The organism is Enterobacter sp. kpr-6, from assembly GCF_900116015.1.
GTDB lineage: Bacteria > Pseudomonadota > Gammaproteobacteria > Enterobacterales > Enterobacteriaceae > Enterobacter_D.
In genome coordinates this window covers 115,343-172,293 of the sequence record NZ_FOYH01000006.1, presented here as the reverse complement: position 1 = coordinate 172,293, position 56,951 = coordinate 115,343, and the positions used below count along the sequence as shown (strand labels likewise).

The 56,951-nt window shown below is 55.0% G+C and carries 56 protein-coding genes (2 of these 56 running past the window's edge); 30 read left to right on the top strand and 26 right to left on the bottom strand.

Annotation, left to right across the window (positions count from 1 at the left end):
* Both BM373_RS15390 and BM373_RS15385 read left to right on the top strand, forming a co-directional pair.
* A protein-coding gene (locus BM373_RS15390) for a collagen-like triple helix repeat-containing protein (RefSeq protein ID WP_256214657.1) crosses the window boundary here: on the top strand, positions 1-617 show its 3' portion. The gene continues 295 nt to the left of window position 1, outside the view; 617 of the gene's 912 nt are visible here — the last part of the coding sequence; its start codon lies beyond the left edge, outside the window; its stop codon occupies positions 615-617.
* A 90-nt stretch (positions 618-707) separates the two neighbouring features.
* Positions 708-2,423, top strand: coding sequence for a ShlB/FhaC/HecB family hemolysin secretion/activation protein (locus BM373_RS15385; RefSeq protein WP_090463058.1), 1,716 nt, complete (start codon positions 708-710; stop codon positions 2,421-2,423).
* Between the two features lie 19 nt (positions 2,424-2,442).
* Here the strand turns inward: BM373_RS15385 and BM373_RS15380 are convergent, their stop codons facing one another.
* Positions 2,443-3,258, bottom strand: coding sequence for a helix-turn-helix domain-containing protein (locus tag BM373_RS15380; RefSeq protein ID WP_090463055.1), 816 nt, complete (start codon positions 3,256-3,258; stop codon positions 2,443-2,445).
* A 255-nt stretch (positions 3,259-3,513) separates the two neighbouring features.
* Between BM373_RS15380 and BM373_RS15375 the strand changes: the two genes are divergently transcribed.
* The 3 genes from BM373_RS15375 (at position 3,514) to BM373_RS15365 (ending at position 7,292) form a co-directional block, all read left to right on the top strand.
* On the top strand, positions 3,514-4,911 hold the full coding sequence (locus BM373_RS15375) for an MFS transporter (protein ID WP_090463052.1): 1,398 nt from the start codon (positions 3,514-3,516) through the stop codon (positions 4,909-4,911).
* A gap of 10 nt (positions 4,912-4,921) precedes the next feature.
* Positions 4,922-6,877, top strand: coding sequence for a glycoside hydrolase family 127 protein (locus tag BM373_RS15370; protein WP_090463049.1), 1,956 nt, complete (start codon positions 4,922-4,924; stop codon positions 6,875-6,877).
* Between the two features lie 103 nt (positions 6,878-6,980).
* A complete protein-coding gene (locus BM373_RS15365) occupies positions 6,981-7,292 on the top strand; it encodes a hypothetical protein (protein WP_090463045.1) in 312 nt (103 codons plus the stop codon).
* On the opposite strand, the gene BM373_RS15360 is transcribed toward BM373_RS15365, so the two are convergent.
* The 3 genes from BM373_RS15360 to BM373_RS15350 all read right to left on the bottom strand — a co-directional run bounded on the left by BM373_RS15360 (position 7,276) and on the right by BM373_RS15350 (position 9,849).
* Positions 7,276-7,692 (bottom strand): type II toxin-antitoxin system HicB family antitoxin, encoded by a 417-nt coding sequence (locus BM373_RS15360; protein WP_090463042.1) that lies wholly within the window; start codon positions 7,690-7,692, stop codon positions 7,276-7,278. The genes BM373_RS15365 and BM373_RS15360 overlap by 17 nt on opposite strands.
* 15 nt (positions 7,693-7,707) lie before the next feature.
* On the bottom strand, positions 7,708-7,893 hold the full coding sequence (locus BM373_RS15355) for a type II toxin-antitoxin system HicA family toxin (protein ID WP_090463266.1): 186 nt from the start codon (positions 7,891-7,893) through the stop codon (positions 7,708-7,710).
* Between the two features lie 417 nt (positions 7,894-8,310).
* Positions 8,311-9,849 carry an acetaldehyde dehydrogenase ExaC gene (locus BM373_RS15350; protein WP_090463039.1) on the bottom strand — a complete coding sequence of 513 codons (1,539 nt, stop codon included), beginning with the start codon at positions 9,847-9,849 and terminating at the stop codon, positions 8,311-8,313.
* A gap of 164 nt (positions 9,850-10,013) precedes the next feature.
* Here BM373_RS15350 and BM373_RS15345 point away from each other — a divergent pair, with 164 nt between their 5' ends.
* Positions 10,014-10,901: an ROK family protein gene (locus BM373_RS15345; protein WP_090463037.1), complete on the top strand. Its 888-nt coding sequence runs from the start codon at positions 10,014-10,016 to the stop codon at positions 10,899-10,901.
* Here the strand turns inward: BM373_RS15345 and selB are convergent.
* The 3 genes from selB to BM373_RS15330 form a co-directional block, all read right to left on the bottom strand.
* Positions 10,898-12,745 (bottom strand): selenocysteine-specific translation elongation factor, encoded by a 1,848-nt coding sequence (selB, locus tag BM373_RS15340; RefSeq protein WP_090463035.1) that lies wholly within the window; start codon positions 12,743-12,745, stop codon positions 10,898-10,900. The genes BM373_RS15345 and selB overlap by 4 nt on opposite strands.
* The gene (selA, locus tag BM373_RS15335; RefSeq protein ID WP_090463033.1) at positions 12,742-14,130 is read right to left on the bottom strand and encodes an L-seryl-tRNA(Sec) selenium transferase; all 1,389 of its coding nucleotides are present in this window, start codon (positions 14,128-14,130) and stop codon (positions 12,742-12,744) included. The genes selB and selA overlap by 4 nt, the downstream gene beginning before the upstream one ends.
* A 92-nt stretch (positions 14,131-14,222) precedes the next feature.
* Positions 14,223-14,831: a glutathione S-transferase gene (locus BM373_RS15330; protein WP_090463031.1), complete on the bottom strand. Its 609-nt coding sequence runs from the start codon at positions 14,829-14,831 to the stop codon at positions 14,223-14,225.
* A gap of 457 nt (positions 14,832-15,288) precedes the next feature.
* Here BM373_RS15330 and BM373_RS15325 point away from each other — a divergent pair, with 457 nt between their 5' ends.
* The 9 genes from BM373_RS15325 (at position 15,289) to trmL (ending at position 26,177) form a co-directional block, all read left to right on the top strand.
* Positions 15,289-16,728 carry an MFS transporter gene (locus BM373_RS15325; RefSeq protein ID WP_177220158.1) on the top strand — a complete coding sequence of 480 codons (1,440 nt, stop codon included), beginning with the start codon at positions 15,289-15,291 and terminating at the stop codon, positions 16,726-16,728.
* 52 nt (positions 16,729-16,780) lie between these two features.
* Positions 16,781-18,460 (top strand): glycoside hydrolase family 43 protein, encoded by a 1,680-nt coding sequence (locus tag BM373_RS15320; protein WP_090463024.1) that lies wholly within the window; start codon positions 16,781-16,783, stop codon positions 18,458-18,460.
* Positions 18,461-18,961: 501 nt separating this feature from the next.
* Positions 18,962-20,869, top strand: a complete 1,908-nt coding sequence (locus BM373_RS15315; RefSeq protein ID WP_090463022.1) for a PTS mannitol transporter subunit IICBA — start codon at positions 18,962-18,964, stop codon at positions 20,867-20,869.
* Between the two features lie 278 nt (positions 20,870-21,147).
* Positions 21,148-22,296, top strand: a complete 1,149-nt coding sequence (mtlD, locus tag BM373_RS15310) for a mannitol-1-phosphate 5-dehydrogenase (protein WP_090463019.1) — start codon at positions 21,148-21,150, stop codon at positions 22,294-22,296.
* Positions 22,293-22,883: a mannitol operon repressor MtlR gene (mtlR, locus tag BM373_RS15305; RefSeq protein WP_090463017.1), complete on the top strand. Its 591-nt coding sequence runs from the start codon at positions 22,293-22,295 to the stop codon at positions 22,881-22,883. The genes mtlD and mtlR overlap by 4 nt, the downstream gene beginning before the upstream one ends.
* Positions 22,884-22,941: 58 nt before the next feature.
* Positions 22,942-23,304 (top strand): YibL family ribosome-associated protein, encoded by a 363-nt coding sequence (locus tag BM373_RS15300; protein ID WP_090463014.1) that lies wholly within the window; start codon positions 22,942-22,944, stop codon positions 23,302-23,304.
* Between the two features lie 246 nt (positions 23,305-23,550).
* Entirely contained in the window at positions 23,551-24,306 is a 756-nt protein-coding gene (gene lldR / locus BM373_RS15295) for a transcriptional regulator LldR (RefSeq protein WP_090463011.1), read from the top strand.
* On the top strand, positions 24,303-25,487 hold the full coding sequence (gene lldD, locus BM373_RS15290; RefSeq protein ID WP_090463008.1) for an FMN-dependent L-lactate dehydrogenase LldD: 1,185 nt from the start codon (positions 24,303-24,305) through the stop codon (positions 25,485-25,487). The genes lldR and lldD overlap by 4 nt, the downstream gene beginning before the upstream one ends.
* A 216-nt stretch (positions 25,488-25,703) precedes the next feature.
* Complete coding sequence (gene trmL / locus BM373_RS15285; protein ID WP_090463005.1) at positions 25,704-26,177, top strand: tRNA (uridine(34)/cytosine(34)/5-carboxymethylaminomethyluridine(34)-2'-O)-methyltransferase TrmL; 474 nt, start codon at positions 25,704-25,706, stop codon at positions 26,175-26,177.
* Here trmL and cysE read toward each other — a convergent pair.
* The 5 genes from cysE to BM373_RS15260 form a co-directional block, all read right to left on the bottom strand.
* Complete coding sequence (cysE, locus tag BM373_RS15280; protein ID WP_090463002.1) at positions 26,174-26,995, bottom strand: serine O-acetyltransferase; 822 nt, start codon at positions 26,993-26,995, stop codon at positions 26,174-26,176. The genes trmL and cysE overlap by 4 nt on opposite strands.
* 68 nt (positions 26,996-27,063) lie before the next feature.
* Positions 27,064-28,083, bottom strand: coding sequence for an NAD(P)H-dependent glycerol-3-phosphate dehydrogenase (gene gpsA, locus BM373_RS15275; RefSeq protein ID WP_090462999.1), 1,020 nt, complete (start codon positions 28,081-28,083; stop codon positions 27,064-27,066).
* Complete coding sequence (gene secB / locus BM373_RS15270; RefSeq protein ID WP_090462997.1) at positions 28,083-28,550, bottom strand: protein-export chaperone SecB; 468 nt, start codon at positions 28,548-28,550, stop codon at positions 28,083-28,085. The genes gpsA and secB overlap by 1 nt, the downstream gene beginning before the upstream one ends.
* A gap of 34 nt (positions 28,551-28,584) precedes the next feature.
* Positions 28,585-28,836 carry a glutaredoxin 3 gene (grxC, locus tag BM373_RS15265; RefSeq protein ID WP_090462994.1) on the bottom strand — a complete coding sequence of 84 codons (252 nt, stop codon included), beginning with the start codon at positions 28,834-28,836 and terminating at the stop codon, positions 28,585-28,587.
* Positions 28,837-28,879: 43 nt separating this feature from the next.
* Positions 28,880-29,311, bottom strand: a complete 432-nt coding sequence (locus tag BM373_RS15260; RefSeq protein ID WP_090462991.1) for a rhodanese-like domain-containing protein — start codon at positions 29,309-29,311, stop codon at positions 28,880-28,882.
* A 247-nt stretch (positions 29,312-29,558) separates the two neighbouring features.
* Here BM373_RS15260 and gpmM point away from each other — a divergent pair, with 247 nt between their 5' ends.
* Genes gpmM through BM373_RS15245 form a run of 3 tightly spaced genes read left to right on the top strand, consistent with a single transcriptional unit; the run spans position 29,559 to position 33,329 of the window.
* Positions 29,559-31,106 (top strand): 2,3-bisphosphoglycerate-independent phosphoglycerate mutase, encoded by a 1,548-nt coding sequence (gene gpmM / locus BM373_RS15255; RefSeq protein ID WP_090462988.1) that lies wholly within the window; start codon positions 29,559-29,561, stop codon positions 31,104-31,106.
* Between the two features lie 9 nt (positions 31,107-31,115).
* On the top strand, positions 31,116-32,381 hold the full coding sequence (gene envC / locus BM373_RS15250; RefSeq protein ID WP_090462985.1) for a murein hydrolase activator EnvC: 1,266 nt from the start codon (positions 31,116-31,118) through the stop codon (positions 32,379-32,381).
* Between the two features lie 3 nt (positions 32,382-32,384).
* Positions 32,385-33,329 (top strand): divergent polysaccharide deacetylase family protein, encoded by a 945-nt coding sequence (locus BM373_RS15245; protein ID WP_090462982.1) that lies wholly within the window; start codon positions 32,385-32,387, stop codon positions 33,327-33,329.
* 14 nt (positions 33,330-33,343) lie between these two features.
* Here BM373_RS15245 and BM373_RS15240 read toward each other — a convergent pair whose 3' ends face one another.
* The 6 genes from BM373_RS15240 to kbl form a co-directional block, all read right to left on the bottom strand.
* A complete protein-coding gene (locus BM373_RS15240; protein ID WP_090462979.1) occupies positions 33,344-34,300 on the bottom strand; it encodes a glycosyltransferase in 957 nt (318 codons plus the stop codon).
* A gap of 100 nt (positions 34,301-34,400) precedes the next feature.
* Positions 34,401-35,324, bottom strand: a complete 924-nt coding sequence (locus tag BM373_RS15235; protein ID WP_090462976.1) for a capsular polysaccharide synthesis protein — start codon at positions 35,322-35,324, stop codon at positions 34,401-34,403.
* Between the two features lie 19 nt (positions 35,325-35,343).
* Positions 35,344-36,192, bottom strand: a complete 849-nt coding sequence (locus BM373_RS15230; protein ID WP_090462974.1) for a glycosyltransferase — start codon at positions 36,190-36,192, stop codon at positions 35,344-35,346.
* Between the two features lie 69 nt (positions 36,193-36,261).
* Positions 36,262-37,521: an O-antigen ligase family protein gene (locus BM373_RS15225; protein ID WP_090463264.1), complete on the bottom strand. Its 1,260-nt coding sequence runs from the start codon at positions 37,519-37,521 to the stop codon at positions 36,262-36,264.
* 225 nt (positions 37,522-37,746) lie between these two features.
* A complete protein-coding gene (gene tdh, locus BM373_RS15220; RefSeq protein ID WP_090462972.1) occupies positions 37,747-38,772 on the bottom strand; it encodes an L-threonine 3-dehydrogenase in 1,026 nt (341 codons plus the stop codon).
* Between the two features lie 9 nt (positions 38,773-38,781).
* Positions 38,782-39,978 (bottom strand): glycine C-acetyltransferase, encoded by a 1,197-nt coding sequence (kbl, locus tag BM373_RS15215; protein ID WP_090462970.1) that lies wholly within the window; start codon positions 39,976-39,978, stop codon positions 38,782-38,784.
* A gap of 215 nt (positions 39,979-40,193) precedes the next feature.
* Here kbl and rfaD point away from each other — a divergent pair, with 215 nt between their 5' ends.
* Genes rfaD through BM373_RS15190 form a run of 5 tightly spaced genes read left to right on the top strand, consistent with a single transcriptional unit; the run spans position 40,194 to position 45,358 of the window.
* The gene (gene rfaD / locus BM373_RS15210; protein WP_090462967.1) at positions 40,194-41,126 is read left to right on the top strand and encodes an ADP-glyceromanno-heptose 6-epimerase; all 933 of its coding nucleotides are present in this window, start codon (positions 40,194-40,196) and stop codon (positions 41,124-41,126) included.
* A gap of 2 nt (positions 41,127-41,128) precedes the next feature.
* The gene (gene rfaF / locus BM373_RS15205; protein WP_090462964.1) at positions 41,129-42,175 is read left to right on the top strand and encodes an ADP-heptose--LPS heptosyltransferase RfaF; all 1,047 of its coding nucleotides are present in this window, start codon (positions 41,129-41,131) and stop codon (positions 42,173-42,175) included.
* A gap of 3 nt (positions 42,176-42,178) precedes the next feature.
* Positions 42,179-43,156: a lipopolysaccharide heptosyltransferase RfaC gene (gene rfaC / locus BM373_RS15200; protein WP_090462962.1), complete on the top strand. Its 978-nt coding sequence runs from the start codon at positions 42,179-42,181 to the stop codon at positions 43,154-43,156.
* Entirely contained in the window at positions 43,149-44,252 is a 1,104-nt protein-coding gene (gene rfaQ / locus BM373_RS15195; RefSeq protein WP_090463261.1) for a putative lipopolysaccharide heptosyltransferase III, read from the top strand. The genes rfaC and rfaQ overlap by 8 nt, the downstream gene beginning before the upstream one ends.
* Positions 44,249-45,358 carry a glycosyltransferase family 4 protein gene (locus BM373_RS15190; protein WP_090462959.1) on the top strand — a complete coding sequence of 370 codons (1,110 nt, stop codon included), beginning with the start codon at positions 44,249-44,251 and terminating at the stop codon, positions 45,356-45,358. Before rfaQ ends, BM373_RS15190 begins: the two co-directional genes overlap by 4 nt.
* Here the strand turns inward: BM373_RS15190 and BM373_RS15185 are convergent.
* Complete coding sequence (locus BM373_RS15185) at positions 45,337-46,440, bottom strand: glycosyltransferase family 4 protein (RefSeq protein WP_090462956.1); 1,104 nt, start codon at positions 46,438-46,440, stop codon at positions 45,337-45,339. The genes BM373_RS15190 and BM373_RS15185 overlap by 22 nt on opposite strands.
* A 188-nt stretch (positions 46,441-46,628) precedes the next feature.
* Here BM373_RS15185 and waaA point away from each other — a divergent pair, with 188 nt between their 5' ends.
* Genes waaA through coaD form a run of 3 tightly spaced genes read left to right on the top strand, consistent with a single transcriptional unit; the run spans position 46,629 to position 49,149 of the window.
* Positions 46,629-47,903, top strand: a complete 1,275-nt coding sequence (gene waaA, locus BM373_RS15180) for a lipid IV(A) 3-deoxy-D-manno-octulosonic acid transferase (RefSeq protein ID WP_090463257.1) — start codon at positions 46,629-46,631, stop codon at positions 47,901-47,903.
* On the top strand, positions 47,903-48,673 hold the full coding sequence (locus tag BM373_RS15175; protein WP_090462953.1) for a glycosyltransferase family 2 protein: 771 nt from the start codon (positions 47,903-47,905) through the stop codon (positions 48,671-48,673). Before waaA ends, BM373_RS15175 begins: the two co-directional genes overlap by 1 nt.
* A complete protein-coding gene (gene coaD, locus BM373_RS15170; protein ID WP_090462950.1) occupies positions 48,670-49,149 on the top strand; it encodes a pantetheine-phosphate adenylyltransferase in 480 nt (159 codons plus the stop codon). The genes BM373_RS15175 and coaD overlap by 4 nt, the downstream gene beginning before the upstream one ends.
* Before the next feature lie 97 nt (positions 49,150-49,246).
* Here coaD and mutM read toward each other — a convergent pair whose 3' ends face one another.
* The 4 genes from mutM to radC all read right to left on the bottom strand — a co-directional run bounded on the left by mutM (position 49,247) and on the right by radC (position 51,433).
* Positions 49,247-50,056, bottom strand: coding sequence for a bifunctional DNA-formamidopyrimidine glycosylase/DNA-(apurinic or apyrimidinic site) lyase (gene mutM, locus BM373_RS15165; protein ID WP_090462947.1), 810 nt, complete (start codon positions 50,054-50,056; stop codon positions 49,247-49,249).
* Positions 50,057-50,127: 71 nt separating this feature from the next.
* Positions 50,128-50,295 carry a 50S ribosomal protein L33 gene (gene rpmG / locus BM373_RS15160; protein ID WP_003024094.1) on the bottom strand — a complete coding sequence of 56 codons (168 nt, stop codon included), beginning with the start codon at positions 50,293-50,295 and terminating at the stop codon, positions 50,128-50,130.
* A 20-nt stretch (positions 50,296-50,315) separates the two neighbouring features.
* Positions 50,316-50,552, bottom strand: coding sequence for a 50S ribosomal protein L28 (gene rpmB / locus BM373_RS15155; protein WP_002436699.1), 237 nt, complete (start codon positions 50,550-50,552; stop codon positions 50,316-50,318).
* A 218-nt stretch (positions 50,553-50,770) separates the two neighbouring features.
* A complete protein-coding gene (gene radC, locus BM373_RS15150) occupies positions 50,771-51,433 on the bottom strand; it encodes a RadC family protein (RefSeq protein ID WP_090462944.1) in 663 nt (220 codons plus the stop codon).
* Between the two features lie 170 nt (positions 51,434-51,603).
* Between radC and coaBC the strand changes: the two genes are divergently transcribed.
* The 3 genes from coaBC (at position 51,604) to slmA (ending at position 53,971) form a co-directional block, all read left to right on the top strand.
* Entirely contained in the window at positions 51,604-52,815 is a 1,212-nt protein-coding gene (coaBC, locus tag BM373_RS15145) for a bifunctional phosphopantothenoylcysteine decarboxylase/phosphopantothenate--cysteine ligase CoaBC (protein ID WP_090463254.1), read from the top strand.
* Positions 52,793-53,251, top strand: a complete 459-nt coding sequence (gene dut, locus BM373_RS15140; protein WP_143102671.1) for a dUTP diphosphatase — start codon at positions 52,793-52,795, stop codon at positions 53,249-53,251. Before coaBC ends, dut begins: the two co-directional genes overlap by 23 nt.
* A gap of 123 nt (positions 53,252-53,374) precedes the next feature.
* Positions 53,375-53,971 carry a nucleoid occlusion factor SlmA gene (gene slmA / locus BM373_RS15135; RefSeq protein ID WP_090462938.1) on the top strand — a complete coding sequence of 199 codons (597 nt, stop codon included), beginning with the start codon at positions 53,375-53,377 and terminating at the stop codon, positions 53,969-53,971.
* 34 nt (positions 53,972-54,005) lie between these two features.
* Here the strand turns inward: slmA and pyrE are convergent, their stop codons facing one another.
* Together pyrE and rph are read right to left on the bottom strand one after the other, a co-directional pair.
* Positions 54,006-54,647: an orotate phosphoribosyltransferase gene (gene pyrE, locus BM373_RS15130; RefSeq protein ID WP_090462935.1), complete on the bottom strand. Its 642-nt coding sequence runs from the start codon at positions 54,645-54,647 to the stop codon at positions 54,006-54,008.
* Positions 54,648-54,712: 65 nt separating this feature from the next.
* Positions 54,713-55,429 (bottom strand): ribonuclease PH, encoded by a 717-nt coding sequence (gene rph / locus BM373_RS15125; RefSeq protein ID WP_090462932.1) that lies wholly within the window; start codon positions 55,427-55,429, stop codon positions 54,713-54,715.
* A gap of 124 nt (positions 55,430-55,553) precedes the next feature.
* On the opposite strand from rph, the gene BM373_RS15120 reads away from it, so the two are divergent.
* Positions 55,554-56,417, top strand: coding sequence for a YicC/YloC family endoribonuclease (locus BM373_RS15120; protein WP_090462929.1), 864 nt, complete (start codon positions 55,554-55,556; stop codon positions 56,415-56,417).
* A gap of 125 nt (positions 56,418-56,542) precedes the next feature.
* On the opposite strand, the gene ligB is transcribed toward BM373_RS15120, so the two are convergent.
* On the bottom strand, positions 56,543-56,951 hold the 3' portion of the coding sequence (gene ligB, locus BM373_RS15115; RefSeq protein ID WP_090462926.1) for an NAD-dependent DNA ligase LigB. 1,283 nt of this gene lie beyond the right edge of the window; only the last 409 of its 1,692 coding nucleotides appear in the window; its start codon lies beyond the right edge, outside the window — the gene reads right to left on this strand; its stop codon occupies positions 56,543-56,545.

The window sequence follows — 56,951 nt, the reverse complement described above, 5'->3', positions numbered from 1 at the left end:
GCACCACCTCCGGCACTCCGCTTGGTGGCGTGACGGGCGCGGCGGGTACGATTGTCGACAGCACCGGTAAAGTTGTCACGGGGACAGGTTCCGCGCTGACCAACGTGGTGCAAAGCGACGGCGTTACCCGGCTGACCACCGGCACCACGACGCTGGTAAACAACACCACCAGCGGCGTCAGCAAACTGACGCAGGGCGTGGGCGGAGCCACAGGACTGGGCACGCCGGTGAATAATCTGCTGACCTCCGTTGGCACCGGTGTCAGTAACGTTGGCAGCAACGTCAGCAGCAACAATTCCGGGCTGAGTGGCGTGGGCCAGGTGGTTAATAACCTCGGTCAGACGGTAACCGATGTGGGCGGGCTGGTGAAACCGGCCGCCGTCACCACAACGCCGTCGGCCCCGGCCGCCAGCGGCGGCATTGCGGTTGATGCCAACGCAGATCTCAATAACAAAGGTCTGGTCGCCAACGTAGGGGCAACCGTCAACACCCTCACCGCGGGCTTAACCGCCAGTGCGGGCACCACCAGTACAACCAACACCAGTGAAACCACCGCCACCGGCCCGCTTAGCGGCGTGACCAATCTGGTCGGCGGCATATTAACGCCTAAAAAATAATAATGTTCGTCCCGTGCCCCCGTCCGGGGGCACGTCTTCCTGATCTGAAGCGTTGCCCACCTTTGTGCGGTGACAGAAAAGGGACTGCCCATGAGACTACCACTTTGCTATGCGCTCCTGTGCTTTGCTGCGCTCAGTATCGCCCGCGCGGATACGCTCCCTGCAATCATTGACTCCGTCAATCCGGCTAAACCGGCCCCCAGCGTTGCCGATCCTGCGGCTGCGAAAACGGCTGCCCCGACAGTCACCGTGCCTCAGTCTGACGCCCGGCTCACGCCCGACACGCCGGTGACCGTCAACCATATTCAGTTTATTGGCGGCAAGGTTTACCCGTTGAAAACGTTACTGGAGCCTTTTCGCCCGCTCGCCGGAAAAACGGTGCCGCTAAAAGAGGTGATTGCACGGGTGAATGACATCACCGCCCGCTACCGCGCCGACGGTTATCCGCTTTCTTATGCCTGGCTGCCGGACGACAATTACCACAACGGCAACATCAACATCGTGCTGGTTGAGGGCTACGTCGCGCACAGCGATATCAAAAGCAACAACGCCAGCATCGCTGAACGCTTAAAAAGGCTGGCGGAAAAGCTGATGACTGAGAAGCCGTTGCGCCAGGATACCTTTGATCGCTACAGCCAGTTAATGACGCGCACGCCGGGGACGCCGGTGGAAGTCAGCGCGCAGCTACCGAAAAATATCTATGGCGCGGCGGCGATGAGCGTCGAAGCCAACCAGCCGCGCATCTGGGACCTCTCCTCGACGCTGGATGTGCGTAAAGGCGAAAATCTGGCGCTGGTCAACGGCACGCTGAGTAACCTCACTTCCTATGGCGATCAACTGGGCCTTGCCACTTTTGTGCCGCTGGATGGCGAAACGAAAAAAACTTACGTCGGCCTTAACTATCAGCAGTTTCTCAACGACGAGGGACTGAGTATGCAGCTTAAGGGCAGCTACTATCGCGACGATCCGAACGAGTACACGCCCCTGCTTTATATCCCCGGTTACACCGTTGAAGCGCAGCAAAAAGCGACCCAGTACAACGGCGGCGTCAGTTTTGGCTATCCGTTGCTGTTAACCCGGCAGAAGCAGATCAGCCTGTCGGGTGGCGTCGATTACACCAACAAACGTAATGAATACGCACTGCAGGCGCGCGGGGCCGATCAGACCATCCCGCTGGAAAGTTTAAGCCAGCACACGCGCTATCCGGCGCTGGATCTGGGCATCACCGGCTACCGTGAATTTACCAAAGCCAGCCTCAACGCCCGGCTGAATCTGCGTCAGGGCCTGGATACGTTTGATGCCGATGTCTCCCCCGCCGGGGCGACCGATCTGGATTTCACCCGCTGGAAGGGCAACGTCGATGGCGCGTGGCTGATGGCGGAAAAGTGGCGTTTAAGCACATCGCTTGAGGGCGTCTGGTCAGATAACGATTTACCGGAGTCCGAGCGCGTGCAGTTTGGTGCGCAGCGCTTTGGTCGCGGCTATCAGGACGGCGAAGCCAGCGGCGATTACGGTTACGGCGGCCAGGTGGAACTGCGCTACCTGCACATGCGCAAAGAGAGCAAATGGCTGGCAACGGTGCAGCCCTACGTGCTGGCCGACAACGCCCGCACCTGGTTTAACGCACCGGGCTATCGCCGGCAGCATTTGAGTTCAGTGGCGGCAGGGGCGATGGTCGGGGACAACAAACACTATTCGCTGGCGGTTGAGGCGGCGCGTCCCACCGGAGATATGCCGACAGACTCCAGCCGCCGCGACTGGCGCTACAGCCTGACGGTCACCTGGAATTTCAATAATTTACGCTAGCGGGCTGAAACCTGATTTATTAAGAATTGATATGCTCTTTGCAGTACCGCCGTTTCCAGACGCCGGGCGTTAAGCCCGTATGTTTATGAAAGATTTGCCGAAAATAACCTGGGTTGCTGAAGCCGCACAGGGCGGCAATTTCTTTCAGTGAGCGCGCATCGCTGAGTAAAAATTTCTCCGCCGCCCGCACCCGCTGGCGGTGGATCGCTTCCGTGATCGTCAGATGGAAAACGCGGCGGTAGACACGCCCCAGGTAGTCGGCATTGCAGTGCAGTTCACGGGCCAGCGTCGCGGTAGAAATACGCAAATGAAACTGCGTGCGAATTAACTGCTGCGCTTTCCAGGCCAGGGAAATCCCCCGATCGTCAGCCTCTTTTTCCCCGATTTCTGTACGGGTAATTTGCTGCAAAATAAGCAGGAGAATAAATTCAAGCGCGGCGCTGCGCGCTATTTTCTCCTGTTCACTTAAAAATTGTCTGAACAGCGAAATAATATATTGCGGATCGCTGACGCGGGTGTGTTGTGGCACGGAAAGTGATGCCAGCCATGGCGCGGTATTATTTGTTTCCTTCACTTCAAAATGCAGCCAATAAAACTTGAGATCGGTCGGAAAATCCGCCACGCCGACATGTCTGCGCTGCGGCCATAATAATAAACTTTCCCCGGCATTGACGCTGAAAACGCGATCCTCTTCCTGAATCGTCAGCGTACCCTTTTCCACGAAAATCACTTCCCACGACTGGAGCTTTCGCGCAGGGTGACGCCCGACACCCCGCGAAATAAATAACCCGCCATTTTGTACTTTAATCGGAAGCGCTATGGATAATTCAAGCATGGATATTGATATTCCTGTTTTTATTTCACGTTTTCGGAGCGTTACAGATTGATTATTAATGAAATATTTGCCATTCACCCGATCGGCTTCACACTTTTCTTATCAGGTCGGAATCCTCACCTTTTTATACTTCTTTGTTGCCTTGTTGGGGTCGGTATTCCAGGCAAAATTAATCAGGTCATGACACATAAAAATATTCCGCCTGACTAAGCGGACAACTGAAAAAAGACATCTCTGCTCTGTGAGGAGTTATCGATGACCTCTACACCTTTAACAACAGATGTAACGCACCCGGCCATAAACGACACTTTATCGGTGCGCGAAAAAATTGGTTATGGCCTGGGTGATGCGGGTGGGACAGTGATTACCTGTCTCATCATGAATTTTCTGACTTTTTTCTATACCGATATTTTCGGCCTGACGCCTGCGCTGGTCGGCACCCTGTTTATTGCCTTACGAATATTTGATGCGATTTCCGATCCGGTCATGGGCATTATTGCCGACCGCACACAAAGCCGGTGGGGACGTTTTCGTCCGTGGCAATTGTGGGTAGCCGTGCCAATTGGCATTATTGGCGTCCTGACTTTTACCGTGCCGGACGCCAGCATGAGCGTCAAAATCGCCTGGGCATTTGGCACCTATTTGCTGCTCTCCGTGGGTTATACGGCGATTAACGTGCCCTATTGCGCGCTGATTAACACCATGACCACCCGCCATAACGAAGTGATTTCCTGCCAGTCCTGGCGCTTTGTGTTATGCGGCGTGGCGGGATTTCTGGTTTCCGTTGGCCTGCCGTGGATGGTCGAAACGCTCGGCAAGGGCGACGCTGCCAAAGGTTATCAACTGGGCGTTGGCGTGCTGTGTGCCATTGCCGTGGCAATGTTCCTGTGCTGCTTTTTCTGGGTCCGCGAGCGCGTGCCGCTGGCGCTGATGGGTAAATTCACCCTGCGGGAACACTTCGCCGGGCTGCGTAAAAACGACCAACTGTTACTGATGCTGGTGATGTCGTTCCTGTTGATCAACGTCTTCAACATTCGCGGCGGCGGTTACATGTATTTCATTACCTACGTGCTGGAAGGCAGCACCGCCTATACCTCGCTATTTTTCACCATGGTCACGTTCGCCTCCATCCTCGGCTCGATCATTGTGAATCCACTGACCCGCCGCATCGACACGGTGAAGCTCTATTACTACACCAACCTGGTGCTGGCTGCGCTGGCAGTCGGCATGTGGTTTTTACCGGGCGGCCCGGCGCATCAGACGCTGTGGCTGGCAGTGATCCTGGGGAACGGCGTGATTCTGGGCTTTACCCTGCCGCTGCACTTTTCACTTATGGCCTTTTCTGACGATTACGGCGAGTGGAAAAACGGCGTGCGTTCATCGGGCATGAACTTCGCCTTTAACCTCTTTTTCATCAAGCTCGCCTGGGCCTCCAGTGCCGGGATTATCAGCCTGGTGTTCATCTTTGTGGCCTACCAGCCCGGCGCGGGAAACCAGACGCCTGCTTCACTACAGGGTATTACCGCGATGGAAACGCTGCTGCCTGCGCTTTTCCATCTCCTGCTGGCGCTGGCCGTGCGCATTTGCAAACTTAACAATCCGATGATGGCGCGTATTTCGACCGACCTGCGCCAGCGTCATGTCTCATCCTGAGGAGAAAATGATGACCGTTATGGAAACCGACCTGCACAGACTGAAAGTGACCGATCCGTTTTTGGGCCAGTATCAGCAACTGGTGCGCGATGTCGTGATCCCCTATCAATGGGATGCGCTAAACGACCGCATTCCGGAAGCCGATCCGAGTCATGCGATCGACAACTTCCGTATTGCTGCTGGCCTTCAGGAAGGCGAATTTTACGGGATGGTTTTTCAGGACAGCGACGTGGCGAAATGGCTGGAAGCCGTGGCCTGGTCGCTCTGCCAGAAAGCCGATCCTGAACTGGAAAAAACGGCGGATGAGGTGATTGAACTGATCGCCGCCGCGCAGTGCGACGATGGATACCTGAACACCTGGTTCACGGTTAAAGCCCCCGGCGAACGCTGGACGAATCTTGCCGAATGCCATGAGCTTTACACGGCAGGACACATGATTGAAGCCGCCGTCGCCTGGTTTCAGGCCACCGGGAAACGCAATCTGCTTGATGTCGCCTGCCGTCTGGCAGACCACATCGACAGCGTGTTTGGCCCCGGCGAGGGGCAATTGCAGGGCTATGACGGCCACCCGGAAATCGAACTGGCGTTGATGCGTCTTTTTGATGTCACTCAGGAAGCGCGCTATCGCGATTTAGTGAACTACTTTGTCGAGGAGCGCGGGGCACAACCGCACTTTTATGATATCGAGTTTGAAAAACGCGGCGGCACTTGGCACTGGCCGAATCACGGCACGGCATGGATGGTGAAAGATAAACCTTACAGTCAGGCGCATTTGCCGCTGTCGGAACAGCAAACCGCCATTGGCCATGCGGTGCGGTTTGTTTATCTGATGACGGGCGTTGCGCATCTGGCGCGGCTAAGCAACGACGAGAGTAAGCGGCAGGATTGTCTGCGTCTGTGGCAAAACATGGCGCAGCGCCAGCTTTATATTACCGGCGGCATCGGATCGCAGAGCCGGGGCGAGGCGTTCAGCAGCGATTACGATCTGCCAAACGACACCGTTTACGCCGAAAGCTGTGCCTCTATCGGCCTGATGATGTTTGCCCGCCGGATGCTGGAAATGGAGGGCGACAGCCAGTATGCCGATGTGATGGAGCGTGCGCTTTACAACACCGTGCTGGGCGGGATGGCGCTCGACGGCAAACATTTCTTTTATGTTAACCCGCTGGAAGTGCAGCCTCAGTCGCTGAAGTTCAATCATATTTATGACCACATTCAGCCGGTTCGCCAGCGCTGGTTCGGCTGCGCCTGCTGCCCGCCTAACATTGCGCGGGTACTGACCTCGCTCGGTCATTACATTTATACGCCACGCGAGGATGCGCTGTTTATTAACCTGTACGTCGGCAACAGCGTGGATATTCCGGTGGGCAATGACACGCTGCGACTGCGGATCTCCGGCAATTATCCGTGGCAGGAAGAAGTCAGCATTCACATTGATTCGCCGCAGCCGGTTCAGCACACGCTGGCGCTGCGTTTGCCCGACTGGTGCCCGGATGCGAAAGTCAGCCTCAACGGAGAAGCCGCCGCAGGCGAGGTGAAAAAAGGCTATCTGCACCTCAACCGCGCCTGGCGTGAGGGCGACACCCTGACGCTGACGCTGCCGATGCCCGTGCGCCGCGTTTACAGCAATCCGCTGGTGCGCCATCTGGCAGGCCGGGTCGCCGTACAGCGCGGGCCGCTGGTCTATTGTCTGGAACAGGCCGACAACGGTGAAAACTTGCATAACGTCTGGCTGCCGAAAGAGAGCACCTTTACCTGCTTTGAAGGCAAAGGCATTTTTGCTCATAAAATCCTGATCCAGGCCGACGGGTATAAACACGCTTCTGTGCAGCCGGAGCAGCAATCGCTCTGGCATTACGACGTGTCTCCTGCCACTCAGCAACCGCAAACCCTGACGTTTATTCCCTGGTTTAGCTGGGCCAATCGTGGCGAAGGTGAAATGCGCATCTGGATAAACGAGGCTTAAGCGAAAGGCAGGCCACCCTCTGGCCTGCCGTTACTTTTCTGGTAGATGGAAAATCTCATTAACGTCCTGCATACTCTGAACGTGTCCAACAGGGGAACAGAATATGAGCAAGGAAGAGATGTCCACTATTGAAATCAAACGCGTTAAAGCCAGCAGTATTTACCGGTTGCTCCTCATCGGCCTCGGCATTCCCCTTGGGATACTGAGCTTTATCTATGGCGTACTCGGTTGTTTCGGCTATGACACCGTTGCCTGGAACAATGAGCCGGTCCATGGCCTGTTAGCACTCCCGGTTGGGCTGTTAACCGGCTTACTGGTGACCGTCATTATCACGTTCGTCATGGGATCGCTTGCCTGCCTCGGCCTGTGGATTTACAGCCGCTTCCGCCGTCTGGAAATTAAAGTGATTGTTTGAATATCACCATGCGCGCAGCCTCGGCCAGAAAAGCACTGCGATTGCTAAAGCCGGGGTTATCGCGCACGAAACTGTCAATCCGGTTAAGTAAACGCTTTGGCAGGGTGATATTGATACGTTCAGCCCTGCCATCAAACTGATTCATATTGATATCCACCAGCAGCCATTGACCACCGATAAAATCGTCCGGGTGTGCTTCAATGTGTTTTTCAACGGCGTCAGCAGCAGGGATTTCCTGATCCTTTTCGCAAAGCAATTCAAAGTGGGCAGTCAGAGCATGTCTGGCATCCTGAAAGGCGTCATCCAGGGTTTCCCCTGCGAAAAAGCAGCCCGGAACATCCGGGAAAAACCCGCTGGCGCTGCCGTCAGCGTCGGAATGGATATAGGCCGGATAAAACATAACGCCTCCTGAAATTTACTTTTTGATGCCCGCCTGCCGCCATATCTGCGTCAGCGTTCCCGGTTTGATGTCTTTGCGCGGATGGGGAACCGTGACCAGCCCAGGAAGTACTGGGTGATGAAATTGATGGTGGCTTCCCCGGATACGAACCTGTACCCACCCGTACTGCCTGAGAATGACAATAACGTCAGCGCTTTTCACATCCTTGCCCTCATCCTGAGCATACACATAGTACACACCTTCACTGTTTATGCCCATTATGGTAGCGCCGAAAATACGCGGTTTCCGTCATAAAATTCATCATCAGGAAGGAGTCTCGCAATCAATCGGACAGGAGGATGTATGCCTACATTTTTCTGCGAGAAGGGTTGGGAATGGTCAGACTTGCAAGCAGGAAACAGGGGGTTGGTTACCCCTCACCCCGGCCCTCTCCCACAGGGAGAGGGGGAAAGGCGGGTCTGTGCCCGGACGGTTCCCTCTCCCTCAGGGAGAGGGGAAAGACGGGTCTGTGCTCGATCTGTCCCCTCTCACTCAGGGAGAGGGGGAAAGGTGGGTCCGTGCTCGATCTGTCCCCTCTCCCTGGGGGAGAGGGTTAGGGTGAGGGTGTACGTACGGGCTTTAAAAAAGACCTAACGGTTTATCGGAGTAACTGACCAGCAGGCATTTGGTTTGCTGGTAGTGGTTGAGCATCATTTTATGGGTTTCGCGCCCGATGCCGGACTGTTTGTAGCCGCCGAAAGCGGCGTGTGCCGGGTACGCGTGGTAGCAGTTGGTCCAGACGCGTCCGGCCTGAATGCCGCGCCCCATCTTGTACGCCAGATTACCGTTGCGGCTCCAGACGCCTGCGCCCAGACCGTACTGGGTGTCGTTGGCCAGTTCCAGCGCGTCGTCCATGGTTTTAAAGGTGGTGACCGCCAGCACCGGGCCGAAAATCTCCTCCTGAAAAACGCGCATATTATTGCTGCCTGACAGGATCGTTGGCTCCAGATAGAAGCCCTCTTTAAGATCGCCATCCAGCCGTTTGCGTCGCCCGCCGGTCAGAATATCCGCGCCCTCTTTTTTACCGATATCGATATAGTTGAGGATGGTTTCCATCTGCCCCTGCGACACCTGCGCGCCCATCTGGGTGGCGCTGTCGAGCGGATTACCGCAGCGAATGCTTTCCACCCGGCGGATAGCGCGTTCCATAAAGCGCTCGTAGATCGACTCCTGCACCAGCGCGCGGCTCGGGCAGGTGCAGACCTCCCCCTGATTAAAGGCGAACAGCGCAAAGCCTTCCAGCACCTTGTCGAAGTAAGCGTCCTCTTCTTCCATCACGTCGGCAAAGAAAATGTTTGGCGATTTGCCGCCCAGCTCCAGCGTCACCGGAATAATGTTTTGCGTGGCGTACTGCATGATTTGCTGGCCGACCTCGGTGGAACCGGTAAAGGCGACTTTGGCGATGCGGTTAGACGTCGCCAGATATTCGCCAATCTCACCGCCCGCGCCATTCACCACGTTAATGACGCCAGGCGGGAGTAAATCCCCCACCAGCTCCATCAGCAGCAGCACCGAAAGCGGCGTCAGCCGCGCGGGTTTGAGCACGACGCAGTTCCCGGCAGCCAGTGCCGGGGCCATCTTCCAGCTCGCCATCAGCAGCGGGAAATTCCACGGAATAATTTGCCCGACCACGCCGAGTGGCTCGTGGAAGTGGTAGGCCACGGTTTCACTGTCAAGCTCGCTGATGCCGCCCTCCTGGGCACGAATGCACGAGGCGAAATAGCGAAAATGATCGATAGCCAGCGGCACGTCGGCTCCGCTGGTTTCGCGGATAGGCTTGCCGTTATCCCAGGTTTCCGCCGTTGCCAGCAGATCGATATTTTGCTCCATGCGGTCGGCGATTTTTAACAGGATTGCCGCGCGGTCCTGCACTGAGGTGCTGCCCCACTTCGCTTTTGCTTTGTGCGCCGCATCCAGCGCCAGATCGATATCGCGGCTCCCGGAACTGGCGATCTCACACAGCGGCTGGCCGGTGATGGGCGTCAGGTTCTGGTAATACTCACCGCTGACCGGGGCCACCCAGTCGCCGCCGATAAAGTTGTCATAACGTGATTTTAACGTGAGGGGATAACCGTACTCACCCGGATGAATGCGGTCAGAAGGAGGATTATTGCTCATGGCCGTCTCCTGGCAGGGATCTCCTGTAAGCGTAGACGCTACTGGTCAATATATGCTCACACGTTCACCGCTTTACGACGCCGTTCACGTATTACCTTACTTTACGTTTTCCCCGCTGGGCTGAGCCATACTTAAGCCAGGCGGTCATACAAGGAAACCATCCTATGCAGTATTTTATTGGCTTCGATGTGGGAGGAACCCACATCAAACACGGCGTGATCGATGAGAACGGCGAAGAGCTGGTTTCGGATGAATATGACACGCCGGAAGACGTTGAGACCTTTAAACAGAAATGGAAAGAGGTGGTCGGGAAGTACCAGAGCGAGCATGAGATTGCCGCTATCGGCGTGAGTTTTCCGGGCTATATCAATATCAATACCGGCATCGCCAGCAAAGCCGGGGCGCTGGATTATATGGACGGCATGGATCTGAAAGCGCTGTTTGCCGACCTCTCCGACCTGCCACTGGTTATTGAAAACGACGCCAACAGTGCTGCCCTCGGCGAGCGCTGGCGTGGTGCCGGGCAGGAGTATGAAAATTTTGTCTGTATTACCGTCGGCACCGGCATTGGTGGCGGCATTATTTTTAACGGTGGCCTTTACCGGGGCGTGCATTTTCGCGCCGGGGAGTTTGGCGTAATGCCGGTGGGGAATAACGGCGAGTGTATGCATGAGGTCGCCTCCGCCAGCGGGCTGATGGACGCCTGCCGCCGGGCGCTGGCGCTGTCGGTTGATGAGATGCCGCACGGCAAAGAAATTTTCGAGCGCATGGACAGCGACGTGCACCTGCGCGAAGCGGTGAATCAGTGGGCGCTGTTCCTTTCGCGCGGGATCTACAGCGTGATTTCTATGTATGACCCGCAGGTGGTGCTGATTGGCGGGGGCTTAAGCGAGCAGGAAAAGGTGTATCAACTGCTCGACCGTCATCTGGAAACTTTTGAAATGTGGGACGCGCTAAAAGTGCCCATTCTGCCCTGCAAGCTGGGTAACCAGGCGGGCAGACTGGGCGCGGTGTGGCTGGCAAAACAGCACGCCGAAGAGAAGACGGGTTAACCGGCGGGCGGGAACAGCAGTGCGTCCCGCAGCAGGTGATCGTTACCCCGGCGGCGGGTGAAGCCGATGCGGTCAAAATACTCGAGGATCTGGATAGCCAGTTTGCGACCGACGTTCAGCTTGTCGCGGAAATCTGCCGCACTGGTGGAGCCCTGCACCTGATCCAGCTCGCGGATCAGACTGGCAAAGGCCACGATCCGATCGTTGCGGTAGTAGCGATCTTTTACGATCGCCGTAATCAGCCCCTGCTGCGCCGCCTGGCGCGTCAGGGCGCGCATTGTCTGTTCATCGCTGCCCGTTTCCCGCGCCAGATCGCGCACCCACCACGGCTCCTCGCCAAACAGCGGGAATGTTTTTTCCCATAGTTCAGCCTGCTCAGCGGTAAATCCGGCTTTATGATCCGGCAGATGCAGCCACCCGTGATGGCTATGGATGGTGCCGCTCTCGCGCATCCGTTCAATCAGCGTCAACACCAGCGCGTCATCTTCCATCGGCAGCGCCATGCGCCGCAGACGCTCCCGCCCCGGACCTGGCTCATCTTTATGCTGCTCATGATAGAGCGCGAGCGTGTCCAGCAGTTTGCGCTGCCAGCGCGCGGCCATGGCTGCGCTCAGTACATTTTCCCCCGCCTGAACGGGTGCCGCCGCCTGGGTTAACGTTTCAAGACCAGCGCGGTTAAGCTGGCGCGCCCAGCCAAAGGTTGCCTGCGACACCGCCCCGCGCGACAGATGCACCTCCAGCGCCTGAGCGTCATTTTCTGCGGCGGACAGCGCGTTCAGCCAGTTCAGATACTCTTCGCGGCGCTTGCCGCGACGGGGTGGGTTAAGCGCCACCACCCGCGCACCCGCGAGCGTCGTGCGGGCGGATATGTCACGCAGCACCAGGCGATCGTTATCCGCCAGCCACAGCGGGCTGTCGAGCACCAGTTCGGCCAGCGTATCGGTCAGCAGCGAGACGCGCCCGGTGATATGGCTGGCGGCGTGGTGAAGGTGCAGCGGCTGCCACTGGGAAAGCGGCGCGTGGGTGTCGAGCGCCACAATCACCCGCGTGGCCGGTTCGGTCGGTCTTTCCGAAAGCAGCCAGTCGCCGCGATGCAGTTCCTCTTTTTGTGCATCACCGACAATATTCAGCGCGATACGCTGACCGCCGTGGGCACGATCGGTCGGCTGATTTTGCGCATGCAGGCCGCGCACGCGTACCGGTTTGTTCACCCCGGTCAGCCACAGCGTGTCGCCCACGCGGACATCGCCGGACAGCGCCGTGCCGGTCACCACCAGCCCGGCCCCTTTCACGCTGAAGGCGCGGTCGATAGCAAGACGAAAACGGTGCTGCGCTTCCTGCGCCCGTTCAGGCAGATTCAGCAGGTGCTCGCGCAACTCATCAATGCCGCGCTGCTCAGGAGCGGCGGTGATAAAAATCGCCGCACCGGTAAAGCCAAATTCCGTGAGCGTAGCGTTCACCTCTCCGCGCACCTGATTGATACGAGCCTCATCTACCCGGTCGGCTCGTGTCAGCGCCACGGTCAGGGAAGGCTTGCCGGTGAGCTGTAAAATCGCGAGATGCTCGCGGGTCTGCGGCATCACGCCGTCATCACAGGCCACCACCAGCAGGGCATGATCGATGCCGCCAATGCCCGCCAGCATATTGGCGAGAAATTTTTCATGGCCGGGAACGTCGATAAATCCGGGTATGCGACCGTCCGGCTGGGGCCAGTAGGCGTAGCCCAGATCGATGGTCATGCCGCGCTTTTTCTCTTCCGGCAGACGGTCGGCGTTAACGCCCGTGATCGCTTCAAGCAGCGTGGTTTTGCCGTGATCGACATGTCCGGCGGTGGCGATAATCATTTCAGTAGCATCTCCAGAAAACGGGTTTCATCCTCAAGGCAGCGCAGATCCAGCCACAGGCGGCCATCGGTGATGCGCCCGATCACCGGTTGCGGACGCGCGCGTAATGACGCAGCCAGCGCCTGCGTCTGGCTGCCGCGTCCATCGCGTGGGGTAAAGGTCAGTGCCGCGCCCGGCAGCCGGTCGACCGGCAGCGAGCCGCTGCCGATCTGTGACAGACAGTCTTCAACCTGCACAATAAAGTCAGGGAAATGTGGCGCGATGGCAGGCAGCAATGCCTGCGCCTGAGCGCGGATTTCCGCCTGCGGGCGACTCAGCAGGCGCAGCGTTGGCAGCGTTTGCGTCAGTTTTTCCGGGTGCAGATAAAGCTGGAGCGTGGCTTCCAGTGCGGCGAGGGTCATTTTATCGGCGCGCAGCGCGCGCTTGAGCGGGTGCTGTTGCAGGCGGGCGATCAGCGCCTTTTTGCCGACGATAATCCCGGCCTGCGGGCCGCCGAGTAGTTTATCGCCGGAGAAGCTGACGAGGCTCACGCCCGCCGCAATCAGCGCCTGCGGCATCGGCTCAGCGGGCAGGCCCCAGGCGGTTAAATCGATAAGCGATCCGCTGCCCAGATCCGCGATAACCGGCACGCCCAGCTCGTCGCCCAGGGCCACCAGTTCCGCTTCATCCACTGCTTTGGTAAAGCCTTCAATATGATAATTGCTGGTGTGGACTTTCATCAGCAGGGCGGTGTTGTCATTGACCGCCGCACGGTAATCTTTGGCGTGCGTGCGGTTGGTGGTGCCGACCTCATGCAGGGTACAACCCGCCTGGCGCATCACGTCGGGAATGCGAAACGCACCGCCGATTTCCACCAGTTCACCGCGCGAGACGACCACTTCCTGACCGCTGGCCGTTGCCGCCAGCATCAGCAGCACCGCCGCCGCGTTATTATTCACGATACAGGCATCTTCGGCCCCGGTGAGGCGACACAGCAGTTGCGCCAGCCCGCTGTCACGATGACCGCGCCCGGCCCCGTCCAGATCATACTCCAGCGACACCGGCGAACGCATCGCCTGTGTCACCGCCTCAATCGCCGCTTCCGCCTGGATTGCCCGCCCCAGATTGGTGTGCAGCACCGTGCCGGTCAGGTTAATCACCGGGCGAATGGCGCTGCGCGTGGCGTCATCGAGATGCTGACGCACAGCCTGCGCCCAGTCGTCACACCAGGCGGGTAAAGCCTGATGAGTATGAATGGCGGCGCGGGCATCGGCCTGCAACTGGCGCAGGGTATCAACGACACGGCTGTGACCAAAATCGGCCAGTAATGGGGCGAATGCGGCATCGCGCAACAGGCGATCGGTGGCAGGTATCTGGCTGAAAAGCGAACGGGTTTCAGGGATCATGAAAAAGCCTTGCGGTGGTTTCCCCTCCGCCGGGGAAGGGTTCGACGTGAGGGGATTGTACAGCGAGTTGGCTCAGGCTGTCATAACGCGCGTCAAGCCTTGGGCGGTTCGGTGCGGGCGAAACTTTCGCGCTGGAAGAGGGTTTCGACAAGTTTAATCAGGCCGGGGCGGTCAACGCACCAGCCCGGCGAAACGCGGCGGAAATTGATGTAGCCAATTGCGCAGGCCACGGCGATGTTCGCCACATTCAGAGGTTCGGCCTGCAAGGTGCCGTCGGTAACGTAGCCTTCGAGCGCATCCAGCCCCCGGCTAATCTTTTCCCGCTGGCGCAGCAGTTCGGTTTCAGATTGCTGGGCTACCGGGCGCGCCTGCTCGCGTACCGACACCAGCGCCGCATCCATAATGCCATCGGCCAGCGCCTCAATCTGGCGCATCTTTAATGACGCCTGCGGTTCGCGCGGCAGCATCTCCGGGGCGATATCCAGTAATTCCAGATATTCCGCGATCAGCGGCGAGTCGTACCACACTTCACCGTCATCAGTGACCAGCGCAGGTACTTTGCCCAGCGGGTTGTACTGCGACACGCCATTTTCCGCGTTGTACGGCAGCTCGTTAACAAACTCAAAAGTGATCCCTTTCTCCAGCAGGATGACAGAGATCTTACGCACGAAGGGGCTGGTATAACTGCCGATCAGTTTCATGGCCGTGTCCTTTTATCGCCGGTAAAAGAAGATTATGGCCCACGGAAAAGCAAAAGGCAGGTGGGGTTTTCATAAATATGAGAACTCAGCGCCCAGGCCGGACGGCTTCAGGAGCCCTTACACCTTTGCGGCCTCATCTTCTATTTTCCCGGCAGGTTACTCAATTACGTTATTTCACACTGTGATTAAGAAAATACGCAAACGTGAATCCTGTCGAAAAATACGCACAGAAATTTATCGTAATGAATGCGGTGCAGAGCACTTACTTATTGTAAGGCTGTACGGAAAAGCCCCGCCAGATAACCTCTGAGAGACCTTTGCCCCCGTGGTCACAGAAATAAGAAAACATAATTAATTAATGTAAAAACATAATAGACGCTACGCGGGGTTCTGTGTGAGAAAGTATTTCCTATTCACAAAAGATGCAGGAGATGTGATTAAAATGAGTAGAAACATAATACAGCGCTCGCACGATGAATATCATAAATTAACGCGCGGGGAACGTATTGGTTATGGAATGGGTGATTTCGCTCAGAACCTTGTTTTCGGTACCATAGGAGGTTTTCTTGCTCTTCACATGTTGACTGTAAATACCATCAGCACAGCAACCGCAGGGTTTATTTTTCTTTTTGTTCGCATCATTAATGTTTTTTGGGACCCGATGGTCGGCACCTATGTTGACAAAAGGACGTCAGCAGCCGGGAAATATCGCCCATGGTTGTTAAGAGCCGGTATCCCGCTCGTTATTCTTGCCGCTTTACTTTTTGCCCCTATTCCTGGCGTCAGAGGTTCTGTCCCTTTCGCATTTATTATTTATTTGGCCCTCGATTTAATTTATTCCGTGGTGAATATTCCTTATGGTTCTCTCAATGCTTCTTTGACCAGAGATCCGGAATCAATTGATAAACTGACCAGTACGCGCATGATGCTGGCCAACAGCGCCAACCTTCTTGTCTATACCCTGTTCCCCATGTTTGTACAAATGGCCGCCCCCAAAGATCGCAGCCTCAAGGACACAGGTTTTTTTGGCCTGAAACTTAATCTGGGTAACTATACCGATCCCTCTGCCGGCAACGCCTGGTTTGGTGTCTATTCGGTTTATATGATCATTGGCGTTATTGCGCTTTTACTCTGCTATAAATTAACCAAAGAACGTGTTGTCGCGACAGAAGAACAAACGGCTAATGTAAAAGCGACAGATTTATTCCTTGAACTCAAAAACAATCGACCGCTTGTTATTCTCGGTCTTTTCTTCATGCTGACCTTTACCTTTATGTTCTTTATGAACACGGTTAATGGCTTCTTCAATCAGTTTGTGGTCGGCCATTCAGAATGGATGGGCGCGGTGGGCCTCGTCGCCTCAATTCCGGGTATTTTATTCCCCGTTTTTTGGCCACGACTCAAGAAAAAATTTGGTAAAAAAGGGTTCTTCCATCTCTTTTTGGGGATGTTTATCGCAGGCGAATTGTTGACTTACGTTTGGTCACTCGATGGAATGCATGATGCGCTGTGGCTTGCTTACATCGCCACATTCATTAAGCAATGGGGCTTAACGTCGGCTACCGGCTTCATGTGGGCTCTGGTGCCTGAAGTCATTGCTTATGGCGAATTAAAATCCGGCAAGCGCAATGCGGCAATCATCAATGCCATTATGGGGATATTTTTCAAGATTGGTTTTACTATTGGCGGCGCTGTTCCACTTTGGTTGCTGGCCGTTTATGGCTTTAGCGAAACAGATGTTCATCAACATGCCAATGCGATCGCGGGAATAAATATGACAGCGATTTGGATCCCAATCATGTTAGCCGTGGTGTCGATGATCGCCATTCAACTCTATCCAATCTCAGATGAAAACGTTACGGATATTAACCGTCGTCTTGATGAGATTCGCATATAGTTTAAAAATCCCTAATAAATAAAAACAACAGATTTTAAAAAGGTAAAAAGATATGTCACTTATTCAAAACCCTGTACTGCCTGGATTTAATGCCGACCCAAGTATTATTCGTGTGGAAGGCACCTACTATATCGCAAATTCTACCTTTGAGTGGTTTCCTGGCGTTCGTTTACATGAGTCAAAAGATCTGCAGCACTGGAATCTACTCCCAAGCCCATTGTCAACGACCACGCTTTTAGAGATGAAAGGGAATCCTTCCTCGGGGGGAATTTGGGCTCCCGCACTCTCTTATGCCGACGGAAAATTCTGGTTAGTTTATACGGATGTGAAAATTACCGAAGGTGCTTTCAAAGATATGACCAATTATCTGACCACCGCCACCGATATTCGTGGCCCCTGGACAGATCCCATTAAACTCAATGGCGTTGGTTTTGATGCTTCGCTGTTCCATGACGAAGATGGCCGTAAATATTTGGTACAACAGACCTGGGATCACCGGGAATATCGTCACCCCTTTAATGGCATCACGTTAACGGAACTTGATACAAAGTCACTGAAATTAAGACCGGAAACTGCACGCACTATTTATCGGGGCACTGCCGTGGCACTGGTTGAGGGGCCACATCTCTATAAACTCAACGGATATTATTATCTTTTCGCCGCTCAGGGGGGCACCGTATTTACCCACCAGGAAGTTGTTGCGCGTTCAAAAACGCTCGACGCCAACAGTTTTGAGACACAGCCTGGGGACGTTTTCTTAACCAACGTGGATACCCTGGACAGCTATATTCAAAAACAGGGGCATGGCAGTTTGGTTTCAACCCCCCAGGGTGAATGGTATTACGCCTCGCTGTGTGCTCGTCCGTGGAACCGGGCCGGTGAATCTGCTTATGATCCGCGTGGCTGGTCAACACTTGGCAGAGAGACGTCTATCCAAAAAGTTTACTGGGATGACGAGGGCTGGCCGCGCATTGTCGGCGGCCACGGCGGAAAAACGTTTGTTGAAGGGCCAAAAGACGCCATTTATACCGAAAGCGCAAAAGATCACAGTCAGTACGATGACTTTAAAAGTCCGACCCTCGATCTCAACTGGAACACCCTTCGCGTCCCGTTCACCGAAAAAATGGGGACCACAGGCGATGGAAAGCTGACGTTAACTGGACAAGGCTCTTTAGCAAATACGCATGACTTATCGCTTATTGCCCGACGCTGGCAGGCCTTCTATTTTGATGCGCAGGTTAAAATCAAATTTAATCCGTTTACTTATCAACAAATGGCCGGGTTAACGAATTACTATAATGACCGCCACTGGAGCTTTATTTTCATCACCTGGAATGAGCTTAATGGCCCGGTGATCGAAACAGGCGAAAATAACCGCGGGAAATATACGTCTTATCTGAAAGATGACGCCATTAAGATCCCGGAAGGGACGGAATATGTCTGGTTCCGCACGAAAGTTCGCAAGGAAACGTACACCTACGAATACAGTTTTGACGGGACAACCTTTATTGAAATCCCGGTCAAATTAGATGCCGCCGTGCTTTCTGACGACTATGTACTGCAAAGTTATGGCGGATTCTTTACCGGGGCGTTTGTTGGTCTTGCGGTAGTGGACTACTCCGGTTACTCCGCCAGCGCAGATTTTTATCATTTCGAATATAAAGAGCTGGGTGATTCATTAACTGAAAATGACACTTATAGCTGGCAAGCAAGTGAATCACGCTTTGATTAATTCCTGAAGATAATGCGTGCGACCCCCGGTCATTAATGTGAGCGACCGGGGTGGCCGCATGCTGCGAGCGGTCCGTTTTATCCCCCTCCTCTATGCTGTAACTGAGTTACAGATCGTTTTTTAACCTGGACCACAATTTGTAATAGATCACATTAAGAAAAGTCCTGGCAAAAATATATTGTGATGCTCATCACAAATAAATAACAAAGTAGCGGATCGCAAATGTGATTAACATCACATTAACGCCCCAGAAGCGCTGCTGTTTTACGCTTTGTACTTTTTTTACACTTATGATTTGTGATCGGCGTCACTCTAAAACAGGCATAGTCCCCTATATTAATGTGATCTAAATCACGCAAAAGGGCGCTGGCTGGACAGCTGAACGATTCAGTGCCAGATTTCGCCACACATATCATGGGTCCGGCTACCTCTGCCGCCACGTTAACAACAAAACCTCGGGCTTCCGGCCTGTGCGATAGCAAACATAAGAAGGGGTGTTTTATGTCATCCGATATCAAGATCAGAGTGCAAAGCTTTGGTCGCTTCCTTAGCAACATGGTAATGCCCAATATCGGCGCGTTTATCGCGTGGGGTATTATCACCGCATTGTTTATTCCAACAGGATGGTTGCCGAACGAAACGCTGGCGAAACTTGTCGGCCCGATGATTACTTATCTGCTGCCGCTGCTCATCGGTTTTACCGGTGGTCGTCTGGTCGGTGGCGATCGCGGTGGCGTGGTCGGTGCAATCACTACCATGGGTGTGATTGTGGGTGCAGATATGCCGATGTTCCTCGGCGCAATGATTGCAGGTCCGCTGGGCGGCTGGGCGATCAAACGTTTTGACGTGTGGGTTGACGGTAAGATCAAATCCGGTTTTGAAATGCTGGTGAATAACTTCTCCGCTGGCATCATCGGTATGATCCTCGCCATCCTTGCGTTCCTCGGCATTGGTCCGGCGGTTGAAGTGCTCTCTAAAGCACTGGCGGCGGGCGTTAACTTCATGGTTGTCCATGACATGCTGCCGCTGGCGTCTATCTTTGTTGAACCGGCGAAAATCCTGTTCCTCAACAACGCCATCAACCACGGTATTTTCTCACCGCTGGGTATTCAGCAGTCTCATGACCTCGGCAAGTCCATCTTCTTCCTGATTGAAGCAAACCCGGGTCCGGGTATGGGCGTTCTGCTGGCGTACATGTTCTTCGGTCGCGGCAGCGCTAAACAGTCTGCTGGCGGCGCGGCTATCATCCACTTCCTGGGTGGTATCCACGAAATTTACTTCCCGTATGTGCTGATGAACCCGCGTCTGCTGCTGGCTGTTATCCTCGGCGGTATGACTGGCGTGTTCACGCTGAGCGTGCTGGATGGTGGTCTGGTGTCTCCGGCGTCTCCGGGTTCAATCCTGGCGGTGCTGGCAATGACGCCGAAAGGCGCTTACTTCGCTAACCTCGCGGCTATCTTCGCGGCGCTGGCAGTCTCCTTCGTTATCTCTGCCATTCTGCTGAAAACCAGCAAAGTGAAAGAAGAAGATGACATTGAAGCGGCGACCCGTCGCGTTCAGGAAATGAAAGCGGAATCCAAAGGCGCAACGCCTCTGGCAGCGGGCGATGTGTCTAACGACCTGAGCCACGTGCGTAAAATCATTGTTGCCTGTGATGCCGGTATGGGTTCCAGCGCAATGGGTGCAGGTGTTCTGCGTAAGAAAGTTCAGGATGCGGGTCTGTCTAACATCTCCGTGACCAACAGCGCGATTAACAGCCTGCCGGCGGATGTGGATCTGGTGATTACTCACCGCGATCTGACCGAGCGTGCGATGCGCCAGGTTCCGCAGGCACAGCATATTTCGCTGACTAACTTCCTCGACAGCGGCCTGTACAGCAATCTGACTGAGCGTCTGGTTGCGGCGCAACGCCACACGGAAAACGAAACCAAAGTTCGCTCCAGCCTGCAGGACAGCTTTGATGAGAGCAACAGCCATCTGTTCAAGCTGGGCGCAGAAAACATCTTCCTGGGCCGCACAGCGAGCACCAAAGAAGAAGCGATTCTGTTTGCCGGTGAGCAACTGGTGAAAGGCGGTTACGTTGAGCCTGAGTACGTTCAGGCGATGCTGGATCGTGAAAAACTGACCCCAACCTACCTGGGTGAGTCTATCGCCGTTCCGCACGGCACCGTTGAAGCAAAAGACCGTGTTCTGAAGACTGGCGTGGTATTCTGCCAGTATCCAGCCGGTGTGCGCTTCGGTGAAGAAGAAGACGATATCGCCCGCCTGGTGATTGGTATTGCTGCCCGTAACAACGAGCACATTCAGGTGATTACCAGCCTGACCAATGCCCTGGACGACGAAACGGTGATTGAGCGTCTGGCGCAGACCCAGAGCGTTGACGAAGTGCTGGCGCTGCTGAACAAGTAACGCCGCCCTCACCCCGGCCCTCTCCCCCAGGAGAGGGAGAAAAGCGGGGTACTCCGGCCCTCTCCCTCAGGAGAGGAGAAAAGCGGGGTACTCCGGCCCTCTCCCTCAGAAGAGGGAGAAAAGCGGGGTACTCCGGTCCTCTCCCTCAGGAGAGGAGAAAAGCGGGGTACGGGGCACAATCTATTCCCTCTCCCATTGGGAGAGGGTTAGGGTGAGGGGAAAAGTAGGTCTCCTCACCCCAGCCCTCTCGGGTAAAAACATTGATGAAGGTTAATTCTATGAAAGCATTACATTTTGGCGCAGGTAATATCGGACGAGGTTTCATCGGCAAACTGCTGGCGGACGCGGGGATTGAGCTGACATTCGCCGATGTGAATCAGGTGGTTCTCGACGCCCTGAATGCCCGTCATAGCTATCAGGTTCACGTTGTCGGTGAAAATGAGCAGGTGGACACCGTTTCTGGCGTTAACGCGGTGAGCAGCATCGGTGACGATGTGGTAGAGCTGATTGCGCAGGTGGATCTGGTGACCACGGCGGTCGGCCCGGTCGTACTGGAGCGCATCGCGCCTGCTATCGCCAAAGGTCTCGCAAAACGTAAAGCGCAGGGTGTTGATACGCCGCTGAACATCATCGCCTGTGAAAACATGGTGCGCGGCACTACCCAGCTTAAAGGCCACGTCTTTAACGCGCTGGCGGAAGAAGATAAAGCCTGGGTTGAAGAACACGTTGGCTTCGTTGACTCTGCCGTTGACCGCATCGTCCCGCCCTCAGAATCCGCCACCAACGATCCGCTGGAAGTCACGGTTGAAACCTTCAGCGAGTGGATTGTCGATAAGACTCAGTTTAAAGGCGCGCTGCCGAATATTCCGGGCATGGAACTGACCGATAACCTGATGGCGTTCGTGGAGCGCAAGCTGTTCACGCTGAACACCGGCCATGCCATTACCGCTTACCTCGGCCAGCAGGCCGGTTTGCAGACCATCCGTGACGCGATTCTTGATGAAAAAATCCGCGCAGTGGTGAAAGGCGCGATGGAAGAAAGCGGCGCGGTGCTGATTAAGCGTTACGGTTTTGACGCCGACAAACACGCAGCCTACATCCAGAAAATCCTTGGCCGTTTTGAAAACCCCTACCTGAAAGATGACGTTGAGCGCGTGGGCCGTCAGCCGCTGCGTAAACTGAGCGCGGGCGACCGTCTGATCAAACCGCTGCTCGGCACCCTGGAATATGGTCTGCCGCATGACAACCTGGTGAAAGGGATCGCGGCCGCAATGCAGTATCGCAGCGAGCAGGACCCGCAGGCTATTGAGCTGGCACAGCTGATCGAAGAAAAAGGCCCGCAGGCCGCGCTGGCGCAGGTTTCTGGTCTGGATGCCGCAAGCGATGTGGTGGCACAAGCGGTAACCGTCTACAACACAAAGGCATGATGCCAAACCCGGCGCGGAGCGATCCGCGCCCGAACAATAGATTGTCGGATATGCAGGCAATAATGGAACAACCCCAGGCCTTTGAAAACCGTGTGCTTGAGCGTCTCAATGCTGGCAAAACCGTACGAAGCTTTCTGATTGCGGCCGTCGAACTCCTGACCGAAGCCGTGAATATTCTGGTGCTTCAGGTATTTCGCAAAGACGATTACGCGGTGAAATACGCAGTGGAGCCGTTGCTGGACGGCGATGGCCCGCTGGGCGATCTCTCTGTGCGTTTAAAGCTCATCTACGGGCTTGGCGTGCTGAGTCGTCATGAGTATGAGGACGCGGAGCTGTTAATGGCGCTGCGTGAAGAGCTTAACCATGACGGCAACGAATATACCTTTACCGATGACGAAATCCTGGGCCCCTTCGGTGAACTGCACTGCGTGAGCGCCCTGCCCCCTGCTCCGCAGTTCGATCTCAGCGACCCGGATTTATACGCGATGCAAAAGCAGCGTTATCAACAGGTTGTACGATCCACGATGGTCCTTTCTTTGACTGAGCTGATCTCCCGCATCAGCCTCAAGAAAGCCTTTCAGAAGTAACCTTGCGCGTATTAGTGTATCCTTAGCGCAATATCTCCCGATTCAGAGTCCAATTGTCATGAAAGAAGTTGAAAAGAATGAAATCAAGCGCCTGAGCGATCGCCTGGATGCCATTCGCCACCAGCAGGCCGAGCTTTCTCTGGTTGAAGCCGCCGATAAATATGCTGAGCTGGAAAAAGAAAAAACGACCATCGAAACAGAAATCGTCCGTCTGCGTGCCGTTCACGGTCACAAGCTCTCTAAAGAAGCGCAAAAATTGCAAGCGATGCCTTTCCGCCGCGCTATCACCAAAAAAGAGCAGGCTGACATGGGCAAGCTGAAAAAAAGCGTGCGTGGTCTGGTGGTGGTGCACCCGATGACCGAACTGGGCCGCGAAATGGGCCTGAAAGAGATGACCGGTTTTTCAAAGACGGATTTTTAAGCGCCCCTTTCAGTTAGTATCAGCCCTGACTTTCATCGGGGCTATTCGCCTTCCTGCCCCCCCACGTAATATTCCCGGCCTATTGGCCCTACCAATTCTTTCCAGAACTCTTCTTCTCTCACAGTTTCACCAATCCAGTTCACAAACACATTGCCTCTTAATAACATTAAATTAACTATTATTCCTGTTCCGCCCGCCGTTAACTGGCAGGGCCACTTTTACACATGACTCCAGCGGAGTGCATTGATGCCTGCCGACGTTATTACGCGCATCCGGGCGCTGATCGAAGAACAACAACTGGAAGCGGGCATGAAGCTCCCCGCAGAGCGGCAACTGGCGGCGCAACTAGGCGTATCCCGCAATTCCCTGCGCGAGGCGCTGGCGAAGCTGGTGAGCGAAGGCGTGCTGTTGAGTCGGCGCGGCGGCGGGACGTTCGTGCGCTGGCAGCATGAAAACTGGCCTGAGCAAACTATTGTCCAGCCGCTGAAAACACTGCTGGCTGACGATCCCGATTACGGTTTCGACATTCTGGAAGCCCGTCATGCCATCGAAGCCAGCACCGCGTGGCATGCGGCATTGCGCGCGACCGACGCTGAAAAAGAAAAAATTAAGCTCTGTTTCGAGGCCAGTCTCTGCGCTGACCCGGACCTGGCTTCACAGGCAGATGTGCGCTTTCACTTAGCCATCGCCGAAGCCTCGCACAATGTGGTGCTGTTGCAGACCATGCGTGGGTTTTTCGATCTGCTGGCCTCGTCGGTAAAACAGAGCCGCCAGCGGATGTATCTCGTTCCGCCCGTTTTTGCGAATCTTACCGAACAGCACCAGGCGGTAATGGACGCCATTTTTGCCGGCAACGCCGATGCCGCGCGCCAGGCGATGATGACGCACCTGGGATTTGTTCACGCCACCCTGAAACAGTTTGATGATGATCAGGCCCGCCAGGCACGCATTACCCGTCTGCCCGGCGATCCCCTCGCCCACTCCAGGAAAAACAACCCATGATTATTTCCGCAGCCAGTGATTATCGCGCCGCCGCCCGGCGCATTCTGCCGCCGTTTTTGTTCCACTACATTGATGGCGGCGCTTACGCGGAGTACACGTTGCGCCGCAACGTTGAGGATTTGGCACAGGTGGCGCTGCGCCAGCGGGTGTTGAAAAACATGGCCGATTTGAGTCTGGAGACCAGGCTGTTTAAGGAAACGCTGTCGATGCCGGTGGCGCTGGCTCCGGTCGGGCTGTGCGGGATGTACGCCAGGCGCGGTGAGGTACAGGCAGCGGCGGCCGCAGATGCGAAAGGCATTCCGTTTACGCTTTCGACCGTTTCGGTCTGCCCGATTGAAGAGGTGGCACCGACCATTAAGCGCCCGATGTGGTTCCAGCTTTACGTGTTGCGCGACCGGGGTTTTATGCGTAATGCGCTGGAGCGCGCCAAAGCCGCCGGGTGCTCGACGCTGGTATTTACCGTCGATATGCCGACGCCGGGCGCACGCTACCGCGATGCTCATTCCGGTATGAGCGGCGCGAATGCGGCAATGCGCCGTTATTTGCAGGCGGTGACGCACCCGCAGTGGGCGTGGGATGTGGGCGTTAACGGGCGTCCGCACGACCTGGGCAATATCTCGACCTATCTGGGGAAACCCACCGGGCTTGAAGATTACATTGGCTGGCTGGCGAATAACTTCGACCCGTCGATCTCGTGGAAAGACCTGGAGTGGATCCGCGAGTTCTGGGACGGCCCGATGGTGATCAAAGGGATCCTCGATCCGGAAGACGCGCGCGACGCGGTGCGTTTCGGCGCTGACGGGATCGTGGTGTCGAATCACGGTGGCCGCCAGCTCGACGGCGTGCTCTCCTCCGCCCGCGCCCTGCCTGCCATTGCTGATGCGGTGAAAGGTGATATTGCGATCCTTGCCGACAGCGGCATCCGTAACGGCCTGGACGTGGTGCGGATGATTGCCCTCGGCGCTGACACCGTGCTACTGGGTAGGGCGTATCTTTACGCGCTCGCCACGCACGGACAGGCAGGGGTAGCGAATCTGCTGAATTTGATTGAAAAAGAGATGCGCGTGGCGATGACGCTAACCGGGGCGAAATCGATTAAAGAGATTACCCCGGAGTTGCTGGTGCAAAACGTGGAGCACGAGTCGGTATTTGCGCCGCTGAAAACGGGTGACGCCGCGTAATCTCCCCCTCACCCCGGCCCTCTCCCCATGGGAGAGGGAGAAAACCCGCAATCCCTCACCCCGGGGAGAGGAAAGTGAATCCGTACGCGATCTGTCCCCTCTCCTGGCGGGAGAAGAAAGTGAAACCGTGCGCGGACTATCCCCTCTCCCGGCGGGAGAGGGTTAGGGTGAGGGGGAAAATTCTGCTATGCTGCCCCGCGTTATCGAGGGGGCAGCATGCTGAACATTGTCTTATTTGAACCTGAAATCCCGCCGAACACCGGCAACATCATCCGTCTTTGCGCCAACACCGGCTTTCGCCTGCATATCATCGAACCGATGGGTTTTACCTGGGACGATAAACGTCTGCGTCGCGCGGGGCTGGATTACCATGAATTCACCGCCGTGATCCGCCATCAGGATTACGCAGCCTTTGCCGATGCCGAAAAGCCGCAGCGCCTGTTTGCGCTGACGACCAAAGGCACGCCTGCACACAGCGCCGTAAGCTATCAGGATGGGGATTATTTACTGTTTGGCCCGGAAACGCGCGGCCTGCCCGCCAGCATTCTTGATGCGCTGCCGCCTGAGCAAAAAATCCGTATTCCGATGATGCCAGACAGCCGCAGCATGAATCTGTCTAATGCGGTGTCGGTGGTCGTGTATGAAGCCTGGCGTCAGTTGGGTTACACCGGCGCTGTACTGCGCAGCTAAATCCCGTCGCCGTACTCAAACCCGTGATTGATACCGTTGAAGTGCTGATCCATATCGATGGCGGGTTTTTCTGATTCCGGCTTGCCGACGATTCGTGCCGGAACACCTGCTGCCGTCGTGTGCGGCGGCACGGGCTGAAGCACCACTGAGCCTGCGCCGATCTTTGCGCCGCGCCCCACTTCAATGTTGCCGAGAATTTTCGCGCCTGCGCCAATCATCACGCCTTCGCGGATTTTTGGGTGACGGTCGCCGCTGGTTTTGCCGGTCCCGCCGAGCGTTACCGATTGCAGGATAGAGACGTCATCTTCGATGATCGCCGTTTCGCCCACCACAATCCCGGTGGCGTGGTCGAGCATAATACCGCGCCCGATTTTTGCGGCCGGGTGAATGTCCACCTGGAAAGAAACCGATACCTGGTTTTGCAGAAAAATCGCCAGCGCGCGGCGGCCTTCATTCCACAGCCAGTGACCGATGCGGTAGGCCTGAAGCGCGTGAAAACCTTTCAGATAGAGCAGCGGCGTGGAGTATTTGTCTACTGCCGGGTCGCGCGTGCGCACAGCCTGAATATCACAGGCGGCCGAGGCGATCATTTCAGGGTCAGCGGCGTAGGCTTCTTCAACCACTTCACGTATGGCAATCGCGGGCATGATTGGCGACGCCAGTTTGTTCGCCAGCATATAGCTCAGCGCGCTGCCGAGGTTTTCGTGCTTTAAGAGCGTTGCGTGATAAAAACTGGCCAGCATGGGCTCGCAGTCCGCCAGTGCGCGGGCTTCGGCTTTAATATTATTCCAGACAAGATCCAGTTCTTCACACGGCATTGCTTACTCCAGACGAAATAAAAAAGACCGGCCAATCTGCGTTGACCGTGTCCTGATGTGTTGCGATGTTAGTGGCTACTGCGCTCGTCTTTGCGTGCGCGGCCCAGTAACGTCAATGCTGCCTCGCGCGCATTTTTTCCGCAATACAATACTTGATAAATTTCCTCGGTTATTGGCATTTCAACACCAAAGCGGTGCGCCAGTTCGCGGACTTCTTTCGTATTGCGATAGCCTTCGACCACCTGGCCGATTTGTGTCTGCGCGCTTTGCACATCCATGCCCTGGCCTAACGCCATACCAAAACGTCGGTTACGCGACTGGTTATCGGTACAGGTCAAAACCAGATCGCCCAGTCCCGCCATGCCCATAAAGGTTTCGGGATCGGCACCGAGCGCCGCACCAAGGCGCGACATTTCTGTCAGGCCACGGGTGATAAGCGCGGTACGGGCATTTGCGCCAAAGCCAATGCCGTCGGACATGCCTGCGCCAATCGCAATGACGTTCTTCACCGCGCCGCCAAGCTGCACGCCGATAAAGTCCGGGTTGCTGTAGACGCGAAAACTTTTGCCGCAGTGCAACAGTTGCTGGAGATCTTCCGCAAAAACGTCATCGGTTGAAGCGAGTGAAATCGCAGTGGGTAAGCCTGCCGCCAGTTCTTTAGCAAAGGTGGGACCAGAAATCACCGCCAGCGGAATAGCGTCACCCAGCGCTTCACGCGCCACGTCCTGCAATAGACGGCCGGTTTCCGCTTCAAGGCCTTTCGTAGCCCACACCACGCGGGCATCGTCGCGCATCAGCGGTTTGATTTGTCGCAGCACTTCGCCAAACACATGGCTTGGCACCACCACCAGAATATTACGGCTGGCAGCAAGCGCAGTGGCTAAGTCGCTTTCAAGGTGCAACGTATCGGGAAAGGGCACATCGGGGAGGAACGCCACGTTACAACGATCCTGTTGCAGCGTCGCGATGTGTTTTGGATCGTGGCCCCAGAGCACAACATCGTGGCCATTTCTTGCCAGTGTGATGGCAAGAGCGGTGCCGTAAGAACCGGCACCGATCACAGTCATATGAGCATTAATAGTACTCATCAGGCATCCTGATGTTCTTGCGTACCTTCGCCTGTCTGCTGCTGTAAATAGTTCATGAACAGCGCATCAAAGTTAACTGGCGCAAGGTTCAGCTGCGGGAACGTACCGCGGGATACCAGGCTGGTGATGCATTCGCGAGCATACGGGAACAGAATGTTCGGGCAGTACGCACCGAGGCAATGTGCCAGTTGGTTACCTTCGATACCACCGACGGAGAAGATACCTGCCTGCTGAACTTCACACAGGAACGCGGTTTCTTCGCCCAGGCTTGCGGTCACAGTGACGCGCAATACCACTTCATAGACATCGTCAGCCAGTTGGCTGGAAGCGGTGTCCAGATCCAGTTTTACTTCCGGCTGCCAGTCTTTCTGGAAGACGTGCGGTGCATTCGGCGCTTCGAAGGACACATCCTTGGTATAAATACGCTGAATCTGGAAAGACATTTCGGTATCGTTTTGTTCTGACATGAGTAAAACCCTTAAGTGTTGTCCTAAATACGCTTCAGCGTAACAGGGGATCAAGTCCACCACGCGCGTCCAGCGCATACAAGTCGTCACAGCCGCCAATGTGCTGTGCATCAATAAAAATTTGCGGCACGGTCGTGCGGCCACTACGTTGAATCATCTCTTCGCGTTTTACCGCATCGCCATCGATCGGCAATTCTTCGAAGGTGACGCCTTTACTGCTCAACAACGCTTTGGCACGGTGGCAGAAAGGGCAAGTCGCTTTGGTATAGATTTCAATGTTGGCCATGACTGTACTCCTGGTTTGTAACCCTATGAAAAATGACAGGTCATTATTTACCGCGCACCAGCGGAAGGTTTTCACCACTCCAGCCTGCGACGCCATCTTTCAACACAAATACTTTTTCAAAACCCGCTTTGATCAGCGCGTTTGCAGGTTCATTGGCCTGCATACCTGAACCATCTACAACAATAATGGGTTGGCTTTTGTGTTTCTCAAGCTCGCCGACATTATTGGCTTTAATTTCGTTTGGCAGCAGATTGATGGAACCGGCGATGTGCCCTTTACGGAAATCATCACGCTGACGCAGATCGACCACGACTGCATCCTCTTTATTGATGAGGCGCGTCGCTTCACCGCGAGTGATGACTTTTACTTTTGAGGTCAAGCCTTTGAAGGTGGTGAACAAAACCGCCGCCAGTAACACAACCCACCCAATACACAGTATGGGGTGACGGCTAACAAATTGCATAATTTCTTGCATGGGGGGCAACAACTCCCGACTTAGTGATTGAAAACCAGGGAAGGAGTATACCTGTGCGCTGTAGCAAATACAGCCAGTGAGAACAACGGAATGCATTTTCTGCGTACTGTTACGAAAAAAAGTCGGCAACGGCCTGAAAACCCATGCTGACGTCGCTGCTTTCTTTGATCTTCTGCGGTGCTTTTATCGATTCAGCTGTAGTAAAATTACGCAAATTTTTTTGGCTCATGAGCATGAGGTTTGCGCAATGTCGGTTTCTAAAAAACCTATGGTACTGGTGATTCTGGATGGCTACGGCTACCGTGAAGACCAACAGGATAACGCCATTTTTAACGCTAAAACGCCCGTTATGGACGCGCTGTGGGCTAAACGTCCGCATACGCTGATTGACGCATCCGGTCTGGAAGTCGGCCTGCCTGATCGTCAGATGGGTAACTCCGAAGTGGGCCACGTTAACCTGGGCGCGGGTCGTATCGTGTATCAGGATCTCACCCGCCTGGACGTTGAAATTAAAGAACGTACTTTCTTTAGCAATCCGGCACTGACCAAAGCCGTTGATACCGCCGCTTCCAGCGGTAAAGCCGTGCACATCATGGGCCTGCTCTCTGCAGGCGGCGTGCACAGCCACGAAGATCATATTCTGGCAATGGTTGAACTGGCCGCGCAGCGCGGCGCTGAAAAAATCTACCTGCATGCTTTCCTGGATGGCCGTGATACGCCGCCGCGCAGCGCTGAATCTTCCCTGAAACGCTTCGAAGATAAATTTGCTGAATTGGGTAAAGGCCGCATTGCCACGATTATTGGCCGCTATTTCGCCATGGATCGCGACAACCGTTGGGATCGCGTTGAGCAGGCTTATGACCTGATGGTTGAAGCGAAGGGCGAGTTCACTTTTGACAGCGCCGTAACTGCGCTGCAAGCCGCCTATGCCCGCGATGAAAATGATGAGTTCGTTAAAGCCTCGGTAATTTGCAAGGCAGGCGATGCCTCTTCCGCGATGGAAGATGGCGATACGCTGATTTTCATGAACTTCCGCGCCGACCGCGCACGCGAAATTACCCGCGCCTTCGTGAATGCCGATTTCGACGGCTTCGCCCGTAAGAAAGTGGTGAAACTGGCCGATTTCGTGATGCTGACCGAATACGCCGCCGACATCAAAACCACCGTCGCCTATCCGCCAGCGTCGCTCGCTAACACCTTTGGTGAGTGGATGGCGAAGAACGACAAAACGCAGCTGCGTATTTCCGAAACCGAAAAATACGCACACGTGACATTCTTCTTTAACGGCGGCGTTGAAGACCCGTTCGCAGGCGAAGATCGCATCCTGATCAACTCCCCGAAAGTGGCTACCTACGACCTGCAACCGGAAATGAGCAGTGCAGAATTGACTGAAAAACTGGTCGCAGCCATCAAGAGCGGCAAGTACGACACCATCATCTGTAACTACCCGAACGGCGACATGGTCGGTCACACCGGTGTCTTTGAAGCGGCTGTTGCGGCTGTTGAAACTCTGGACAACTGTATTGCGCAAGTGGCCGACGCTGTCGAGTCCGTGGGCGGCCAGCTGCTGGTTACCGCCGATCACGGCAACGCCGAGCAGATGCGTGACCCGTCAACCGGCCAGGCGCACACTGCGCATACCAACCTGCCAGTACCGCTGATCTACGTGGGCGATAAAAACGTAAAAGCGATGGAAGGCGGTAAACTTTCCGACATCGCGCCGACCATGCTGACGCTGATGGGCATGGAAATCCCGCAAGAGATGACTGGTAAGCCGCTGTTCATCGTGGAATAATCCCTCCCCATGAGGGGAAAGGCGATTTTTTCAAACACATGGTCGGCATTGCGACCTGTCATTTACGCCAGCGCGCTCAGCGCTGGCGTATTGTTGTGCGCCTTTTCAGCCCACGCCGATGAGCGTGACCAGTTAAAATCCATTCAGGCCGATATTGCCGCAAAAGAGCGTGCAGTACGCCAGCAGCAGCAGCAGCGTTCAGGCTTGCTTGCGCAACTTAAAACGCAGGAAGAGGCCATTTCCGCCGCCGCCCGCGCGTTACGCGAAACCCAAAGCACCCTCGCCCAGCTCAATAAACAAATCGATGAGATGAATGAGTCTATCGCCAGACTGGAACGCCAGCGGGCAAGCCAGGAGCGCAATCTGGCGGCCCAGCTTGATGCCGCGTTTCGCCAGGGCGAGCACAGCGGCGTTCAGTTGATCCTCAGTGGTGAAGAAGGCCAGCGCAGCCAGCGTTTACAGGCCTATTACGGCTATCTGAACCAGGCGCGACAGGAAACCATCGCTCAGCTTAAGCAAACGCGTGAAGAAGTGGATACGCAAAAAGCGGAGCTGGAAGAGAAGCAAAGCCAGCAGCAGACTCTGCTTTACGAACAGCAGGCGCAGCAGGCGAAACTGGAGCAGGCGCGTAACGAGCGTAAGAAAACCCTGGCAGGTCTGGAATCCTCTATTCAGCAGGGACAGCAGCAACTGGGCGAGTTGCGTGCCAACGAATCGCGCTTGCGCAACAGTATTTCCCGCGCTGAAGCCGCGGCAAAAGCCCGCGCAGAGCGTGAAGCTCGTGAAGCGGAGGCCGTGCGCGATCGTCAAAAAGAGGCGTCGCGCAAAGGCACAACCTATAAACCGACCCAAAGTGAACAATCCCTGATGTCGCGCACCGGCGGTCTGGGTTCGCCACGCGGTCAGGCATACTGGCCGGTTCGCGGGTCAATCCTGCATCGTTATGGCGAACAACTGCAAGGTGAGCTACGGTGGAAGGGGATTGTGATTGGCGCGTCTGAAGGCAGCGAGGTCAAAGCCATTGCCGACGGTCGTGTGATCCTTGCCGACTGGCTGCAAGGATACGGTCTGGTCGTCGTGGTTGAACACGGTAAAGGTGATATGAGCCTTTACGGTTACAACCAGAGCGCGCTGGTCAGCGTGGGTACGCAGGTGCGTGCCGGTCAACCGATTGCCCTTGTGGGCAGCAGTGGGGGTCAGGGCAGACCGTCACTCTATTTCGAAATTCGCCGCCAGGGTCAGGCGGTCAATCCACAGCCGTGGTTGGGAAGATAAGTTTTGCTTCAATTTCGTCGTCTGTTTTTTGCTGTTGCCAGCGTTGTTGCGCTTTCCGCCCCGGCCTTCGCCGGAAAACTTGCCATCGTCATCGACGATTTCGGCTACCGTCCTCACAATGAAAACCAGGTGCTGGCGATGCCCTCCGCCATCTCCGTGGCCGTCCTGCCTAATGCGCCGCATGCGCATGAAATGGCGACCAAAGCGCATAACAGCGGGCATGAAGTGTTGATCCATCTGCCGATGGCCCCGCTCAGCAAGCAGCCGCTGGAAAAAGACACGTTGCGCCCGGAAATGAGCAGCGATGAAATTGAGCGGATTATTCGTGATGCGGTCAATAAAGTGCCTTATGCCGTCGGGTTGAATAACCACATGGGCAGCGCCATGACCTCCAGTCTGTTCGGCATGCAGAAGGTAATGCAGGCGCTTGAACGCTATAACCTTTATTTCCTCGACAGTATGACAATCGGCAATAGCCAGGCAATGCGCGCGGCATCCGGTACCGGCGTTAAGGTAATTAAGCGCAAAGTGTTTTTAGATGACACGCAGAATGAAGCCGATATTCGCCGCCAGTTTACCCGCGCCGTTGAACTGGCGAGACGCAATGGCTCAGCCATCGCCATCGGGCACCCCCATCCATCCACCGTGCGCGTGTTACAGCAAATGCTGCCGACGTTGCCTGCCGACATAACGCTGGTGCGCCCTGGAGATCTGCTCAATGAGCAGCAAACCGACACGTCCCGCCCTAATGTGACGCCAGCCCCCACCGCACCCCGTAATCCGTTCCGCGGCGCGAAGCTGTGTAAGCTGCAAAAAGCGCCAGAACGCGTCTATCCAGCCCGCTTCTTTAGCGTGATCGGTGAGAGTATCAGTGAAAGTACACTGGTGAAATACGTGCAAAACCAGTGGCAGGGATGGGGTCATGGGCCCCGCAGCGGAGGCCATTAAGAACGGTATGGGTGTCAGGACTGTAGAGTGAGCGTGGCGTAGAGACGGACCAAAAACCACATCTTTTTCAGGCTGTTGACGCCCTTAATTAAATCGGTAAAACGGATTTGATCCCTGAACTGCGCTTTCGCGTAATTTTTATCGCGGGTTTTCTTACGATAAAGACCAAAAAAGTGGCGCGACTCTTCAACCGCATGAACCAACAACGCCTTTCTGACATCGCGGTTTTTTTCTTCATTGGCATAGGCAATAAGCTGACTGATTACCCCGACATAGCTGAGCGTACGGGCGTCAAAATATTTTTTGCTATGGGTGATGGAGTTACCGTTATTGACATAGACGTAATCGGGGACGTCACTGATATAAAACCGGCCATTGCTGAGCGCCAGATCGGTCGTCCAGAGAATATCTTTATGGCTGCTGCCCAGATGGAAAATGATCCCGTTACGCTTAATGTAGTCTGAACGAACAATTTGCAGCCAGATATAATGCGGCCATTCACGCAAACTGACCGCGCTGCGAATCCATTCAAAACCGGTTATTTTGCGGTTATAAATCTGCTTCTTATGCACGAACGTGGCGGGGTCGCGACTGCCAAAATCATTACGCCAGCCATTAGCAATGAAAATATCCACGTCATGTTTCACCGCCTGCGTGAAACGCTGATAAATCATATCGTCAGTAAAATCATCATCAGCATCCAGCAGGATAATCCAGTCTCCGCGATGCGCCGCCAGCCCCGCGTTTCGTGCAGCATAGACGCCCTGGTTTTCCTGGTGGATCACCTGTAAACGGGGATCCTGAATCGCGCTTAACACCTCGCGGGTGTTGTCTGTCGATCCATCATTGATAACGATAACTTCCAGATTCACCCGATGCTCGAGGAGTATTTTTTCCAGTTGCGCACCGATGGAATCGCCACCGTTGTAAACCGGGATGATTATGCTTACATCTACTTTCGCCGTGCTCATGGGTTCATCCAGTTAAGAATTAGACGTGCCGAGTATAAGTCAAAGACGCTGACGCATAAATCACCTTCAACGCGAGGCGAAAGGGAGGGGTCGTCAACGGTTACTCTCTGAGCATAAAGTCGTTGCGCAGGATTTTGCCGTACAGGGTTTCAACGCCGTTTACGCTCTGCTGATATTTCGTTTTATGGGAGAGTTTATAAATTCCGACATCATCGTTCTGCAACTGTTCACAGGTCAGTTCATCGACTGGCCTGTTAATAAACTGGCGGATCAGATAACGATGATTACCCATAACCGGCTGTTTATTGATCAGCTCACCATAGGACGGATATTTTTGCGCGGCGTAGAGCAAAGCATAATCCGTGAAAAAATATTCGATCATGGAATTATGTGTTTCCCAGTAGGCACAAAGGCAATCGAGAACGTATTTTATATAAGAATTATGCGCCCTGGCGGCAAGCATAAAGATGGTCCAACCGCCCTGACTGATCGGCATTTCTGCACTCAACACGTCGTAGCGCAGGGAAGAAAAATCCCGTTCAAAAAAAGATTCAGGAATGGGGCGAGTCAGATATAACGTGGCATCCATCCAGATCCCGCCGTACTGATAAAGTAAGGCACAACGAACAATATCGGAATAATGGGCTTTGCTGATAAGCCCCGCCGCATATTTTTCAGTAATATGCGCAGGCAGCTCAAGGTAGGTTTTAATAGAGTCATCGGTAAGAATAACCACCTCTGCACCACTGGCGTTTCGCTGTACCGATTCGATACAACGACGAACCAGAGGCGGGGCTTGTTCAAGCCCCTGAAACCAGCAAATCCAGATGATGCGCGGGGACTGAACCTGCGCAGAGGGAGAGAAATCGGGCTGAACAGCGAGCTTATCCAGTTCGGCAAAAATGATATCCTGCTTTTTTTTCGTCAGCCGATCGGCGGCAGCCTGGAAAAAAGGTAGCTTCGTCTTTTTGGCATAATGCCTGGATTTCTTCAAAAGCTTATTAATAAGATTTAACGTAAGCATGATGTCATCCTTTCGAAGCTTAAAACATCTCTTTAAGAGTACGACGCAGCAATTTAAAACGCAGCTTGAGACCCTTCTTACGGCCGCGTAACAGGGCATTCATCCGCGTGGAACTGTAGCCCCGAAAAGACATCAACTGATAAAGGTTATGGCTGTCGGTGGCTTCCGTCATATGCTGTTTATATTTAAAGTACAGCTTGCGGTAGGAGTGATATTTTTTAAGCGATGTGGTGATCCTGTCGCTACCGTGTTCCGCATCAACCATGGAGGTATTAAAGCTGTACTTAATGCCGGGACCAAATTTAATGATTAATTTTGTCCAGACATCCCGATCCTGTTGCTGCTTAATTTCAGGCGAAAAATAGCCGACCGCGTGTAATTTTTCACGCGTAGTGAGCACCTGATTACCCACCACGTTTTCGCATAAAATATCCTGAAGCGTTACGACTCTTTTATGGTTACTGTCACTCACAATTTTTGTGGTTTTGTCGATTCTTGCTGGCGCATCGCAGACAAAGGCATACTTCTCGTCATAACGCGCAACCAGCTTAGAAATACGCTGAGGTAAAAAGTAATCGTCGTCGTCAAGACCCGTGACAAACTTGCCTGTCGCCAGCGCATAGCCCCGGTTACGGCTGAAGTTAGAGCCACTGTTTTTGGCGTTTCGCTCATAGATAAACTGCACGAAACGGGCATCGCATTCCGGACGTATCGCCTCAATCAGCGCAGCCGTTTTAGCATCAGAGTGGTCATCAATGACGATCAGTTCAATAGCCTGATAATCCTGTGCCATCACAGAACGTATTGCGCGTTCCAGCAAATCTTCCCGGTTAAAGGTGGTGATGACAACTGACACTCGTTCTTGCATATCTCGACTCTTAAATAATGAACCTGAACACCGGGAAGAATAACGCTTCCCGGTGGGGTGTTAAAGGCCTTATTTCAGGGCCTTACTCTTTAGGTTTTGATTAAGGAAAAGTACCGACATCAATAATGTCAGCATCCACGCGACAGGCGTGGTTTTTGAATAAAACATGACGCCGCTGATACCAAACATGATCATCGACACCAAAAAAGCCAGCAGAATATAGCTTTTGACAACACGTAACGCATACCAGGCAACAGCAATGATAAACATAAAATACAAGACTAAACCTGAAGGACCTTTTAACGACCAGGTTTCAATAATCTCATTATGCAAATGTCCACGCATATAGGGCACAACCCCTATAAGACTGGGATCGCTATTGACAGCACCTGCAATTATTTGATTACGTTGGTCTGTAGACTGCCATGTATAATTATTCTTAGCGGAAATATACCCACTTTTCCACATCGCCAATCTAGCCCCGACGGACGTTAAACTATTATTTTTCTCATATGCGCTAACATCACGATTAAAATCATTATAGCGATGCATCAGGCTGTCTTTCATTACAAACATCCCGGTAAAAAAAGCGATCCCGATGATCACAATTCCTTTCCATGTGAAATGTTTTTCTTTAAAAAATTTAATAAACACTAACGCCATGAAAAGCACGGGATAAACCAGAATGGCTGCACGAGTTTCTGTTGCGATTAAGACCAATAAGGTTAAAACAAAATGCGCAAGAATCAGTAAGTCGCGGATACGCAACTTGAGGTGCTGTAACACCGCAAGCGTATAGCAGGAAACAAAGACCACAGTGTAAGCGGCCCCTGTTGCACTAGCGCCATCCGCCAGGGAGAACTCAATACGTGAGTTATGCAGCCAGACACTTTGGTAAAGAGCGTAGCTTAAGATTATTACTTGTAATAGCGCTGCGACCACATAATGAAGTTTATAATGACCAATTTTCTGGTCATTATTCAAGGTAAATACATTAAGGATAAACGCACCAAACAAACATATTTTACCGACTTCCAGATAAGCGCGATATGAATTGATAAAAAGGCTTTTACCATCTTTAAAAATACCATACCAAATCATGTCACACATGCCGATTAAAAATAAGATCAGGCAGATATAAAAGGCTTTATTACTGGTTATTTTACGATAATTAACAACCGTAACAAACAGGGCTGTAGCGCCTGCCACCCCAAGGATTTTGGCGGAAAGGTTCGGATCTAAAATTAAGGTGCTAAATGCGACTGCGCATAGAATAAATATTATTTGTGTCAACCACGAACAAAAATCAGCTAATTTAACAGTTTTCATAATCTTAAACATCGCCCAATGAATACCACCATGCTAGCACACCCTGAAGGCTTAACTAAAATAAAACCTATCCGTTTTGTCTCCATTTAGCTTAAGAACAATCGCATTTTTTTAGCCACTCAATGTCGCTTTAACTGATGTGCAGCTTAAAGGGCGGTAAAAGCAATTTAATGAAAACTGACTGCATGCACCTGCCCATAACGGCAGGTGCATGAATGACAAGTATTAATCCCAGCTTAAAATCACTTTGCCGGACTTGCCTGAGCGCATGGCGTCGAAGCCCTGCTGGAACTCATCGATCGGGAATCGGTGGGTGATAATCGGTGTTAAATCCAGTCCGGACTGGATCAGCGCCGCCATCTTGTACCAGGTTTCGAACATCTCGCGGCCATAAATGCCTTTAATAAACAGACCTTTGAAGATCACCTTGTTCCAGTCGATCGACATGTCCGACGGCGGAATACCCAGCAGTGCGATGCGCCCGCCGTGGTTCATGGTGTCGAGCATCGTGCGGAATGCTGGTGGTGCGCCGGACATCTCGAGGCCGACGTCAAACCCTTCGGTCATCCCCAGCTCTGCCATCACGTCATTCAGGCTCTCTTTTGCCACGTTGACCGCACGCGTCACGCCCATTTTACGCGCCAGTTCGAGCCGGTATTCATTCACATCGGTAATCACAACATGACGCGCGCCGACGTGTTTCGCTACCGCAGCGGCCATGATCCCAATCGGGCCTGCGCCGGACACCAGCACGTCTTCCCCAACCAGATCGAACGACAGCGCGGTGTGCACTGCATTGCCGAACGGGTCAAAAATGGAGGCCAGATCGTCAGAAATGTTATCCGGTATTTTGAAGGCGTTAAACGCCGGGATCACCAGGTATTCCGCAAAGCAGCCCTGACGGTTCACGCCCACGCCGACCGTGTTACGGCATAAATGGGTCCGCCCGCCGCGGCAGTTACGGCAGTGACCACAGGTAATATGGCCTTCACCGGAGACGCGATCGCCGATTTTAAAGCCTCTGACTTCCTGACCGATGCCGACCACTTCGCCAACATATTCATGGCCGACCACCATCGGTACCGGGATGGTTTTCTGCGACCATTCATCCCAGTTATAGATATGCACGTCTGTCCCGCAAATCGCCGTTTTGCGGATTTTTATCAGCAGATCGTTATGACCCACATCCGGCTGCGGCACGTCAGTGGCCCAAATCCCTTCTTCCGCTTTCAGCTTTGCTAACGCTTTCATTGTACGTCCTCAGGCAATCACGCCCAGTTTTTTACCAATGCGGGTGAAGGCTTCCACCGCACGTTCAATTTGCTCAGGGGTATGCGCCGCCGACATCTGGGTGCGAATACGCGCCTGGCCTTTTGGCACCACCGGGAAGAAGAATCCGGTGACGTAAATGCCCTCTTTTTGCAACTCGCGGGCAAAGTTTTGCGCGATGACCGCATCGCCCAGCATCACCGGGATAATGGCGTGATCGGCACCGGCCAGCGTAAAGCCCGCCGCCGTCATTTTTTCGCGGAACAGGCGCGCGTTGGCCCACAGGCGATCGCGCAGTTCACCGCCGGAAGCAACCATCTCCAGCACTTTTGTGGAAGCGGAGACAATGGCCGGGGCCAGCGAGTTGGAGAACAGATACGGGCGTGAGCGTTGGCGCAGCCACTCAACTACCTCTTTGCGGGCCGCCGTATAGCCGCCAGATGCGCCGCCGAGCGCTTTGCCCAGCGTACCGGTGATGATATCGACGCGGCCCATCACATCGCAGTATTCATGGGAGCCTCGGCCATTCTCACCGACAAAACCGACAGCGTGAGAGTCATCGACCATCACCAGCGCGTCATATTTATCCGCCAGATCGCACACGCCCTTAAGGTTGGCGATCACGCCATCCATGGAGAACACGCCGTCGGTGGCGATCAGCACATGTCGCGCGCCGCCGTCGCGGGCTTCTTTCAGCCGTGCTTCCAGCTCCTGCATATCGTTATTGGCGTAACGGAAGCGTTTTGCTTTACACAGGCGCACGCCATCAATGATGGAGGCGTGGTTCAGCGCATCAGAGATAATGGCGTCTTCCGCACCCAGCAGCGTTTCAAACAGGCCGCCGTTGGCGTCGAAGCAGGAGGAATAGAGAATGGCGTCTTCCATACCGAGGAAGTCCGCGAGTTTTTTCTCAAGGGCTTTATGGCTGTCCTGGGTGCCGCAAATAAAGCGCACCGACGCCATACCAAAACCGTGAGAATCCATCCCGGCTTTTGCCGCCGCAATCAGTTCAGGGTGGTTCGCCAGCCCCAGATAGTTATTGGCGCAGAAGTTAATAACATGGCTACCATCAGCCACAGTGATATCAGCCTGCTGGGCTGAAGTGATAATGCGTTCTTCTTTAAACAACCCTTCCGCCCGGGCGGTGTCCAGGTTATCCGATAACTGTTGATAAAAATCCCCACGCATTGCAATTCTCCAGACTGGGCAAATTTCGGCACATATTACCCAAAGCTATACGCGGATACGAGATGACGCATCATCAGTTCTCTGTTTTGCAGCATAAATCACGTGTACCCCTGAAGGTTATCGGTCAATGGCTGAAGGGTCGGCAATGTGATGGTATGATAAAAGCATTCGTGCCTGAGATTGTCTCAGAGCTCCACAATTCAAAGGTCACAGTTATGATTATCGTTACCGGCGGCGCAGGCTTTATCGGCAGCAACATCGTTAAAGCGCTTAATGACAAAGGCATTACCGACATCCTGGTGGTAGATAACCTGAAAGACGGTACTAAGTTTGCCAACCTGGTGGATCTGGACATCGCCGATTACATGGATAAAGAAGACTTCCTGATCCAGGTGATGGCGGGCGAAGAATTTGGCGATATCGCCGCCATTTTCCACGAAGGCGCGTGCTCCACCACCACCGAGTGGGACGGCAAATACATGATGGATAACAACTATCAGTATTCCAAAGAGGTGCTGCACTACTGCCTGGAGCGCGAAATCCCGTTCCTGTATGCCTCCTCCGCTGCCACCTACGGCGGCCGTACCTCTGACTTCATTGAATCCCGCGAATATGAAAAGCCGCTGAACGTCTACGGCTACTCGAAATTCCTGTTCGACGAATACGTTCGCCAGATCCTGCCGGAAGCGAATTCCCCGATCGTCGGCTTCCGTTACTTTAACGTCTACGGCCCGCGCGAAGGGCACAAAGGCAGCATGGCGAGCGTGGCGTTCCATCTCAACACCCAACTGAACAACGGCGAAACGCCGAAGCTGTTTGAAGGCAGCGATGGTTTCAAACGCGATTTCGTCTACGTGGGCGACGTGGCGGCAGTGAACCTGTGGTTCTGGGAAAACGGCGTCTCCGGTATCTTTAACCTCGGTACGGGCCGTGCGGAATCCTTCCAGGCGGTGGCCGATGCGACCCTGGCGTTCCACAAAAAAGGCAGCATTGAGTACATTCCGTTCCCGGAAAAACTGAAAGGCCGCTATCAGGCATTTACCCAGGCGGATCTGACAAATCTGCGCGCCGCAGGCTACGACAAGCCATTCAAAACCGTTGCCGAAGGCGTGACGGAATATATGGCCTGGCTGAACCGCGACGCGTAAGTATGAAAATTTTGGTGGTCGGCCCGTCATGGGTGGGCGACATGATGATGTCGCAAAGTCTCTATCGCACGCTCAGGGCGCGCTTTCCGCAGGCAATCATTGATGTGATGGCACCCGCGTGGTGCCGTCCGCTGCTTTCCAGGATGCCGGAAGTCAACGAGGCGATCCCGATGCCGCTCGGGCACGGTGCGCTGGAAATTGGCGAGCGTCGCAAACTTGGACACACCCTGCGCGAACGTCGCTACGACCGGGCTTATGTCCTGCCAAATTCCTTTAAATCTGCGCTGGTGCCGTTCTTTGCCAGTATTCCGCACCGTACCGGCTGGCGCGGCGAAATGCGCTACGGTCTGCTGAACGACGCGCGGGTGCTGGATAAACAGGCGTGGCCGCTGATGGTCGAGCGCTATGTCGCCCTGGCCTATGACAAAGGCGCGATGCAGACGGCGAAAGATCTCCCGCAGCCGCTGCTGTGGCCGCAGTTGCAGGTGAGCGAGGCGGAGAAAGCCCAGACCTGCGATGCGTTTGGCATTTCCGCCGAACGGCCGATCATCGGCTTTTGCCCTGGCGCTGAATTTGGCCCGGCTAAACGCTGGCCGCACTATCATTATGCTGAGCTGGCAAAACAACTGATCGACGAAGGTTATCAGGTGGTGCTGTTTGGCTCCGCGAAAGATCACGAAGCGGGCAATGAAATTCTCGCCGCGCTGAGTAACGAGCAGCAGGCCTGGTGCCGCAATCTGGCCGGTGAAACGCAGCTCGAACAGGCGGTGATCCTGATTGCCGCCTGTAAAGCGGTAGTCAGCAACGACTCCGGTTTGATGCATGTCGCCGCCGCGCTCAACCGCCCGCTGGTCGCGCTGTATGGCCCGAGTAGCCCGGACTTCACCCCGCCGCTGTCGCATAAAGCGCGGGTGATTCGCCTGATCACCGGCTATCACAAAGTGCGCAAAGGCGATGCCGATCAGGGCTATCATCAGAGCCTGATCGACATCACGCCGGAACGCGTTCTGAATGAACTCAACGATTTGCTGCTGGCGGAAGAAGGGTAACGGATGCGGGTACTGATCGTTAAAACGTCGTCGATGGGCGATGTGCTGCATACCCTGCCCGCTTTAACCGATGCCATGCGCCTGATCCCTGGCATTCGCTTTGACTGGGTAGTGGAAGAAGGCTTTGCGCAGATCCCTTCCTGGCATCCGGCGGTGGATAGGGTGATCCCGGTCGCCATTCGCCGCTGGCGCAAAGCGTGGTTTTCCGCCCCCGTGAAAGCGGAGCGCAACACCTTCCGCGAGGCGCTGCATGCGCAACAGTACGATGCCGTGATCGACGCGCAGGGGCTGGTGAAAAGCGCCGCGCTGGTCACCCGTCTGGCACACGGCGTGAAGCACGGCATGGACTGGCACAGCGCGCGCGAGCCGCTGGCGAGTCTGTTTTACAACCGCCGTCACGCCATCGCCAAACAGCAGCATGCGGTGGAGCGCACCCGCGAACTGTTTGCCAAAAGCCTCGGCTACACCCGACCGGACGCGCAGGGCGATTACGCCATCGCGCAGCATTTTTTAGCGCAGTCCGGCGTTCCGTATGCGGTTTTCCTTCATGCCACCACCCGCGATGATAAGCACTGGCCGGAGTCGCACTGGCGCGAGCTGATCGGTTTGCTGAAGGATTCGGGATTACACATCAAACTCCCGTGGGGTGCGCCGCACGAGGAGGCCCGCGCGAAACGGCTGGCCGATGGCTATGATCACGTCGAGGTGCTGCCGCGCATGAGTCTGGAAAACGTCGCGCGCGAGCTGGCCAGCGCCGCGTTTGTGGTGTCAGTCGATACCGGTTTAAGCCACCTGACTGCCGCGCTCGACCGGCCTAATATCACATTATATGGTCCTACCGATCCGGGCTTAATCGGCGGTTATGGCAAGAATCAGGTCGTCTGTCGCCCTGAACATTCATCGCAGTTAAGCGATCTTCCCGCCGCTGCGGTTTTAGAAAAATTACAGCCCTTGCTGGCAGCAGAGAATGTCCATGTCTGACTTTTTCACCGCAGAACGCCCGCCGAAACGGGTACTGATCATCAAACTTCGTCACCACGGCGACGTGCTGTTAACCTCGCCGCTGTTTACCGTGCTGAAGAAAAACTGGCCGGGCGTGGAAGTGGACGCGCTGGTTTATGACGATACCCAGGCGATGCTCACCAGCCACCCGTTCATCGACAAGGTGTTTACCATCGGGCGTAACTGGCGCAAGCAGGGTTTACTTAAGCAGTTCGGTCTTTATCGCGGGCTGGTCGATTCCCTGAAAGCCCGCGACTATGACGTGCTGATTAACCTGACCGAGCACTGGCACGGCGCGCGTCTGGCCCGCAAACTGAAACCGCGCGTTTCCGTGGGCTTTAAGCCCGATAAACGCACCGGCCTCGCCCGCTGGCGCTGGGTGAAATCGTTCACCACGCTCTATCCCGCCATCCAGGATAACAGCCGTCATATGGTGGAAGTAAACCTCGACGCGCTGCGGCGCATCGGCATCCATCCGGCGTCGGTTGAAGACAAACGCACGCTGTTTGTGCCGGGCGATGAAGCGGAAACCGCCGTTTTAAACAAGCTGGCAGGCTTTGGCCTGGCGAGCAAATCTTACGTGCTGGTGCACCCGACTTCGCGCTGGATGTTCAAGGCCTGGCAGATCGACAAACTCGCGGCCACCATTGATACCCTCGCCGCGCGGGGCATTCCGATTGTTCTCTCTGCCGCGCCGTCAAAAGACGAAACGGCGTATATGGATCAACTGCGCGCCGCGCTGACGCAGCCGGTGTTTGATCTCAGCGGTCAGTTGAATCTCAAAGAGCTGGGGGCGCTGATGAAACACGCGCGCCTTTACTTCGGCGTCGATTCAATGCCGATGCACCTGGCGAGCGCCGTGGGCACGCCGACGGTGGCGATTTTTGGCCCGACCGGGGCGATCAAATGGGCCCCGTGGGGTGTCACACATCGGGTGATCACCGCCGGATTTACCTGCCAGCCCTGCGGTAAAGCAGGCTGCGGCGACAGCGGCGTATCGGACTGCATCACCGCCATTACGCCTGCGCATGTGCTGGGCGCTATCGACACGCTACTTCTGGAAAATCCTGCATGAAACTGGCCATCGTCCGTCAGACGTACAACCCCAACGGCGGCGCGGAACGTTTTGTTTCCCGCGCGCTGAACACCCTGGCGGCCGACAGCTCGCTGAACGTCACGCTGATCGCCCGCCAGTGGGAGAACGCCACAGGCTGGCAGACGCTGACCGTCGATCCGCCGTTTCGTAACCGTAAAGCGCGCGAAGCCGGCTTTGCCGACGCCGCCGCAAAACTGTTTCCGCAGTTTGATATCGTGCAGAGTCACGAGCGCATCCCTGGCGCGACGATTTTCCGCGCAGGCGACGGCGTGCACGCCACCTGGCTTGAGCAGTATGACCGCATTCTCTCGCCGCTAAAGCGCTGGTCGCAGGCGTTCAGCCCGTATCACCGTTATATTTTGCAGGCCGAACAGCAGATGTTTACCCATCCGGCACTGCGCAAAGTGATCTGCAATTCAACGATGGTGCGTGACGATATCGCCCGGCGCTTTGGTCTTGCCGGTGACAAGCTGACCGTGATTTATAACGGCGTCGATACCCGCCATTTCCACCCGGACGTGCGCAAACAGTCGATGCGCGAAGCGCTTGCTATTCCGCAGGATGCGCCCGTGCTGGCCTATGTGGGTTCCGGTTTTGTGCGCAAAGGCGTCGCCACGGCGATTTCAGCTATTGCTGCGCATCCTACCGTCTGGCTGCTGATTGCAGGACGCGACAAAAACGCCCGCAAATTTGAAAAACTGGCGCAAACGCTGGGTGTTGCCGATCGGGTGAAGTTTCTCGGACCGGTGGCGGATGTTCGCGAGGTTTACGGCACGGCGGATGCGCTGATCCTGCCGACACTTTACGATCCCTTCCCGAATGTCTGCGTCGAAGCGCTGGCCTGCGGCTTGCCGCTGTTCACAAGTCCCGGCTGCGGCGCGGCAGAGTGGGTGCGGGAGGGGCAAAACGGCTGGGTGCGCGATGCGCTGGATGTGCACGGCTACCGTCAGGCGATTGGCGAATGGCTTTCGGGCCGCCGCGATGGTGTTGATTACAAGGCGAATGCCCGCACCACCGCCGAGCCGTGGACGCTCGACCGCATGGCACAGGAATTACAGGCGCTTTACCGCGACGTATTGCGCTGAATAGCGTCGGAAAAGACCTTTTCCATCGCCGCGAGCATACATTCGCGCGTCAGATGTTCGCACAAATAGTCATAGCCCTGCTGCGCGAGCTGTTCGCGCAGCGCCGCATCATTGACCAGCGTGATGATCGCCTCGCGTAACGCCGTGACATCACGCTGAGCCACCAGCAGCCCGGTTTTACCGTTAATCACCGCATCGCCCGTGCCGCCTGCATCGGTGGCAATGGTGGCAATGCGCGTGGCGAGCGACTGCAACACGCCCTGCGGTACGCCTTCCATGTCGTGCGACGGGCTTAAGGCAATATCAAAAGCCGGGAACCAGCGCTCAGGATCGGCCTGATGCCCCGCCATCACCACCCGCTCCTGCAAACCCAGACGCACGATATCCTGCTCCAGCGCCGCCCGATGCGGTCCTTCGCCGACAATCGCCAGTTTTACCGCCGGATTGTCGATTTGCGCCAGCGCCTCCAGCAACACGCCGTGACCTTTGTTTGGACGCAGATGCGACACCACGCCCAGCCAGAAATCATCCTGCGACAAACCACAGTGCGCACGGGCTGCGGTTTTGTCTGCCGGGTGAAAACGCCCGGTATCAACACCGCTTGGCACAGAGGTCGTCTGCTCAAGCGGAACGCCGATCGCCACCATCTGATGACGCAGCGCTTCCCCGGTGGTCACTATGTGCGCGCAGGCGCGACGAAACAGCCAGCGGCTGCTGGCGTTATTGCGCGGCAGTCCGGATGCATGGCGGGTGCGCACTAACGGCACCGGGCGGGACAGGGTCAGATTAGCCAGCGCCACCAGCCAGGTATCGGCAGAGTTATGGCTGTTAATCACGTCGATGGTGTCGCGATTAGCCTGCAACCAGCGGCGCAGCATAAGCAGATTGGGCACGTTTTTGCGCTTAAGTGGCATGGTCACCACCGTCAGCCCGGCTTGTTGCGCCATCGCGTGCAGCGGTGCGCTTTCCGGGCAAAGCAGGGTCACCTGATGGCCGCGCTGGATCATCCCTAAGGATTCATTAATGATACGCAACGGCTGACCGCCCTTACCGCCATCTGCTTCAGTGTGAACAATATGCATACGCTTCCCGTGAACAGGCTCGCCTGAGAATAAACGCAGAATTATAGCCCGCGCGGCCTTTATCATGACAAAGATTATTTTTTAGGGTCACGAAGGTATAATGGCGACCCAAAAACGCCAAAAGGATAGCTTTAACCCGGTTTAATGCTTAGAATTTGCCCGCCGAAACTGAAAAAACGGATAATCGCTTGGAATTGTTGTATACCGCCCTGCTCTACATGATCCAGCCGCTGGTGTGGCTGCGTTTGTTGCTTCGCAGCCGCAAGGCTCCCGCGTATCGAAAACGCTGGGCTGAACGCTATGGCTATTGTCGTAACAAAGTGAAGCCGGATGGTATTTTGCTGCATTCCGTATCGGTGGGCGAAACACTGGCGGCGATCCCGCTGGTACGCGCGCTGCGCCATCGCTATCCGTCGCTGCCAATCACCGTCACTACCATGACGCCTACCGGCTCCGAACGCGCGCTCTCAGCCTTCGGTAAAGACGTCCAGCACGTCTACCTGCCTTACGATTTACCCTGTGCGATGCACCGTTTTCTCGCCACCGTGCGGCCAAAGCTTGTGATCGTGATGGAAACCGAACTGTGGCCGAATATGATTTCCGCGCTGCACGCCCGTAAAATTCCGCTGGTGATTGCCAATGCGCGCCTCTCTGAGCGCTCTGCAAAAGGCTACGGCAAACTGGGTAAATTCATGAGCCGCCTGCTGAGTAAAATCACGCTCATTGCCGCGCAAAACGATGAAGATGCCGAGCGCTTCCTGAAACTGGGCCTGAAGCGCAACCAGCTTGCCGTCACCGGCAGTTTGAAATTCGATATTTCTGTTACCCCGGAACTGGCCGCGAAAGCGATTACCCTGCGCCGCCAGTGGGCACCGCGCCGCCAGGTGTGGATTGCCACCAGCACCCACGATGGTGAAGAAAGCATTATTTTGCAGGCGCACCGCCAGCTTCTCGAAACCTTCCCGAATCTGCTGCTGATCCTGGTTCCCCGCCATCCCGAGCGTTTCAAAGATGCCCGCGACCTGGTGCAAAAAGGGGGCTTCAGCTACACGATGCGCAGCACGGGTGAAATTCCGTCAGGCAGCACCCAGGTGGTGATTGGCGACACCATGGGCGAGCTCATGCTGCTTTACGGCATTGCCGATCTGGCCTTTGTGGGTGGCAGCCTTGTGGAGCGCGGCGGTCATAATCCGCTCGAACCTGCGGCACACGCGATCCCGGTACTGATGGGCCCGCATACGTTTAATTTCAAAGATATCTGCTTCCGGCTGCAACAGGCAGAGGGGCTGATTACGGTCACCGACGCCAGCTCGCTGGTGAAAGAGGTTTCAACCCTGCTGACCGACGAAGATTACCGTCTGTGGTATGGCCGTCACGCGGTGGAAGTGCTGCACCAGAACCAGGGTGCGCTGACGCGCGTATTGCAGCTTCTGCAACCCTATCTGCCGCAGCGGAGCCATTGATGCGCCTGTCAGTGGTGATGATCGCCAAAAATGCGGCAGACCTGCTGCCGGACTGCCTGGCGTCTGTCGCCTTCGCCGATGAAATCGTCCTGCTGGATTCAGGCAGCCAGGACGACACCGTGGACATCGCCCGCCGTGCGGGTGTCAACGTGTTTACCGATACCGACTGGCAGGGTTACGGCATTCAGCGCCAGCGCGCGCAGGCCCACGCCACCGGCGATTATATTCTGATGATCGACACCGACGAGCGCGTGACGCCTGAACTTGCCCGTGCCATCCAGAGCGTTCTCGCCTCTCCGCAGCCGGATGCCATTTACAGCATTGCCCGCCGCAACTATTTCCTCGGCCGCTTTATGCGTCACAGCGGCTGGTACCCGGATCGCGTAATGCGCCTCTATCCGCGTGAAAAGTTCCAGTACAACCGCAATGCGGTGCATGAATCGCTGGAAAGTGCCAGTGCACCGGTCATCAATTTAGACGGCGATTTGCTGCATCTGACCTGCAGCGACTTTGCCAGCTTCCAGCAAAAACAGCTCAACTACGCTGCCGCATGGGCCAGAGAGCGCCATCAGCATGGCAAGAAAACCTCGCTTATCGGCATTTTTGCCCATACGCTGGGGGCGTTTGCAAAAACATTGCTGCTGCGCGGTGGCGTGCTGGACGGGAAACAGGGCTGGCTGCTGGCGGTTGTCAACGCGCAGTATACGTTTAATAAATATACCGGGCTGTGGGCGCTGAACCACGGCTATTCAGAGAAGAGTGCGCCATGACGACGAAAGCCATTTATCCCGGCACTTTCGATCCCATTACCAATGGTCACATCGATATTGTCACCCGCGCCGCCAGCATGTTTGATCAGGTGGTGATGGCGATAGCCGCCAGTCCCAGCAAAAAACCGATGTTTACACTTGATGAGCGCGTTGCGCTGGCGCAACAGGCCGTCGCGCACTTGAGCAATGTTGAAGTGGTGGGATTTAGCGATCTGATGGCGAATTTTGCCCGCGACCAGCAGGCAAATATTCTGATCCGTGGCCTGCGGGCGGTGGCGGATTTCGAATATGAAATGCAGCTTGCGCACATGAACCGCCATCTCATGCCGACCCTCGAAAGCGTGTTCTTAATGCCGTCGAAAGAGTGGTCGTTTATCTCATCATCGCTGGTGAAAGAGGTGGCGCGCCACGCAGGCGATGTGACGCATTTCCTGCCAGCGCATGTTCATCAGGCGCTGATGGAAAAGCTGAAGTAGTCTGATGACCCTCACCCTAACCCTCTCCCTGAGGGAGAGGGGACAGATTGAGCACTGGCTCTCCCTTCTTCCTCTCCTTTGGGAGAGGCTGCTTATCTTACTTCTGACATTCCCGGCAATAAAACGTCGCGCGTTGCGCATGTTTAGCTGCCACAATCGGCGCACCGCACACTCTGCACGGCTCACCTTTGCGACCATACACCTGCAACTCCTGAGCAAAATAGCCCGGCTTGCCGTCGCTTTGCAGGAAGTCTTTCAGCGTCGTACCGCCCTGCTCAATTGAGCGCATCAGTACCGCTTTGATCACCCGCACCAGCAGTTCGCACTCGTCTGCCGAAAGCGACGAGGCCAGCCGATCGGGATGGATCCCGGCGGCGAACAGCGATTCGCTGGCGTAAATGTTACCGACGCCGACCACCAGCTTGTTGTCCATCAGCCAGGGCTTGATCGCCGTTTTCTTCTTCGCGCACCGCGCACGCAGATATTCCGCGTTAAAGTCGTCGCTGAGCGGCTCCGGTCCCAGATGCGCCAGCACATTGTGGCCTTCAAGCTCTTTGGTCCACAGCCACGCGCCAAAGCGGCGCGGATCGGTGTAGCGCAGCACTTTGCCGTTGCTCATCACCAGATCGACGTGGTCGTGCTTCTGGGCGGGCATTTCATGCGGCAGTATGCGCAGGCTGCCCGACATGCCGAGGTGGATGATGATCCAGCCATCCGGCAGCTCAAGCAGCAGGTATTTTGCACGGCGCTGGACGCTGAGTACGGGTTTGTCGGCCAGCGCGTGGATCTCGTCGGAAACAGGCCAGCGCAGGCGTCCGTTACGCACCACGGCATGAAGGATTTTCTCACCCACCAGGTGCGGCTCAATGCCACGACGACTGGTTTCGACCTCTGGTAATTCAGGCATGTTTCCTCCGTTGACGGTTTCTGAATGCAAAAAACCCCGCAGTTGCGGGGTTTTTCAGCAGAAATCTAAAATTATTTAATTTTAGCTTCTTTGTACAGCACGTGCTGACGGACAACTGGATCGAACTTTTTCAGTTCCAGTTTTTCCGGCTTAGTACGCTTGTTCTTCGTGGTGGTATAGAAGTGACCAGTACCAGCAGAAGAAACCAGCTTGATTTTCTCACGAATACCTTTAGCCATGATTTATTTCCTCTAAGTACTTAGTACTTTTCGCCACGGGCACGCAGTTCAGACAGAACTGTATCGATGCCTTTCTTATCGATTACACGCATACCTTTAGCAGATACGCGCAGGGTGACAAAACGCTTCTCGCTCTCAACCCAGAAACGGTGAGAGTGCAGGTTCGGCAGGAAACGGCGTTTAGTCGCGTTCAGTGCGTGGGAACGGTTGTTACCGGTCACCGGACGCTTGCCAGTAACTTGGCAGACTCGGGACATGTCTATTCTCCAAAAATCAAATTAGCTCGAGCTTCGTATGGGGTATCGGCGCCTCGTCAGGCTTTACAGCCCGGTCATCGCGTAGTTCTAAGCGAACTCTCGATTGCCAGGCCCAAATGCCAAACCCGAGATTCTCAAAGGTGGCGTAGTATACGCTGTGTGAGCGATGTGCTCAAGTCCCGAACAGACAAAGATCCCGATGGATCGCGTAAAGTGGTCTAAATCCACCCACGTTCGGCAAAAGAAACATACTCGCCACGTCCAATCACAAGGTGGTCAAGCACCCGGATATCCATGAACTGGCAGCACTTTATCACACGTTCGGTGATCTGTTTATCCGCTTTACTCGGCTCAGAACTTCCTGAAGGATGATTATGCGCAAGGATCACCGCTCCGGCGTTAATTTTGATGGCTTCACGAACAATTTCACGCGGATGCACTTCAACATGGCCTAACGTGCCTGAAAACAGCCGGCTGTGTTTAAGTACCCGGTTCTGATTATCGAGATAGATCACCATAAAGATCTCGCGCTCCTCCTCCGTGAGCTGGCTTTGTAAAAATTCCCGCGTTATTTCCGGGCTGAGCAGTGCGTTTTGCCCCAGAACACGGGACTTATGATAACGGCGTGCCAGTTCAGCAATGCCGTTTAACTGCGAAAATTTTGCCACTCCCACACCGCCCACTTTGTTCAGGGCATCAAAATCCGCCGTCATCAGGCCATGCAGTCCAAATTGACGCAGCAACTCGTCTGCCAGCGTCAGCACGCTTTTCCCCCGCGTGCCGGTGCGTAAAAAGAGCGCCAGCAGTTCCACATCGCTGAGCGCTTTAATGCCAAAACGCTTCATTTTTTCGCGCGGCATCAGTGATTCCGTATTTTCCATCGCCGTCCCTCCCAGTCGATGCACATGCTGCCACAGCTTATTTCGCCGCTCGACCACGGGTTTTCACTCTTGCGTAGCGCCTCGCAAAGTGAAGAGTGCACAACAGCACGACGGATTCAGGATTGTGATAAAATGCCCGCCTTCTGGTGAACCAACAGGAAAGAATCATGCTGAGTCTGGCCGGTAAAAAAATCGTTCTTGGCGTCAGCGGCGGCATCGCGGCGTATAAAACGCCAGAACTGGTGCGCCGCCTGCGCGATCGCGGGGCTGACGTCCGTGTGGCGATGACCGAGGCCGCTAAAGCCTTTATTACGCCCATGAGTCTGCAAGCCGTTTCCGGGTACCCGGTTTCTGACAGCCTGCTTGATCCCGCGGCCGAAGCCGCCATGGGGCATATTGAGCTGGGTAAGTGGGCCGATCTGGTGATTCTGGCACCGGCCACCGCTGATTTAATCGCCCGCGTCGCCGCCGGAATGGCGAACGATTTGGTGTCCACTATTTGCCTTGCCACGCCGTCGCCCGTTGCTGTCGTCCCCGCCATGAATCAGCAGATGTATCGCGCCGCCGCCACGCAGCATAATCTTGAGGTGCTGGCCTCGCGCGGCCTGCTGTTATGGGGCCCGGACAGCGGCAGCCAGGCCTGCGGCGATATTGGCCCCGGTCGCATGCTCGATCCGCTGGCGATTGTCGATTTAGCCGCCATGCATTTTTCACCTGTCAAAGACCTGCAACATCTTAATATCATGATTACCGCAGGCCCCACGCGCGAACCGCTGGACCCGGTGCGTTACATCACCAACCACAGTTCCGGAAAAATGGGCTTCGCCATCGCCGCTGCCGCCGCCCGTCGTGGCGCAAAGGTCACACTGGTGAGTGGCCCGGTTTCGCTGCCAACCCCTGCGTCTGTCTCACGCATTGACGTGACAACCGCGCTGGAAATGGAAGCCGCCGTGCAGACAAATGTGCAAACGCAGCAGATTTTTATCGGCTGCGCCGCCGTTGCAGATTATCGTGCAGCCGCCATTGCCGATGAAAAGATTAAGAAGCAAGGCGATGAAATCACATTAAAAATGGTGAAGAACCCGGATATCGTGGCAGGCGTTGCGGCCCTCACCGATCGTCGCCCGTATGTTGTTGGGTTTGCCGCCGAAACAAATAATGTGGAAGAATACGCCCGACAAAAACGTACCCGCAAAAACCTTGATTTGATTTGTGCCAACGACGTTTCAACCTCCGACCGGGGTTTTAACAGCGACAGCAATGCGCTGCACCTGTTCTGGGACACGGGCGATAAAGCATTGCCGCTTGAGCGCAAGGAACTTCTGGGCCAACTATTACTGGACGAGATCGTTACCCGTTATGATGAAAAAAATCGACGTTAAGATTATGGATCCGCGTGTTGGCAAGCAATTCCCGCTGCCGACCTATGCCACCTCCGGCTCTGCCGGACTTGACCTGCGGGCCTGTCTGGATGACGCCGTTGAGCTGGCTCCGGGTGCAACCACGTTAGTACCGACCGGGCTTGCGATTCATATTGCCGACCCGTCACTGGCCGCGGTAATTTTACCGCGCTCGGGCCTTGGCCATAAACACGGCGTGGTGCTCGGCAATCTGGTGGGCCTGATTGATTCGGATTATCAGGGGCAACTGATGGTGTCCGTGTGGAACCGTGGGCAGGATCACTTCACCATTGAACCTGGCGAGCGCATCGCACAAATGGTGTTTGTACCGGTTGTGCAGGCAGAATTTAACCTGGTGGAAGATTTTGATGCCACCGAACGTGGTGAAGGCGGCTTCGGCCATTCAGGCCGCCAGTAATCGACCCGTTTTTAAACGCATTCCGCAGCGCAATAACGCAATAACATCACCGCAAACTCAGGTTTGCGGTCGCTGTGTGGATGCCCGCCTGACAAGTGCTTATTTTCAGGGGTATTTTAAAACATGGCAGAAAAACAAACTGCGAAAAGGAATCGTCGCGAAGAAATACTTCAATCTCTGGCATTGATGCTTGAATCCAGCGATGGCAGTCAGCGCATCACGACGGCAAAACTGGCAGCCTCGGTGGGCGTATCAGAAGCGGCGCTTTATCGTCATTTCCCCAGTAAAACGCGGATGTTCGATAGTCTGATTGAGTTTATCGAAGACAGTCTGACCACGCGTATCAACCTGATTTTAAAAGACGAAAAAGACACCACCGCGCGTTTGCGTCTTATTGTGCTGTTGGTAATTGGCTTCGGCGAGCGCAACCCTGGCCTGACCCGTATCCTCACCGGTCATGCCCTGATGTTTGAACAGGATCGTTTGCAGGGCCGTATTAACCAGCTCTTTGATCGGATTGAATCGCAATTACGCCAGGTATTACGCGAGCGCAAAATGCGGGAAGGTGAAGGCTATACCGTGGACGAAGCGCTGCTGGCAAGCCAGTTGCTTTCATTCTGTGAAGGTTTGCTGTCGCGGTTTGTGCGTAGCGAGTTTAAATACCGCCCTACAGACGACTTTGACGCCCGCTGGCCGCTGATGGCAGCGCAGTTGCAGTAATGTTCAGGCCCGGTAACGCACCGGGCCTTTTCATTTACACGCCGTACGCTTCGCGGTAGGCCTGCACTGACGCGAGGTGATCCGCCATTTCCGGCTTCTCTTCCAGATAAGCAATCAAATCTTTCAGGGTGATGATAGAAATCACCTGACAGCCGTAGTCACGCTCGACTTCCTGAATGGCGGAGATATCACCGCGTCCGCGCTCCTGGCGGTCAAGAGAGATCAGTACGCCGGCCAGAGTCGCGCCATTCGCCTGGATAATTTCCATCGACTCGCGGATTGCTGTCCCGGCGGTGATCACATCATCGACCAGCATGATGCGGCCTTCCAGCGCGCTTCCAACCAGGCTGCCACCTTCGCCATGATCTTTGGCTTCTTTACGGTTAAAGCAGTAAGGGACATCGCGTTCGTGATGTTCCGCCAGCGCGACGGCGGTGGTGGTCGCAATCGGAATGCCTTTATAAGCCGGGCCAAATAACAGGTCGAAATCAATGCCAGAATCCACCAGCGCTTCGGCATAAAAACGGCCTAACAGCGCTAAATCGCGCCCGGTATTAAACAGCCCGGCGTTGAAGAAATAGGGGCTCTTGCGCCCGGATTTCAGCGTGAACTCGCCGAACTTCAGTACCTGCTTGTTAAGCGCAAATTCAATAAACTGGCGCTGATACGGTTTCATGGATTCGCTCCTCATATTACTTTTTAAACGACAAAAAAAAGGCGACTATCAAAGTCGCCTTAAAATCAATTTTCTAACGCCGCTTTTTGCGTCGCGACGATCGACTCAATGCCCCCTCGGGCTAACGCCAGCAACGAGAGCAACTCGTCGTGGGTGAACGGCTCGCCTTCGGCGGTGCCCTGCACTTCAATCATGCGACCGTCTTCGGTCATCACAACGTTCATGTCGGTTTCCGCTGCGGAATCTTCAACGTATTCCAGATCGCACAACGCTTCGCCGTTCACGATGCCAACGGAAACCGCCGCCACCATCCCTTTCATCGGGTTAGTTTTCAGTTTACCTGCTGCAACCAGCTTGTTCAGCGCATCGGCCAGCGCTACACAGGCACCGGTAATCGATGCGGTACGGGTGCCGCCATCGGCCTGGATCACATCGCAATCCAGAGTGATGGTGAACTCACCCAGCGCTTTTAAATCCACAGCCGCGCGCAGAGAGCGGGCAATCAGACGCTGGATTTCCAGTGTGCGGCCGCCCTGCTTGCCTTTAGCCGCTTCGCGGGCGTTACGGGTATGGGTTGCACGCGGCAACATGCCATATTCTGCGGTAATCCACCCCTGACCCTGGCCTTTCAGGAAGCGCGGTACGCCTTCATCAATGGAGGCGGTGCATAAAACTTTGGTATCACCGAACTCGACCAGCACGGAGCCTTCAGCGTGTTTAGTATAATTTCTTGTCAGGGTGACGGGGCGCACCTGATTAGCGCTACGGCCTGCTGGACGCATGATGATTTCTCCGGCTTCAACGAATGTGGCTGCGCATTATACGGATTTCCTGACCTTATTCCTATCCTGAGAAGCCATGCGTGGCTATAATCGCTGCATCTCTTCTTCCAAAACAGGAACGTATATGATCCGCAGTATGACAGCCTACGCCCGCCGTGAAATCAAGGGTGAATGGGGCAGCGCAGTCTGGGAACTGCGCTCGGTAAACCAGCGTTATTTAGAAACCTGGTTCCGCCTGCCGGAGCAGTTCCGTAGCCTTGAACCCGTCGTACGTGAGCGGATCCGTGCACGTCTGACGCGTGGCAAAATCGAATGTAACCTGCGTTATGAGCCTGATGTCAGTGCGCAGGGCGAACTGATCCTCAACGAGAAACTGGCTAAGCAACTGGTCACCGCCGCGAACTGGGTCAAAATGCAAAGCGACGAAGGCGAAATCAACCCGGTTGATATTCTGCGCTGGCCGGGCGTCATGGCCGCTCAGGAGCAGGATCTGGACGCTATCAGCGCTGAGATCCTTACCGCTCTCGACGGTGCACTGGATGACTTTATCATCGCCCGTGAAACCGAAGGTCAGGCGCTGAAAGCCCTGATCGAACAGCGTCTTGAAGGCGTCAGCACCGAAGTCGCGAAAGTGCGTGTGCAAATGCCGGAAGTGCAGAAATGGCAGCGCGAGCGTCTGGTCGCCAAACTGGAAGATGCTCAGGTACAGCTGGAAAATAACCGCCTTGAGCAAGAGCTGGTGCTGATGGCACAGCGCATTGACGTGGCTGAAGAACTCGACCGCCTCGAAGCGCATGTTAAAGAAACCTACAACATTCTGAAGAAGAAAGAAGCCGTTGGCCGCCGTCTGGACTTTATGATGCAGGAGTTCAACCGCGAGTCGAATACGCTGGCGTCTAAATCTATCAATGCGGACGTGACCAACTCTGCCATCGAGCTGAAAGTGCTGATTGAGCAGATGCGTGAGCAGATCCAGAATATCGAGTAATCATTGGTGTAATTCCAGGACCTCTAAAATGCCCTTTTCAGGGCATTTTTTCTAACCCGTTTTCTGACTAATAAACTGCGTCTGACGCCGGGATTACCAGCTTTCCACTACACTCACCGCCCGCATTAATCGGGGTGAACGAAACCCGCAATACCCTGACTCGCCAGCCACAGGGTGACAGCCTGAATCCGGGGATGATGAATAAACGTCACCAGATTTTTGGCCTTTTGCCCGCCAATGCCGGGAAGCTGTTGCCACTGTTGTTCATTACGCGCGAGTAGCTGTTGCCAGTGATGATCGCCCGTGGCTTTAAGTGCGCTTTGCGGTAGCGGTGTCCCCAGCGCGATGACCCAGCGAATAAAGGGCCGGTCACGGGCAAGATTAAACTGATGCCAGAGCTTCATTCCGTTATGAGCAGAAATGCCCGGCGTGTTTTGTAATTGCTGCGGCGTGAGCGCCAGCCATGAAAAAAGATGTTCAAAGCGATGCGCCTGGTGCAGCGTGCGCCAGAAGGCATCACCGACGCCATCCATA

Bases quoted from the DNA above. Each gene is read 5' to 3' on its own strand.
- BM373_RS15385 (WP_090463058.1), top strand. From the start codon at position 708: ATGAGACTACCACTTTGCTATGCGCTCCTGTGCTTTGCTGCGCTCAGT.
- BM373_RS15380 (WP_090463055.1), bottom strand. From the start codon at position 3,258: ATGCTTGAATTATCCATAGCGCTTCCGATTAAAGTACAAAATGGCGGG.
- BM373_RS15375 (WP_090463052.1), top strand. From the start codon at position 3,514: ATGACCTCTACACCTTTAACAACAGATGTAACGCACCCGGCCATAAAC.
- BM373_RS15370 (WP_090463049.1), top strand. From the start codon at position 4,922: ATGACCGTTATGGAAACCGACCTGCACAGACTGAAAGTGACCGATCCG.
- BM373_RS15365 (WP_090463045.1), top strand. From the start codon at position 6,981: ATGAGCAAGGAAGAGATGTCCACTATTGAAATCAAACGCGTTAAAGCC.
- BM373_RS15360 (WP_090463042.1), bottom strand. From the start codon at position 7,692: ATGTTTTATCCGGCCTATATCCATTCCGACGCTGACGGCAGCGCCAGC.
- BM373_RS15350 (WP_090463039.1), bottom strand. From the start codon at position 9,849: ATGAGCAATAATCCTCCTTCTGACCGCATTCATCCGGGTGAGTACGGT.
- BM373_RS15345 (WP_090463037.1), top strand. From the start codon at position 10,014: ATGCAGTATTTTATTGGCTTCGATGTGGGAGGAACCCACATCAAACAC.
- selB (WP_090463035.1), bottom strand. From the start codon at position 12,745: ATGATTATCGCCACCGCCGGACATGTCGATCACGGCAAAACCACGCTG.
- selA (WP_090463033.1), bottom strand. From the start codon at position 14,130: ATGATCCCTGAAACCCGTTCGCTTTTCAGCCAGATACCTGCCACCGAT.
- BM373_RS15330 (WP_090463031.1), bottom strand. From the start codon at position 14,831: ATGAAACTGATCGGCAGTTATACCAGCCCCTTCGTGCGTAAGATCTCT.
- BM373_RS15320 (WP_090463024.1), top strand. From the start codon at position 16,781: ATGTCACTTATTCAAAACCCTGTACTGCCTGGATTTAATGCCGACCCA.
- BM373_RS15315 (WP_090463022.1), top strand. From the start codon at position 18,962: ATGTCATCCGATATCAAGATCAGAGTGCAAAGCTTTGGTCGCTTCCTT.
- mtlD (WP_090463019.1), top strand. From the start codon at position 21,148: ATGAAAGCATTACATTTTGGCGCAGGTAATATCGGACGAGGTTTCATC.
- mtlR (WP_090463017.1), top strand. From the start codon at position 22,293: ATGATGCCAAACCCGGCGCGGAGCGATCCGCGCCCGAACAATAGATTG.
- BM373_RS15300 (WP_090463014.1), top strand. From the start codon at position 22,942: ATGAAAGAAGTTGAAAAGAATGAAATCAAGCGCCTGAGCGATCGCCTG.
- lldR (WP_090463011.1), top strand. From the start codon at position 23,551: ATGCCTGCCGACGTTATTACGCGCATCCGGGCGCTGATCGAAGAACAA.
- lldD (WP_090463008.1), top strand. From the start codon at position 24,303: ATGATTATTTCCGCAGCCAGTGATTATCGCGCCGCCGCCCGGCGCATT.
- trmL (WP_090463005.1), top strand. From the start codon at position 25,704: ATGCTGAACATTGTCTTATTTGAACCTGAAATCCCGCCGAACACCGGC.
- cysE (WP_090463002.1), bottom strand. From the start codon at position 26,995: ATGCCGTGTGAAGAACTGGATCTTGTCTGGAATAATATTAAAGCCGAA.
- gpsA (WP_090462999.1), bottom strand. From the start codon at position 28,083: ATGAGTACTATTAATGCTCATATGACTGTGATCGGTGCCGGTTCTTAC.
- secB (WP_090462997.1), bottom strand. From the start codon at position 28,550: ATGTCAGAACAAAACGATACCGAAATGTCTTTCCAGATTCAGCGTATT.
- grxC (WP_090462994.1), bottom strand. From the start codon at position 28,836: ATGGCCAACATTGAAATCTATACCAAAGCGACTTGCCCTTTCTGCCAC.
- BM373_RS15260 (WP_090462991.1), bottom strand. From the start codon at position 29,311: ATGCAAGAAATTATGCAATTTGTTAGCCGTCACCCCATACTGTGTATT.
- gpmM (WP_090462988.1), top strand. From the start codon at position 29,559: ATGTCGGTTTCTAAAAAACCTATGGTACTGGTGATTCTGGATGGCTAC.
- envC (WP_090462985.1), top strand. From the start codon at position 31,116: ATGAGGGGAAAGGCGATTTTTTCAAACACATGGTCGGCATTGCGACCT.
- BM373_RS15240 (WP_090462979.1), bottom strand. From the start codon at position 34,300: ATGAGCACGGCGAAAGTAGATGTAAGCATAATCATCCCGGTTTACAAC.
- BM373_RS15235 (WP_090462976.1), bottom strand. From the start codon at position 35,324: ATGCTTACGTTAAATCTTATTAATAAGCTTTTGAAGAAATCCAGGCAT.
- BM373_RS15230 (WP_090462974.1), bottom strand. From the start codon at position 36,192: ATGCAAGAACGAGTGTCAGTTGTCATCACCACCTTTAACCGGGAAGAT.
- BM373_RS15225 (WP_090463264.1), bottom strand. From the start codon at position 37,521: ATGAAAACTGTTAAATTAGCTGATTTTTGTTCGTGGTTGACACAAATA.
- tdh (WP_090462972.1), bottom strand. From the start codon at position 38,772: ATGAAAGCGTTAGCAAAGCTGAAAGCGGAAGAAGGGATTTGGGCCACT.
- kbl (WP_090462970.1), bottom strand. From the start codon at position 39,978: ATGCGTGGGGATTTTTATCAACAGTTATCGGATAACCTGGACACCGCC.
- rfaD (WP_090462967.1), top strand. From the start codon at position 40,194: ATGATTATCGTTACCGGCGGCGCAGGCTTTATCGGCAGCAACATCGTT.
- rfaF (WP_090462964.1), top strand. From the start codon at position 41,129: ATGAAAATTTTGGTGGTCGGCCCGTCATGGGTGGGCGACATGATGATG.
- rfaC (WP_090462962.1), top strand. From the start codon at position 42,179: ATGCGGGTACTGATCGTTAAAACGTCGTCGATGGGCGATGTGCTGCAT.
- rfaQ (WP_090463261.1), top strand. From the start codon at position 43,149: ATGTCTGACTTTTTCACCGCAGAACGCCCGCCGAAACGGGTACTGATC.
- BM373_RS15190 (WP_090462959.1), top strand. From the start codon at position 44,249: ATGAAACTGGCCATCGTCCGTCAGACGTACAACCCCAACGGCGGCGCG.
- BM373_RS15185 (WP_090462956.1), bottom strand. From the start codon at position 46,440: ATGCATATTGTTCACACTGAAGCAGATGGCGGTAAGGGCGGTCAGCCG.
- BM373_RS15175 (WP_090462953.1), top strand. From the start codon at position 47,903: ATGCGCCTGTCAGTGGTGATGATCGCCAAAAATGCGGCAGACCTGCTG.
- coaD (WP_090462950.1), top strand. From the start codon at position 48,670: ATGACGACGAAAGCCATTTATCCCGGCACTTTCGATCCCATTACCAAT.
- mutM (WP_090462947.1), bottom strand. From the start codon at position 50,056: ATGCCTGAATTACCAGAGGTCGAAACCAGTCGTCGTGGCATTGAGCCG.
- rpmG (WP_003024094.1), bottom strand. From the start codon at position 50,295: ATGGCTAAAGGTATTCGTGAGAAAATCAAGCTGGTTTCTTCTGCTGGT.
- rpmB (WP_002436699.1), bottom strand. From the start codon at position 50,552: ATGTCCCGAGTCTGCCAAGTTACTGGCAAGCGTCCGGTGACCGGTAAC.
- radC (WP_090462944.1), bottom strand. From the start codon at position 51,433: ATGGAAAATACGGAATCACTGATGCCGCGCGAAAAAATGAAGCGTTTT.
- dut (WP_143102671.1), top strand. From the start codon at position 52,793: ATGATGAAAAAAATCGACGTTAAGATTATGGATCCGCGTGTTGGCAAG.
- slmA (WP_090462938.1), top strand. From the start codon at position 53,375: ATGGCAGAAAAACAAACTGCGAAAAGGAATCGTCGCGAAGAAATACTT.
- pyrE (WP_090462935.1), bottom strand. From the start codon at position 54,647: ATGAAACCGTATCAGCGCCAGTTTATTGAATTTGCGCTTAACAAGCAG.
- rph (WP_090462932.1), bottom strand. From the start codon at position 55,429: ATGCGTCCAGCAGGCCGTAGCGCTAATCAGGTGCGCCCCGTCACCCTG.
- BM373_RS15120 (WP_090462929.1), top strand. From the start codon at position 55,554: ATGATCCGCAGTATGACAGCCTACGCCCGCCGTGAAATCAAGGGTGAA.